The sequence below is a fragment of the Amycolatopsis sp. CA-161197 genome, assembly GCF_050942255.1.
In the GTDB taxonomy this organism is placed as follows: Bacteria; Actinomycetota; Actinomycetes; order Mycobacteriales; family Pseudonocardiaceae; genus Amycolatopsis.
In genome coordinates this window covers 7,314,682-7,369,716 of record NZ_CP192059.1, presented here as the reverse complement: position 1 = coordinate 7,369,716, position 55,035 = coordinate 7,314,682, and the positions used below count along the sequence as shown (strand labels likewise).

59 protein-coding genes (2 of these 59 cut by a window edge) are annotated in these 55,035 nt (G+C 71.0%); 34 read left to right on the top strand and 25 right to left on the bottom strand.

Annotated elements, in window-relative coordinates; genetic code table 11:
* The 6 genes in view from ACQPXB_RS34725 to ACQPXB_RS34700 are tightly spaced (at most 26 nt apart) and all read left to right on the top strand, a layout consistent with a single transcriptional unit that may run on beyond the window.
* Positions 1–770 carry the 3' portion of an ABC transporter substrate-binding protein gene (locus tag ACQPXB_RS34725; protein WP_366583847.1) on the top strand. Its footprint begins 841 nt before the window's first position, so the window shows 770 of its 1,611 coding nt (coding positions 842–1,611); its start codon lies beyond the left edge, outside the window; its stop codon occupies positions 768–770.
* Positions 771–795: 25 nt separating this feature from the next.
* Positions 796–2,403 carry an amidase family protein gene (locus ACQPXB_RS34720; protein WP_432845838.1) on the top strand — a complete coding sequence of 536 codons (1,608 nt, stop codon included), beginning with the start codon at positions 796–798 and terminating at the stop codon, positions 2,401–2,403.
* A complete protein-coding gene (locus tag ACQPXB_RS34715; protein WP_432845837.1) occupies positions 2,400–3,848 on the top strand; it encodes an MFS transporter in 1,449 nt (482 codons plus the stop codon). The genes ACQPXB_RS34720 and ACQPXB_RS34715 overlap by 4 nt, the downstream gene beginning before the upstream one ends.
* Positions 3,845–5,254, top strand: a complete 1,410-nt coding sequence (locus ACQPXB_RS34710) for an amidase (RefSeq protein WP_432845836.1) — start codon at positions 3,845–3,847, stop codon at positions 5,252–5,254. The genes ACQPXB_RS34715 and ACQPXB_RS34710 overlap by 4 nt, the downstream gene beginning before the upstream one ends.
* A gap of 10 nt (positions 5,255–5,264) precedes the next feature.
* Complete coding sequence (locus ACQPXB_RS34705) at positions 5,265–6,644, top strand: amidase (RefSeq protein WP_432845835.1); 1,380 nt, start codon at positions 5,265–5,267, stop codon at positions 6,642–6,644.
* Between the two features lie 26 nt (positions 6,645–6,670).
* Positions 6,671–6,856 carry a hypothetical protein gene (locus ACQPXB_RS34700; protein ID WP_366583842.1) on the top strand — a complete coding sequence of 62 codons (186 nt, stop codon included), beginning with the start codon at positions 6,671–6,673 and terminating at the stop codon, positions 6,854–6,856.
* 53 nt (positions 6,857–6,909) lie between these two features.
* On the opposite strand, the gene ACQPXB_RS34695 is transcribed toward ACQPXB_RS34700, so the two are convergent.
* From ACQPXB_RS34695 to ACQPXB_RS34685, 3 genes are all read right to left on the bottom strand, one after another.
* Positions 6,910–8,361, bottom strand: a complete 1,452-nt coding sequence (locus tag ACQPXB_RS34695; protein ID WP_366583841.1) for an amino acid permease — start codon at positions 8,359–8,361, stop codon at positions 6,910–6,912.
* 107 nt (positions 8,362–8,468) lie between these two features.
* Positions 8,469–9,497 carry an alpha/beta fold hydrolase gene (locus ACQPXB_RS34690; protein WP_432845834.1) on the bottom strand — a complete coding sequence of 343 codons (1,029 nt, stop codon included), beginning with the start codon at positions 9,495–9,497 and terminating at the stop codon, positions 8,469–8,471.
* Between the two features lie 160 nt (positions 9,498–9,657).
* On the bottom strand, positions 9,658–10,623 hold the full coding sequence (locus ACQPXB_RS34685) for a zinc-binding dehydrogenase (protein WP_432845833.1): 966 nt from the start codon (positions 10,621–10,623) through the stop codon (positions 9,658–9,660).
* A 60-nt stretch (positions 10,624–10,683) separates the two neighbouring features.
* Between ACQPXB_RS34685 and ACQPXB_RS34680 the strand changes: the two genes are divergently transcribed.
* The 3 genes from ACQPXB_RS34680 to ACQPXB_RS34670 are packed head-to-tail and all read left to right on the top strand — an operon-like array spanning position 10,684 to position 11,719.
* Complete coding sequence (locus tag ACQPXB_RS34680; protein WP_364054715.1) at positions 10,684–10,881, top strand: hypothetical protein; 198 nt, start codon at positions 10,684–10,686, stop codon at positions 10,879–10,881.
* An 11-nt stretch (positions 10,882–10,892) separates the two neighbouring features.
* Positions 10,893–11,357, top strand: coding sequence for a ribonuclease domain-containing protein (locus ACQPXB_RS34675; protein ID WP_366583838.1), 465 nt, complete (start codon positions 10,893–10,895; stop codon positions 11,355–11,357).
* Positions 11,354–11,719 carry a barstar family protein gene (locus ACQPXB_RS34670; RefSeq protein WP_285973937.1) on the top strand — a complete coding sequence of 122 codons (366 nt, stop codon included), beginning with the start codon at positions 11,354–11,356 and terminating at the stop codon, positions 11,717–11,719. The genes ACQPXB_RS34675 and ACQPXB_RS34670 overlap by 4 nt, the downstream gene beginning before the upstream one ends.
* A 49-nt stretch (positions 11,720–11,768) precedes the next feature.
* Here ACQPXB_RS34670 and ACQPXB_RS34665 read toward each other — a convergent pair whose 3' ends face one another.
* From ACQPXB_RS34665 to ACQPXB_RS34630, 8 genes are all read right to left on the bottom strand, one after another.
* Positions 11,769–12,542, bottom strand: a complete 774-nt coding sequence (locus ACQPXB_RS34665; protein WP_432845832.1) for an enoyl-CoA hydratase-related protein — start codon at positions 12,540–12,542, stop codon at positions 11,769–11,771.
* Between the two features lie 211 nt (positions 12,543–12,753).
* A complete protein-coding gene (locus ACQPXB_RS34660) occupies positions 12,754–13,482 on the bottom strand; it encodes a sirohydrochlorin chelatase (RefSeq protein ID WP_432845831.1) in 729 nt (242 codons plus the stop codon).
* Entirely contained in the window at positions 13,479–14,741 is a 1,263-nt protein-coding gene (locus tag ACQPXB_RS34655) for a sulfate adenylyltransferase subunit 1 (protein ID WP_386952331.1), read from the bottom strand. The genes ACQPXB_RS34660 and ACQPXB_RS34655 overlap by 4 nt, the downstream gene beginning before the upstream one ends.
* Entirely contained in the window at positions 14,741–15,649 is a 909-nt protein-coding gene (gene cysD / locus ACQPXB_RS34650) for a sulfate adenylyltransferase subunit CysD (protein WP_432845830.1), read from the bottom strand. Before cysD ends, ACQPXB_RS34655 begins: the two co-directional genes overlap by 1 nt.
* A gap of 20 nt (positions 15,650–15,669) precedes the next feature.
* On the bottom strand, positions 15,670–16,365 hold the full coding sequence (locus tag ACQPXB_RS34645) for a phosphoadenylyl-sulfate reductase (protein WP_366582554.1): 696 nt from the start codon (positions 16,363–16,365) through the stop codon (positions 15,670–15,672).
* Complete coding sequence (locus ACQPXB_RS34640; protein WP_354874043.1) at positions 16,362–16,520, bottom strand: Insertion element protein; 159 nt, start codon at positions 16,518–16,520, stop codon at positions 16,362–16,364. The genes ACQPXB_RS34645 and ACQPXB_RS34640 overlap by 4 nt, the downstream gene beginning before the upstream one ends.
* Entirely contained in the window at positions 16,517–18,208 is a 1,692-nt protein-coding gene (locus ACQPXB_RS34635) for a nitrite/sulfite reductase (protein ID WP_366582555.1), read from the bottom strand. Before ACQPXB_RS34635 ends, ACQPXB_RS34640 begins: the two co-directional genes overlap by 4 nt.
* Before the next feature lie 126 nt (positions 18,209–18,334).
* The gene (locus ACQPXB_RS34630) at positions 18,335–18,421 is read right to left on the bottom strand and encodes a putative leader peptide (protein WP_354874210.1); all 87 of its coding nucleotides are present in this window, start codon (positions 18,419–18,421) and stop codon (positions 18,335–18,337) included.
* 269 nt (positions 18,422–18,690) lie between these two features.
* Between ACQPXB_RS34630 and hemW the strand changes: the two genes are divergently transcribed.
* Both hemW and ACQPXB_RS34620 read left to right on the top strand, forming a co-directional pair.
* Positions 18,691–19,899: a radical SAM family heme chaperone HemW gene (hemW, locus tag ACQPXB_RS34625; protein WP_366582556.1), complete on the top strand. Its 1,209-nt coding sequence runs from the start codon at positions 18,691–18,693 to the stop codon at positions 19,897–19,899.
* 72 nt (positions 19,900–19,971) lie between these two features.
* The gene (locus ACQPXB_RS34620; protein ID WP_366582557.1) at positions 19,972–20,892 is read left to right on the top strand and encodes an NADP-dependent oxidoreductase; all 921 of its coding nucleotides are present in this window, start codon (positions 19,972–19,974) and stop codon (positions 20,890–20,892) included.
* Here the strand turns inward: ACQPXB_RS34620 and ACQPXB_RS34615 are convergent.
* Entirely contained in the window at positions 20,882–21,589 is a 708-nt protein-coding gene (locus ACQPXB_RS34615) for a TetR/AcrR family transcriptional regulator (protein WP_386952343.1), read from the bottom strand. The genes ACQPXB_RS34620 and ACQPXB_RS34615 overlap by 11 nt on opposite strands.
* A gap of 96 nt (positions 21,590–21,685) precedes the next feature.
* Between ACQPXB_RS34615 and ACQPXB_RS34610 the strand changes: the two genes are divergently transcribed.
* The 4 genes from ACQPXB_RS34610 (at position 21,686) to ACQPXB_RS34595 (ending at position 25,458) form a co-directional block, all read left to right on the top strand.
* Entirely contained in the window at positions 21,686–22,093 is a 408-nt protein-coding gene (locus ACQPXB_RS34610; protein ID WP_432845829.1) for an SgcJ/EcaC family oxidoreductase, read from the top strand.
* Between the two features lie 37 nt (positions 22,094–22,130).
* The gene (locus ACQPXB_RS34605) at positions 22,131–23,330 is read left to right on the top strand and encodes an amidohydrolase family protein (protein WP_366582560.1); all 1,200 of its coding nucleotides are present in this window, start codon (positions 22,131–22,133) and stop codon (positions 23,328–23,330) included.
* 81 nt (positions 23,331–23,411) lie between these two features.
* On the top strand, positions 23,412–24,227 hold the full coding sequence (locus ACQPXB_RS34600; protein ID WP_386952349.1) for a siderophore-interacting protein: 816 nt from the start codon (positions 23,412–23,414) through the stop codon (positions 24,225–24,227).
* A 10-nt stretch (positions 24,228–24,237) separates the two neighbouring features.
* Positions 24,238–25,458, top strand: coding sequence for a serine hydrolase domain-containing protein (locus tag ACQPXB_RS34595; RefSeq protein WP_366582562.1), 1,221 nt, complete (start codon positions 24,238–24,240; stop codon positions 25,456–25,458).
* 44 nt (positions 25,459–25,502) lie between these two features.
* Here the strand turns inward: ACQPXB_RS34595 and ACQPXB_RS34590 are convergent, their stop codons facing one another.
* From ACQPXB_RS34590 to ACQPXB_RS34565, 6 genes are all read right to left on the bottom strand, one after another.
* Positions 25,503–26,726 carry a glycoside hydrolase family 71/99-like protein gene (locus tag ACQPXB_RS34590; protein ID WP_432845828.1) on the bottom strand — a complete coding sequence of 408 codons (1,224 nt, stop codon included), beginning with the start codon at positions 26,724–26,726 and terminating at the stop codon, positions 25,503–25,505.
* A gap of 113 nt (positions 26,727–26,839) precedes the next feature.
* Positions 26,840–27,355, bottom strand: coding sequence for a pyridoxamine 5'-phosphate oxidase family protein (locus ACQPXB_RS34585; RefSeq protein WP_366582564.1), 516 nt, complete (start codon positions 27,353–27,355; stop codon positions 26,840–26,842).
* A 39-nt stretch (positions 27,356–27,394) separates the two neighbouring features.
* Positions 27,395–28,393, bottom strand: a complete 999-nt coding sequence (locus tag ACQPXB_RS34580; protein ID WP_432845827.1) for a TIGR03842 family LLM class F420-dependent oxidoreductase — start codon at positions 28,391–28,393, stop codon at positions 27,395–27,397.
* A 10-nt stretch (positions 28,394–28,403) separates the two neighbouring features.
* A complete protein-coding gene (gene hydA, locus ACQPXB_RS34575) occupies positions 28,404–29,798 on the bottom strand; it encodes a dihydropyrimidinase (protein ID WP_366582566.1) in 1,395 nt (464 codons plus the stop codon).
* Positions 29,798–30,640 (bottom strand): nitrilase-related carbon-nitrogen hydrolase, encoded by an 843-nt coding sequence (locus tag ACQPXB_RS34570; protein ID WP_364066729.1) that lies wholly within the window; start codon positions 30,638–30,640, stop codon positions 29,798–29,800. The genes hydA and ACQPXB_RS34570 overlap by 1 nt, the downstream gene beginning before the upstream one ends.
* Entirely contained in the window at positions 30,591–32,132 is a 1,542-nt protein-coding gene (locus ACQPXB_RS34565; RefSeq protein ID WP_366582567.1) for an NCS1 family nucleobase:cation symporter-1, read from the bottom strand. The genes ACQPXB_RS34570 and ACQPXB_RS34565 overlap by 50 nt, the downstream gene beginning before the upstream one ends.
* A 230-nt stretch (positions 32,133–32,362) precedes the next feature.
* On the opposite strand from ACQPXB_RS34565, the gene ACQPXB_RS34560 reads away from it, so the two are divergent.
* The 3 genes from ACQPXB_RS34560 to ACQPXB_RS34550 all read left to right on the top strand — a co-directional run bounded on the left by ACQPXB_RS34560 (position 32,363) and on the right by ACQPXB_RS34550 (position 35,712).
* Entirely contained in the window at positions 32,363–33,058 is a 696-nt protein-coding gene (locus ACQPXB_RS34560) for a response regulator transcription factor (RefSeq protein WP_366582568.1), read from the top strand.
* Entirely contained in the window at positions 33,055–34,101 is a 1,047-nt protein-coding gene (locus ACQPXB_RS34555) for a HAMP domain-containing sensor histidine kinase (protein WP_366582569.1), read from the top strand. Before ACQPXB_RS34560 ends, ACQPXB_RS34555 begins: the two co-directional genes overlap by 4 nt.
* 72 nt (positions 34,102–34,173) lie before the next feature.
* The gene (locus ACQPXB_RS34550; protein WP_386952376.1) at positions 34,174–35,712 is read left to right on the top strand and encodes a DUF4153 domain-containing protein; all 1,539 of its coding nucleotides are present in this window, start codon (positions 34,174–34,176) and stop codon (positions 35,710–35,712) included.
* Here ACQPXB_RS34550 and ACQPXB_RS34545 read toward each other — a convergent pair.
* Together ACQPXB_RS34545 and ACQPXB_RS34540 are read right to left on the bottom strand one after the other, a co-directional pair.
* The gene (locus ACQPXB_RS34545) at positions 35,709–36,080 is read right to left on the bottom strand and encodes an SSI family serine proteinase inhibitor (RefSeq protein ID WP_364066719.1); all 372 of its coding nucleotides are present in this window, start codon (positions 36,078–36,080) and stop codon (positions 35,709–35,711) included. The two genes, ACQPXB_RS34550 and ACQPXB_RS34545, sit on opposite strands and share 4 nt — an antisense overlap.
* A gap of 28 nt (positions 36,081–36,108) precedes the next feature.
* A complete protein-coding gene (locus ACQPXB_RS34540) occupies positions 36,109–37,758 on the bottom strand; it encodes a PucR family transcriptional regulator (protein ID WP_366582571.1) in 1,650 nt (549 codons plus the stop codon).
* A gap of 146 nt (positions 37,759–37,904) precedes the next feature.
* Between ACQPXB_RS34540 and ACQPXB_RS34535 the strand changes: the two genes are divergently transcribed.
* From ACQPXB_RS34535 to ACQPXB_RS34520, 4 genes are all read left to right on the top strand, one after another.
* The gene (locus ACQPXB_RS34535; protein ID WP_432845826.1) at positions 37,905–39,395 is read left to right on the top strand and encodes a CoA-acylating methylmalonate-semialdehyde dehydrogenase; all 1,491 of its coding nucleotides are present in this window, start codon (positions 37,905–37,907) and stop codon (positions 39,393–39,395) included.
* 115 nt (positions 39,396–39,510) lie between these two features.
* Complete coding sequence (locus ACQPXB_RS34530) at positions 39,511–40,377, top strand: aldo/keto reductase (RefSeq protein WP_366582573.1); 867 nt, start codon at positions 39,511–39,513, stop codon at positions 40,375–40,377.
* Positions 40,374–41,201 (top strand): oxidoreductase, encoded by an 828-nt coding sequence (locus tag ACQPXB_RS34525; protein ID WP_386952382.1) that lies wholly within the window; start codon positions 40,374–40,376, stop codon positions 41,199–41,201. The genes ACQPXB_RS34530 and ACQPXB_RS34525 overlap by 4 nt, the downstream gene beginning before the upstream one ends.
* Positions 41,194–41,778, top strand: a complete 585-nt coding sequence (locus ACQPXB_RS34520) for a TetR/AcrR family transcriptional regulator (RefSeq protein ID WP_432845825.1) — start codon at positions 41,194–41,196, stop codon at positions 41,776–41,778. Before ACQPXB_RS34525 ends, ACQPXB_RS34520 begins: the two co-directional genes overlap by 8 nt.
* Before the next feature lie 52 nt (positions 41,779–41,830).
* Here the strand turns inward: ACQPXB_RS34520 and ACQPXB_RS34515 are convergent, their stop codons facing one another.
* From ACQPXB_RS34515 to ACQPXB_RS34495, 5 genes are read right to left on the bottom strand one after another with little or no spacing between them, the layout of a single operon-like run.
* The gene (locus ACQPXB_RS34515; protein ID WP_386952388.1) at positions 41,831–42,334 is read right to left on the bottom strand and encodes a hypothetical protein; all 504 of its coding nucleotides are present in this window, start codon (positions 42,332–42,334) and stop codon (positions 41,831–41,833) included.
* Positions 42,331–42,831 carry a hypothetical protein gene (locus ACQPXB_RS34510; protein WP_432845824.1) on the bottom strand — a complete coding sequence of 167 codons (501 nt, stop codon included), beginning with the start codon at positions 42,829–42,831 and terminating at the stop codon, positions 42,331–42,333. The genes ACQPXB_RS34515 and ACQPXB_RS34510 overlap by 4 nt, the downstream gene beginning before the upstream one ends.
* Entirely contained in the window at positions 42,828–44,081 is a 1,254-nt protein-coding gene (locus ACQPXB_RS34505; RefSeq protein ID WP_432845823.1) for a WXG100 family type VII secretion target, read from the bottom strand. Before ACQPXB_RS34505 ends, ACQPXB_RS34510 begins: the two co-directional genes overlap by 4 nt.
* Entirely contained in the window at positions 44,078–44,401 is a 324-nt protein-coding gene (locus ACQPXB_RS34500; protein WP_386952396.1) for a type VII secretion target, read from the bottom strand. The genes ACQPXB_RS34505 and ACQPXB_RS34500 overlap by 4 nt, the downstream gene beginning before the upstream one ends.
* Positions 44,401–45,081: a YbaB/EbfC family nucleoid-associated protein gene (locus ACQPXB_RS34495; RefSeq protein WP_432845822.1), complete on the bottom strand. Its 681-nt coding sequence runs from the start codon at positions 45,079–45,081 to the stop codon at positions 44,401–44,403. The genes ACQPXB_RS34500 and ACQPXB_RS34495 overlap by 1 nt, the downstream gene beginning before the upstream one ends.
* Before the next feature lie 135 nt (positions 45,082–45,216).
* Between ACQPXB_RS34495 and hrcA the strand changes: the two genes are divergently transcribed.
* The 12 genes from hrcA to ACQPXB_RS34435 form a co-directional block, all read left to right on the top strand.
* Positions 45,217–46,242 (top strand): heat-inducible transcriptional repressor HrcA, encoded by a 1,026-nt coding sequence (gene hrcA / locus ACQPXB_RS34490; RefSeq protein WP_386952402.1) that lies wholly within the window; start codon positions 45,217–45,219, stop codon positions 46,240–46,242.
* A 36-nt stretch (positions 46,243–46,278) separates the two neighbouring features.
* A complete protein-coding gene (gene dnaJ, locus ACQPXB_RS34485) occupies positions 46,279–47,445 on the top strand; it encodes a molecular chaperone DnaJ (protein WP_366582581.1) in 1,167 nt (388 codons plus the stop codon).
* Positions 47,446–47,448: 3 nt separating this feature from the next.
* On the top strand, positions 47,449–48,201 hold the full coding sequence (locus ACQPXB_RS34480) for a 16S rRNA (uracil(1498)-N(3))-methyltransferase (protein WP_386952407.1): 753 nt from the start codon (positions 47,449–47,451) through the stop codon (positions 48,199–48,201).
* A gap of 521 nt (positions 48,202–48,722) precedes the next feature.
* Complete coding sequence (locus tag ACQPXB_RS34475; protein WP_366582583.1) at positions 48,723–49,079, top strand: histidine triad nucleotide-binding protein; 357 nt, start codon at positions 48,723–48,725, stop codon at positions 49,077–49,079.
* Between the two features lie 90 nt (positions 49,080–49,169).
* A complete protein-coding gene (locus ACQPXB_RS34470; protein ID WP_366582584.1) occupies positions 49,170–50,249 on the top strand; it encodes a PhoH family protein in 1,080 nt (359 codons plus the stop codon).
* On the top strand, positions 50,246–50,827 hold the full coding sequence (gene ybeY / locus ACQPXB_RS34465; protein ID WP_432845821.1) for an rRNA maturation RNase YbeY: 582 nt from the start codon (positions 50,246–50,248) through the stop codon (positions 50,825–50,827). The genes ACQPXB_RS34470 and ybeY overlap by 4 nt, the downstream gene beginning before the upstream one ends.
* Positions 50,828–50,836: 9 nt before the next feature.
* Positions 50,837–52,186, top strand: coding sequence for a CNNM domain-containing protein (locus ACQPXB_RS34460; protein WP_366582586.1), 1,350 nt, complete (start codon positions 50,837–50,839; stop codon positions 52,184–52,186).
* Positions 52,179–52,514: a cytidine deaminase gene (locus ACQPXB_RS34455; RefSeq protein WP_366582587.1), complete on the top strand. Its 336-nt coding sequence runs from the start codon at positions 52,179–52,181 to the stop codon at positions 52,512–52,514. The genes ACQPXB_RS34460 and ACQPXB_RS34455 overlap by 8 nt, the downstream gene beginning before the upstream one ends.
* Positions 52,514–53,413 (top strand): GTPase Era, encoded by a 900-nt coding sequence (gene era, locus ACQPXB_RS34450; RefSeq protein WP_366582588.1) that lies wholly within the window; start codon positions 52,514–52,516, stop codon positions 53,411–53,413. The genes ACQPXB_RS34455 and era overlap by 1 nt, the downstream gene beginning before the upstream one ends.
* A gap of 60 nt (positions 53,414–53,473) precedes the next feature.
* Positions 53,474–53,833, top strand: coding sequence for a CD225/dispanin family protein (locus ACQPXB_RS34445; RefSeq protein WP_366582589.1), 360 nt, complete (start codon positions 53,474–53,476; stop codon positions 53,831–53,833).
* Complete coding sequence (locus tag ACQPXB_RS34440; RefSeq protein WP_432845820.1) at positions 53,830–54,279, top strand: DUF2752 domain-containing protein; 450 nt, start codon at positions 53,830–53,832, stop codon at positions 54,277–54,279. The genes ACQPXB_RS34445 and ACQPXB_RS34440 overlap by 4 nt, the downstream gene beginning before the upstream one ends.
* Before the next feature lie 195 nt (positions 54,280–54,474).
* Positions 54,475–55,035, top strand: partial view of an RDD family protein gene (locus tag ACQPXB_RS34435; protein ID WP_432845819.1) — the start only. The gene runs 648 nt beyond the window's last position; 561 of the gene's 1,209 nt are visible here — the first part of the coding sequence; it begins with the start codon at positions 54,475–54,477; the stop codon falls past the right edge of the window.

Sequence of the window (55,035 nt, the reverse complement as noted above, 5' to 3'; positions counted from 1 at the left end):
TGAAGTCGCAGGGCTTCCAGGTGCTGACGAACTCCTACGACCACATCTGGCCGTGGGTCTACAACCTCGCGAAACCGCCGTTCACCAACGTTAAGGTGCGCGAAGCGCTCAACTGGGCCATCAACCGGAAGGCACTGGTCGACAACATCCTCAAGGGCACCGCGGAACCCGCCCTGGGCTACGTGCCCCACGCCAACGCGGCGTACGAGCCCGCCGACGACGCCTACGGCTACGACCCGGCCAAGGCCAAGCAACTGCTCGCCGAAGCCGGCTACGCAGGCGGGTTCACCATGACGCTGTCCTACCCGACCAGCGGCTCCGGCAACATGGTCCCGACCCCGATGAACACCGCGCTGCAGACCGACCTCGCCGCCGTCGGGGTGAAGGTCCAGCTCAAGCCCATCGAGTGGGCGGCCATGCTGACCGACTTCTTCAGCGGCAAGATCCCGGACAACGCCGACGCCCTCAACATCTCGCTGAGCTACCAGCAGGAAGGCTTCTGGCGCAACTGGTTCGGCACCGGTTCGACGGCCAACGCGGGCAAGTACAGCAACCCCCAGGTCGACGCCCTGTTCGCCAAGGCGCGCACGGTGCTCGACGACAAGGCGCGGGCGAGCCTCTACTCGCAGGCCGCGCAGATCCTCGCGAAGGACTCGCCGTGGCTCGTCGTGGTCGACGACCGCAACCCGCGTGTCCTGTCCTCCAGCGTGCACGGCTTCGTGCAGGCGCAGTCCTGGTTCGCCGACCTCACCCAGCTGTCCGTCGGCTGACCGGCCCCACCGAAAGGAGATCGCCATGGCGATGCCTCGCGGCCGCATCCGCGGCTTCGTGCGCAGGCCGACGCCGCAGGAGCTGTCGGAACTCGGCGCGACCGAGCACCTGTCCCTCACCCCGCGGGAAGCCGAGCAGTACGCGCAGATCCTCGACCGGACGTTCGCCGGCGTCGACCGGCTGGACGAACTGCACGCGCCCACCCCGCCGTTGACCTACACCGACCGCGATCCCGGCGGCCCGGTCGACGACACCGAGGACCCGTTCCACGCGTTCATCCGGCGCTGTCACGTGAAAGGCGCGCCGGGCGGGCCGCTCGCGGGACTCACCGTCGGCGTCAAGGACAACCTCGCCGTGGCGGGGGTGCCGGTCACCAACGCTTCACGGACGCTGAGCTACACGCCGACGTCCGACGCGGTCGTGGTGTCCCGGCTGCTCGCCGCGGGCGCCGACGTCACCGGCAAGACGAACCTGGACGACTTCTCCACGTCCGGCACCGGCGAGTCGAGCTGGTACGGCCCGGCCCGCAACGCCGTCGACCCCACCCGGTCGGCCGGCGGCTCGTCGGGCGGCTCGGGATCGGCCGTCCGCTCCGGCGCGGTCGATCTCGCAATCGGCGTCGACGAGGGCGGTTCGGCCCGGATTCCCGCGTCCTTCAACGGGATCGTCAGCATCAAACCGACCCAGGGCCTGGTTCCCTCCCACGGGCTGACGTACATGGACCACACGATCGACGCCGTGTGCCCGATGGCGGGCACGGTGGAGCTGACCGCCCGGATGCTCGACGTGATGAGCGGGCACTCCGACCGCGACCCGCAGTGGGTCCGGGGCACCGCCGAGCCGACGAACGCCGTCGCCGCACTCGGCGAAGGGGTGGCCGGTCTGCGGATCGGTGTGGTGACCGAAGGGCGCGACCCGGCCCTGTGCGAGCCGGGCGTGCTCGCCGCGTTCGAGTCCTCGTGCGCCGCGCTGGAGGCCGCCGGCGCGACCGTGACCCCGGTGTCGATTCCCCTGTGGACGGACGCGTGGGCCATCGAAACCACGCTGCTGATGCATCTGGCGTGGCTCAACGCCCAGTCCGACGGTGCCGGCTACGCGCACCTCGGCGAGGTGGACGTCGAGCGGACGCACGCCTTCGGCCTCGTCCGGCGGCTCGAGGCGGACTCGTTCCCGCCGTTCTTCAAGGTGTGGCTGCTGGGCGGAAGGTACTTGCACGACAAGTACTTCTCCACCTACTTCGCCAAGGCCGCGAACCTGCGGCGGGCCCTGACCGCACAGCTTGATGCGGCATTCACCGGGTTCGACCTGCTGCTCACCCCGACCACACCGCAGGTCGCGCCGGTGCTGCTGGACCGGCCCGCCGAGGACCCGGAGCTGCTCGCCCGCGGCACCACGATGGTCAGCAACACCTGCGTGCTCAACCTCACGGGGCACCCGGCGCTCGCGGTGCCGAGTGGCGTGGACCCGGAAACCTCGATGCCGGCGTCGATCCAGATCATCGCGCCGCGGTGGCAGGACGCGCTGACGTTCCGGGCGGGTGCGGTGGTGGAGGACGCGGCGGGTGTGATGCCGGGCGGGATCACGGCCCAGCCCGCCACCCGGCCCGAACCGCAGCCGGCCGGTTCGCGGTGATCGAAACCGTGCCCGCGCGGGCACCCGTGTCCGGCCCGGTGCCCGGCTCCGGGCCGGACGCTCGCCGCCGGTTCCACCTCGTCGTCGTGGTGGCCGGCGTCGGGTTCGGGCTGACCGCGCCGTTCACGGCGCTGCTCGTGGTGGGGCTCGGCGGCCCGCCGTCGTGGGCGGCCTTCGTGGTCTCCTCGATCGGGCTTTCCCTGCTGCTGGTCGATTTCCTCGGCACCCGGTTCGTGCCGCGGGTGTCCTCGCGCACCGCGCTCACGGTGTCGTTGCTCGTGTTCGGCGTCGGCTGCCTGCTCTCGGCGGCCACCACCAGCTGGGAGGTCGTCGGGCTCGCGCGGGTGCTGCAGGGGTTCGGCACGGCTTTGTTCATGGGCGGCGGGATCGCGCTCGCCGTCCGGCTCGTCGGCGAACGGGTGCGCGGGAGCGCGATCGGCACGTTCAACGCGTTCTGGTTCCTCGGCGTCGCGACCGGTCCGCTCGGCGGTGGCCTGATCGCGGCGGTGGTGCCGGGACCCGACGGGTTGCGGCTGCTGTTCGGCGTGTGCGCGGCGGTGAACCTGGCCGGTGCGGTGGCGGCGTGGTTCCTCGCGCCCCGCTGGGTTTCCGCCGTCCGGCCCCGGCTCGGGCTGCCCGCGGGCCTGGGAGTGCGCGGCCGCCGGATGTGGTCGGTGCTCGTGCTGACCGGGCTCGGGCAGGCGGTGCGGTCCGGGCTCGCGCTGACGCTGGTCCCGTTGCTGGGCGCGCAGCTCGGCATGGGCTGGGTCGCCTTGGGGCTGGCGTTGTTCGCGATGTCGGTCACCGACGTCGGCGCGATGCACTTCGGCGGCCGGTTCGGCGACCGGCACGGGCGGCTGCTCCCGCTGGCGGCCGCGCTGGCGTGGGGCACCGTCGCCGTGCTGGCCCTCGCCACGGTGGTCCGCGGCCCGGTCGCGTTCGCCTTGGGGGCGCTCGCCACCGGCGTCACCGTCGGCACCACGTGGGTCGTCCCGGCCGCGATGACCGTCGATCTCGCCGAGGACCCGGACATCGCGCTCGCCGCGTACCGGATCGCCTGTGACATCGGGATGCTCGCCGGCGGGCTGCTCGCCGGAGTGGGCATCGCCGTCGGCGGCGTGCACACCGCGCTGGCGGCCACGGCCGTCTGCCTCTTCGGCGGTCTCCTGCTCACCCTCACCGTCCGGGAGACGCTGCCCCGCCGTCCCCACCTGTCCGTCGTCAAGGAGGAAACCGTGCCGCTGCCCGCACCCGAGGAGTTCGCCGTGTTCGCCGCGAACTCCGACATCACCCTCACCCCGCAACGCCTCGCGCAGGCCTACGCCACACACACCCACTACCGCGCGGATCTCGAACGCCTGCGGCGACTGCCCCTGCCGTTCACCGAGCCGGTCAGCGAACCGGCCACCGCGCTCGCCTGGATCACCCGGGGAGGCACCGCATGACCGACCTCGCTGATCTCACCGCGACCGAGCTGCTCGCCGCGTTCGCCGCCGGCACCGCGACCCCGAGCGAAGCCGTCGCGGCCTGCCTGGCCCGCATCGAGGCCACCGACCCCGGGCTCAACTCGGTGATCACCCTGCTCGCCGACTCCGCGCGGGCGAAGGCGGCCGAATCGGACGCGCGCTGGCGCGAGGGCACCGCCCGGCCGCTGGAGGGAGTTCCGTACGGGCTCAAGGACATCGTCGCCACGGCCGGGATCAGGACGACCGGCGGCTCGGCGCTGTACCGCGACTACGTGCCGGAGACCGACGCGGTGCTCGCGGCCCGGCTCGCCGACGCCGGCGGGGTGCTGCTCGCCAAGCTCGCCACGTTCGAGTTCGCCTGCGGCGGCGCGGTGAACAAGACGTTCGGCCCCACGCGCAACCCGTGGGACCCGCGGCGCACCACCGGCGGCTCGTCGTCCGGCTCCGGCGCGGCGGTCGCGGCGGGCCAGGTGCCACTGGCGATCGGCACCGACACCGGCGGCTCGATCCGCATCCCGAGCGCGTTCTGCGGGATCACCGGGATCAAGGCGACCTACGGCCGGGTGCCCCGCCACGGCGTGATGGGGCTGTCCTGGACCATGGACCACGCCGGGCCGATGACCCGCAGCGTCGCCGACGCCGCGCTGATGCTCGACGTGATCGCCGGGCCCGATCCGCTCGACCCGACCACCCTGGCCGCGGAGGACAGCCCGTTCAGCGCGGCGGTGGGCCGGGACGTCAGCGGCATGCGGGTGGCGCGGGATCGCGCGTTCCTCGAAGGCGACCTGCACCCCGCGGTCGCCGAGGCGTACGAGTCGGCGCTCGGCGAGCTGACCGGGCTCGGTGTGGAGCTCGTCGACGTGGAGCTGCCGACGTTCGAGCTCGCCGCCGTCGCCGGCTGGTGGATCATCTACGCCGAAATGCTTTCCCTGCACGAAGAGCACGTGTCGGGAATCGAGGACCGCGACGAGATGGGCGCGTCGCTGCTGGGCGCGGCTCCGTTCGTGAGCGCCGCGGACTACCTGCGGGCGCTGCGGCTGCGCCCGGTGTTCCAGCGTGAGCTCGACGCCGCGATGGCCGGCTGCGCGGCGCTCGTGACGCCCGGCCTGAGCGCGCTGCCCCCGTTCATCGCCTCCGCGATGACGTCGGACCTCGGCAACCGCGAGGTGCCGTGGCTCGACGCCGCCTGCCGCACGAGCGTGCCGTTCAACCTCACCGGCTCGCCGGCGCTGGTGCTGCCCTCGGGCGAGATCGGCGGACTGCCGGGGAGCCTGCAGTTCGTCGGCCGCCCGCGCGACGAGGCCACGTTGTTCGCCCTCGGCGGTGCCTACCAGGCCGCCACCACCCACCACCTGCGCCGCCCGGCCCTGCCCGCGGCCGCTTGAGGAGGACGCGATGTACCTGACCATCACCGAAGCCGCCGCGGCACTGCGCGCCGGCGAGACCACGTCGGTGGAGCTCACGACCGCGGCCTACGCGGCCGCCGACGCCCACGACGAGGCACTGGGGGTGTACCTGGCGCGGTTCGACGAGACGGCGCTGGCCGCCGCCGCGAAGGCCGACGCGGAGCTGGCCGGCGGCGTCGACCGCGGCCCGCTGCACGGAATCCCGTTGGGAATCAAGGACATCATCGCCACCGAGGAGGGCGAGACCACCGCGCAGAGCCTCGTGCTCGACCGCGCGTGGGGCGCCGGCGGGGACGCTCCCGTCGTGGCGCGGCTGCGGGCCGCCGGGGCGATCGTCACCGGCAAGACCAGCACCATGGAGTACGCGATCGGCACGCCTGACCCCGACAAGCCGTTCCCGATCCCGCGCAACCCGTGGAACACGGAGCGCTATCCCGGCGGTTCGAGCTCGGGCACCGGGAGCGGGGTGGCGGCCGGGCTGTTCCTCGGCGGACTCGGCACCGACACCGGCGGCAGCATCCGGTACCCCGCGACCAGCTGCGGGATCACGGGTCTCAAACAGACCTTCGGCCGCGTCCCGAAAGCCGGGTGCGTGCCGCTGGGCTACAGCTACGACCACATCGGACCGATGGCGCGCAGCGCCGAAGACTGCGCGGTGATGCTCGCCGTGCTCGCCGGTCACGACAGCAGCGACGCGACGTCGGCCGACCGCCCGGTCGACGACTACACCAGCGGGCTCACCGGCTCACTCGCCGGGCTGCGGATCGGCATCGACCGCCTCCTCGACCGCTCGCCGCTCACCGCGCCGGAACTCGACCCGGCGCTGGACGCGGCCGTCGCCGAGCTCGTCGCGGCCGGGGCCGAGGTCGTCGACGTGCGGCTGCCGCTGTACGACGAGCTCAAGACCGCCACGATGGCCGGGCTCTCGGCCGAGGCGTACGCCTACCACCAGCCGGACCTGCGCTCGCGCTGGACCGACTACGGGGCCGGCACCCGCATGGCGGTCGTCACCGGCGCCCTCGTCAGCGCGGGTGACTACGTCCAGGCCCAGCGCGTCCGGCGCGTCGGACAGCGCCAGGTCGCCGCCCTTTTCGCCGACGTGGACCTCATCCTCACGCCGACGAGCGCGTGCGGCGCCCCCGAGGTGGACAAGCTGACGCTCGACAAGATCGTCGACGCGCTCCACACGCCGTACTGGAACGCGCTCGGCAACCCCGCGATGTCGGTGCCCATGGGTTTCACCGCCGACGGGCTGCCGCTCGGCCTGCAGATCGTCGGCAAGCCGTTCGACGAGGCCACCGTGCTCGCAGCCGGGTACGCCTACCAGCAGCGCACCTCCTGGCACCGCCAGGTTCCCCCGCTGTCGTGAACCCCGTACCAGGAAAGGAAACTCCCGTGACACCCGATCCCGCGACCGTCGTCCCCGCCCTGCTCTCCGCCGCCGGTGTGACGCCGTCGGCCGAGGAAACCGCGCTCCTCATCGCCGGCTACCCGTCGCTCTCCGAAGAGATCGAGAAGCTCTACGCGGTGCCGGAGGCCCGGTACGAGGAGCCGGGCCTGATCTTCCGCGCCGAGCTGTAGGCGTCCTGCTGAGGCGTTCCGCGTGAACGCCTCAGCAGGCCGGCCCTGTCGGATCAGTCCGAAGTGGACTCACGCTGTTCGCCGCGCGCCAGCACGGAGTGGCGGCGGCTGTAACCGAAGTAGACGGCCATCCCGATCACGAACCAGATCGCGAAGCGCAACCACGTCTCCGGCTTCAGGAACGTGATCAGCCAGATCGAGAAGACCACCCCGATGATCGGCACCACCGGCATCCCCGGCGTCCGGAACGTGCGGGGCAGATCGGGGCGCTTGTACCGCAGCACGATCACCGCGATGCACACCACCACGAATGCCAGCAGAATCCCGATGTTGGTGAGCTCGGCGGCCTCGCCGATCGGCAGGAACCCGGCGATGACCGCCGACGCCACGCCGAGGATCCACGTGGTGCGGGTGGGCACCTTGCGCACCGGGTGCGTCTTGCCGAACCACTTCGGCAGCAGGCCGTCGCGGCTCATGGAGTAGCCGACGCGCGTGGCGCCGAGCAGGAAGGTGAACAGCACGGTCAGGATGCCGATGATGGCGCCGACCGCGATCACCGCGCCCAGCCAGCCCAGGCCCACCGACGCGAACGCGCTGGAGAACGCCGCTTCGGGGTCGATGTCCTGGTAGTTCACCATGCCGGTCAGCACGAGGCACGCGAGGACGTAGAGCACCATCGAGATCGCGAGCGAGTACAGGATCGCCTTCGGCATGTGCTTCTGGGAGTCCTTCGACTCCTCGGCCGCGGTGGACATGGCGTCGTAGCCGAAGACCGCGAAGAAGACCGTGGCCGCACCCGTGAACGCGCCGCTGACGCCGAAGGGGAAGAAGTTGGTGTAGTTGCCCGTCTTGATGTGGAAGGCGCCGACCACGATCACCAGCACCACGAGCGCGACCTTCAGGTACACCAGCAGCGTCTCGAACCGCGCCGCGTTTTTCATGCCCTGGTTGAGGATGAACGCGATGAGCAGGCACAGCACCACGGCGAACAGGTTCACCACGTACGAGCCGTGCGCCACGCCCTCGGGCTCCGTGCCCGGCGCGCCCGACATCCACTGCGGCAGCGAGACGTGCAGGAAGCCCAGCAGGTCGTTGAAGTAGCCGGAGATTCCGATGGCGACCACCGCCACGATCGCGGTGTACTCCAGCAGCAGGTCCCACCCGATGAACCAGCCGACGATCTCGCCCAGCACCGCGTAGCCGTAGGTGTAGGCCGAGCCGGCGCGCGGGATCAGCCCGGCGAACTCGGCGTACGAGAACGCCGCCGCCGCGCTCGCGACGCCCGCGATGAGGAACGAGATCAGCACGGCGGGGCCGGCCGTCTGGTTGGCCACCGCGCCCGCCAGCGAGAAGATCCCGGCACCGATGATGCCGCCCACGCCGATCGCCGTCAGCTGGCGCAGCCCCAGCGTGCGTTGCAGGCCGTCACCGCCGCTCTCGATCGTCTCGATCGGTTTGCGCCGGAAGATGCCGGACCCTGTTCCCAGGCTGCGCGGAGCGGACATCGATGTCTCCTCATACGTCGTGAACCGAGCCCGGGTCACGGGCTCTGGCAGCGCACCGTACTAGGCCGTGTCCGCTGTGTCACCGATGTTCCGAAGCGGGCGGGAACTCAGCCCGCCGCGGTGTCCTCCGCGGCCTGGGACGCGGCGCGCGCGGGCCGGGACACGTCGCCGGAGCGGACGGCGCCCGCGGCGAAGAAGGTGAGGAGCTCGGCGATCTCGGGTGGGTCGTCGAGCTGGGGGCAGTGGCCCCAGTCCTCGCGCACCAGGAGGCGGCTGTGCGGCACGAGGGTGTGCAGGCGGCGGCCGGCGGCCGAGGAGACGAGCTTGTCCTTGCCGCAGGCCACGACCAGGAGCGGGACGTGCACGCGGTCGAGCTGGTAGGCGTCGGCGAGCTCGGTGACGAGCTGGCGGGCCTGCTCGAGGCGGGAGGTGGTGGCGCGGTAGTCGGGGAAGAGCGTGGTGAAGCGGCGGACCTGGCCGGCGTCGGCGGTGCCCGCGTCGGCGTACAGCAGGCGGGGGACGACCTGCTCGGCGACCGCGCGGACCAGGAACCCGGGTACCGGCAGCGGGAGCGCGGAGTACAGCCGCAGCGGCAACGGGTTGCGTGCGACCGTGCGGACGAGCCACGAGTCGACGAAGCCGGGCGCGGCGATCGACACGACGCCGACGAGCGGCAGCCGCGGGTTCTGGGCCGCGCGCAGGCCGAGCGTGCCGCCGAGGGAGTTGCCGGCGAGCACCACCGGGCCGAGCACGGCCTGCTCGCGCACGACGGCGGCGGCGAACGCGTCGAGCTGGGGGAGCATGGGGCCCGGGCGCAGGGGCTGGGCGTCGCCGAAACCGGGCAGGTCCACGGCGACGGCCGCGATGCCCGCGGTGGCGAGCTCGGCCAGCACAGGACGCCAGGTGTCGGCGCTGTCGCAGTAGCCGTGGAGCAGCACCAGCCGGGGTGCGCGGGGTTTCCCGGTGCCCCGCTTGCGGGACCGCTTGGGCGCCTCGGCCTCCACCACCGGTGGACCGACTTCGAGCACCCGCGTCCGCACTCCGGCGAAGCGCCGGAAGGAGACCCGGACGGGATCCGGTTCGCTGCTGGGCCGGCCGCCCCGGACAGCGGGTGCGGGCCGCTTCGATGCGGTCATGTCTACAGGTTAACCGTTCAAGGTCGAGTTCTGGTCGAACATCGGGGGTAACAAGCCGATTGCGAACTCGGGGTGTTGACGGTTAACGGAATGCGGCGTACAAGCACCGGCCCGGGCTGATCCGTGACGGAAAAGCCCAGGCCGGAGGGTTTCTGCCGACTCAGCGGGTGAAAACGATCTTGCCCGCGGTCTCGCCGTCGAGCATCGCCCGGAACCCCGCCTCGGCCTCGGCCAGCGGCAGTTCGGTCCCGATCCGGGGCTTGATCCCCTTGAGGTCGAGGTAGCTCAGCATGTCGGCCAGCTCGTCGCGCGTGCCCATGGTCGAGCCGGCGACGCGCAGCTGCAGGAAGAACACCCGCTGCAGGTCGGCCGACGGGTCCGGGCCGCTCGTGGACCCCGACACCACCACGATGCCGCCCGGCTTGAGTGACTTGAGGGTGTGCGCCCAGGTGGCCTTGCCCACGGTCTCGAACACCGCGTCGACCCGCTCGGGAAGCCGCGCGCCGGACTCGAACGTCTGGTGCGCGCCGACGCTTTCGGCAACCGCGCGCTTCTCCTCGCTGCGGCCGGTCACCCACACGCGGAAGCCCGCCGCGCGCCCGAGCGCGATGAGCGCCGTGGACACGCCACCGGACGCGCCCTGCACCAGCATCGTCTGGCCGGGGCGCAGGCCGGACTTCACGAACAGCATCCGGTACGCGGTCAGCCACGCCGTGCCCATCGTCGCGGCTTCGGGGAACGTGAGCCCGGCCGGCTTGGGCACCACGTTGCGCGCGGGCACCACGACCTGCTCGGCGAACGTGCCCTGGTGCTTCTCGGTCAGCAGGGTGCGCTTCGGGTCGAGTGTGTCGTCGCCCTGCCAGCCCGGGGCGTTGACCACGGAGTGGATCACGACCTCGGTGCCGTCGTCGAGCGTGCCGGCGCCGTCGCAGCCCAGGATCATCGGGAACTGGTCGGGCTTGATGCCGACGCCGCGCAGCGTCCACAGGTCGTGCATGTTGAGGCTGGCGGCCTTGACGTGCACCCGGACCCAGCCTTCGGGCACCTCGGGCTCGGGCCGCTCGCCGGCGACGAGAGAGTCGAGCGGGGCCGCGGCGTTGGGTTCCTTCGCGTATACGGCGAACATGGCAGCAACCTACCGCCCCTGGGCGCGCCGACGCAGCCTGGCGCGCGTAGGCTCACACCTGTGTTCAACGGGCTGGCCGACTGGTGGGACGGGGTCGAGCTGTGGCTCGCCCAGGCTTGGTTCCCCGTCCAGTTCGTGCTGGTCATGGTCGTGGTCGTCCCGCTGTGCCTGCTCGCCGCGTGGGTGATCGACAAGCTCGTGGGCCGCTTCGCCCGCTGGTTCGGCCCGGCCCGCGACGACGACAACCCGCCCTCTTAGGCTCACTCACCATGGTCAACCGTAGGCGGATCACCGCCGCACTCGTCGGTCTCCTCGTGCTGGTGCTCGCGGGCTGGCTCGTGAAGGAGAACGTCGGGGACTCGTCCTCGTCGGCCCCCGCCACGCCGAGCAGCTCCGCCCCGGCCGGCGCCTCGGGCGTCGCCGCGAAGCTGCCCGGCAGCGACTCCGGGCTGCCGGTGAAACCGTTGTCCGGCTTGCCCTCGCAGGCGCGCGACACATGGAAGCTGATCCAGGCGGGCGGGCCGTACCCCTATCCGCGCAACGACGACGTCGTGTTCGAGAATCGTGAGAAAGTGCTGCCGCGGAAGCAATCGGGTTACTACCACGAGTTCACGGTGACGACGCCGAAGAGCCCCGACCGCGGCCCGCGCCGCCTGGTGACCGGGCAGGCCAAGGAACTGTTCTACACCGACGACCACTACGCGTCGTTCGTCGTCGTGGACCCGAGCCGGTGACGCCGGCCGACGAGGCGAAGGCCGCCGCGGACGAGGCCTTCGCACGGGGCGCGTACCCGCACCTGGTCAACGGCGGCACCGTGGACAAGGCCTCCACGCTCGACGCGATCGCGAAGGCCATGTCCTTTCCGGACTACTTCGGCCGCAACCTCGACGCGTTGTACGACATGCTCACGGACCTGTCGTGGCTGCCCGCCGGAGAGCACGTGCTGATCTGGCGCGGCTCGGAAGCCTTGCGCCAGGCCGAACCGAAGAACTACCTGGCGATCCGCAGTGTCCTTTCCGACGCCCAGCGCGCGCTCGGCCCGGTCGACGGCAAAGCCGATTCCTGGCAGCTGACGGTCGTTCTCGCCGACTCGTGACCATCCCGATCCCCGCTGGCAGATCGGGGATCGGGACACGGGCCTCAGTTCAGTCTTCGGGGACCCAGTTCGGTTTGCGCTTCTGGGCGAACGCGAGGATGCCTTCCTGACCTTCCTCGCTCGCGAAGAACCCGGCCGACAGCTCGTTCATCGCGGCGAAGCCTTCCGACGGCGTGGCCGGACGCGGCTTGCTCAGCAGGGTTTTGGTCGCTGCCAACGCCTTCGGGCCGCCGAGCGTCAGCGACTTGAGGTACCGCTGCACGGTCTCGTCGAGCTCGGCGGCGGGCACCGCGGCGTTGAGCAAACCGATCTCCACGGCCCGCCGCGCGTCGAACACGTCGCCGGTGAGGAACAGCTCGTGCGCGGCGCGGGGGTTCAGCCGCGGCAGCACCGTCAGCGAGATCACGGCCGGCACCACGCCGATGCGGACCTCGGAGAACGCGAACGTCGCCTCGGGCACCGCGACCGCGATGTCGCACGCGGCGACCATGCCGATGCCGCCGGCACGGGCCGGGCCGGCCAGGCGCGCCACGACCGGCTTCGGGCTGGTCCACAGCCGTTCGAGGATCTTCGGGAACTCGTTCACACCCTGGTCGCCGGCCCCGGCCCCGCGGGCCTCCTTGAGGTCCATGCCGGCGCAGAAGACCGGGCCGGTGTGCGTCAGGAGCACCACCCGCACGGCGTCGTCGGCGACGGCCTTGTCCAGCGACTCGGAGAGCTCGCGGCGCAGCTGCGCGGACAGGGCGTTGCGGTTGTACGGGGAGTCGAGGGTGATCGTGGCGGTGCCGCCCACCACGTCGTAGTGCACCAGTTCGTCAACCATGGCACCACAATCGCACACGGGCCCGCGGGGGAGCCTGTGACGTGCGTCGGGGGCCGCCGGGACGAGGGCGGCCCGGGCCGGGAACGACAATGTGGCGACGCCGCCGGCCACCGTGAGCTTCGGCGCCGTCACGTCGGCGTCCAGGGTCAGGTGCCACCCAAAACGCGTATTGGATTCGGCTTTAGGTGCTGACCTGCGCAGGAGTGTGCTGCTAAAGCGGTATCCGGGTCACGACGTCCGCATAGCGGTGCAGCACGGCGGCGGCCACGCGCGGGTCGGTGCCCAGCGGTTCGGCGAGGAACACGGCGCGGTCGGCCTCACGCGCGTGCACCGCGATGCGGTCGGGCAGCAGTCCGGGCGCGAGGAACCACGACGCGACGACGATCCGCCGCACGCCCCGAGCCCGCAGCCGCGCCACGGCGGCGGGTACGTCGGGCTGCGCCGCGCTCGCGAACGCCTCGGTGACCGGCAGCCCCAGCTCGCCCTCCCAGCGGGCGGCCAGGTCGGCGACGGCGGCGTTGGCCCCGGCGTTCGACGAACCGACGGCGCTGACCACGACCCCGTCGCCCGGGCCCAGGCCGGCGCCGGAGAGCCGGTCGAGTGCGACGCGTTCCAGCATCGGGTCGACGCCCAGCACCTCGGACACCCGCACGTCGAAGCCCGGGCACTCCGCCTTGACCTCGGCGACGAGCGCGGGCAGGTCCACTCGCGCGTGGAACGCACTGCCGAGCAGCAGTGGCACGACGACGGCGGCGCGGTGGCCCTGCGTGTACAGCCGGCGCAGGACGTCGGTGACCCGCGGTTGCGAGAGGTCCAGGAAGGACTCGTAGACCTCGATCCCCGGCGCCTGCGCGCGCACGCGCTCCACGAGCCCCCGCACGGTCGCGGCCGAGCGGGGGTCGCGGCTGCCGTGCGCGACGGGGACGAGGGGAGCCGTCACGGGAACCGTTCGCCGACCAGCCCGGCGGCGAGCGTGTCGCCGTCCTTCGGGTCGATGACGAGGAACGCGCCCGTGCGCGGGCTGTCGGTGTAGTCGTCCACGCCCAGCGGCTCGGCCAGGCGCAGCTCGACGCGGCCGATGTCGTTGAGGTCCAGCGAGTCCGGATCGTCCACGCTGGACAGCGTCTGCTCGTCGAAGCGGGCGGTGAGCTCGGTGACCATGGCCTGGACCGTGCGCGTGCCGTGCTTCACGAGCACGCGCGCGCCCGGCTTGAGCTGCTTCGACGAGAGCCAGCACAGCGTCGCGGTGAGCTCGTCGGTGACGCGGGGCGCGCGATCGGCCACGGCGATGAGGTCGCCGCGGGAGATGTCGAGGTCGTCGGCCAGCAGCAGCGTCACGGACGTGCCGGCGCCCGCCTCGTCCAGCGGTCCGTCGGCGGTGTCGATGCGCTCGACCGTGCTGCGCAGCCCGGCGGGCAGCACCACGATCTCGTCGCCCGGCCGGATGGTGCCGGCGGCGATCTGCCCGGCGTAGCCGCGGTAGTCGAGGTACTCGGGCGTGCGCGGCCGGATCACGTACTGCACGGGGAACCGGAACGCCGCCTCGTGCGGGTCCGGCGCCACGGGCACGGTTTCCAGGTGCTCCAGCAGGGTCGGGCCGTCATACCAGGGGGTGCGCTCGGAGGCGGTGGCGACGTTGTCCCCCTCCAGCGCGGAGACGGGAATGGTGACGACGGTGCCGTGCCCGTAGCCCAGCGATTCGGCGTGGGCGGTGAACTCCTTGGCGATGACGGAGAAGGTCTCTTCGTCGTAGTCGACGAGGTCGATCTTGTTCACCGCCAGTACCAGCCGCGGCACCCCGAGCAGGGCGAGCACGGCGGCGTGGCGGCGGGTCTGCTCCACGACACCCTTGCGCGCGTCGACCAGCAGCACCGCGAGCTGCGCGGTGGACGCGCCGGTCACCGTGTTACGGGTGTACTGCACGTGGCCCGGGGTGTCCGCCAGGACGAACGAGCGCCGTGGGGTGGCGAAGTAGCGGTAGGCGACGTCGATGGTGATGCCCTGCTCCCGCTCCGAGCGCAAACCGTCCACCAGCAGGGACAGGTCCGGAGTGGACAGTCCCTTGTCCACCGACGCGCGGGTGACGGCGTCGAGCTGGTCGGCCAGCACCGACTTCGTGTCGTACAGCAGCCGCCCGACCAGGGTGGACTTGCCGTCGTCGACGCTGCCCGCCGTGGCGAGCCTCAGCAGCGAACTCATCAGAAGTAGCCCTCCCGCTTGCGGTCTTCCATGGCCGCTTCCGACATCCGGTCGTCCGCCCGGGTCGCCCCGCGCTCGGTCAGCCGCGACGCCGACACCTCCGCGATCACGTCCTGCACGGTCACCGCGGTGGACTCGATCGCCCCCGTGCACGAACCGTCGCCGACGGTCCGGTACCGCACCGACAGCTCCCGCACCTGTTCGTCCGGACGGGGGCCGCCCCAGGGACCTTCGGCCAGCCACATGCCGTCGCGCTGGTAGACCTCGCGCTGGTGGGCGTAGTAGATCGACGGGAGCTCGACCTTTTCCCGCGCGATGTAGTTCCACACGTCCGCTTCGGTCCAGTTCGACAACGGGAACACCCGCACCTGCTCGCCCGGGCGGTGACGGCCGTTGTAGAGGTTCCACAGCTCCGGCCGCTGCCGCCGCGGCTCCCACTGCCCGAACGAGTTGCGCAGGCTGAAGATGCGTTCCTTGGCCCGCGCCCGTTCCTCGTCGCGGCGGCCGCCGCCGAACACCGCGTCGAACTTGTTCTCCGCGATCGTGTCCAGCAACGGCGTGGTCTGCAGCGGGTTGCGCAGGCCGTCGGCGCGCTCTTCCAAGCGGCCGTCGTCGATCCAGTCCTGCACCTTCGCCACCACCAGCCGCAGCCCGTATCTCTCGACGACGCGGTCGCGGAACTCGATGACCTCGTCGAAGTTGTGCCCGGTATCCACGTGCAGCAACGGAAACGGCACCGGCGCGGGCCAGAAGGCTTTGATCGCCAGGTGCAGCAGCAGCGTCGAGTCCTTGCCGCCGGAAAAGAGGATCACGGGCCGGTCGAACTCACCCGCCACTTCGCGGAAAATGTGGATGGCTTCGGATTCCAGCGCGACCAGGTTGTCGACCGCGGGTTCCAGAGTGGTCATCGGTCCCTCTGTGTTCGCCATCAGCCGTGCAGTCCGCACTCGGTCTTCGACTGGCCGGCCCAGCGGCCGCTGCGCGGGTCCTGCCCGGCCTCGACCTTCGCCGTGCACGGCGCGCAGCCGATGGACAGATAACCCACTGACACCAACGGGTTCTCGAGCACGCCGTGGTCGCGGATGTAGCCGTTGAACTCGTCGTCGGTCCACGCGGCGAGCGGGTTGACCTTCACGAGGCCGTTGCGCTCGTCCCAGGTGACGATCGGGGTGTTCGCGCGGGTCGGCGCGTCCACGCGGCGCACGCCGGTGACCCACGCCGAGTACTTCGCCAGCGTGTCGCGCAGCGGCACCACCTTGCGCAGGAAGCAGCACTGGTTGGGGTCCCGGGCGAACAGGTCCTTGCCGTACTCGGCGTCCTGCTCGGCCACGCTCTGCGCGGCCTGCGCGTTGACGATCGTCACGTCGGGGTACACCGTCTGCACGGCGTCGCGCGTGCCGATCGTCTCCGGGAAGTGGTAACCGGTCTCGAGGAACAAAACGTCCACATCGGACTTGACCTGGGTCGCCAGGTCGATGAGCACGGCGTCCTGCATGTTCGACGCGACGATGAAGTCGTCGCCGAACTGCTCGACCGTCCAGCGCAGGGCTTCCTCCGCCGTGGCCTGGGCCAGCTCTTTCTCCGCGCGTTCGGCCAGGGTCCGGTAGTCAGCTGTGGCCGTCATCCGAGCGTCTCCTCCGGTAGGGACAGTCCGTGGAACTTCACCGAGAACCCGCGCCGGCAGGCGCCGCAGAGCCAGCCGCCGTCTTCGGCGGGGCGCAGGTCCTCGTCACCGCAGAACGGGCAATAGTAGGGCACCGCTCGTTCTGTCGAGGTCACTGCAGCAGGCTTTCGTCGGCCCGCCCGACCCACTGCGCGAAGCGCTCGCCGGGCTCGCGGCCCTCGAGGTAGGCGCGGACCACGCGCTCGACGTAGTCGACCAGCTCGTCGGCGACGACCTTGTGCCCGCGCAGCTTGCGGCCGAACCCGGCGTCGAGGCCGAGCCCGCCGCCGAGGTGCACCTGGAACCCCTCGACCTGGCGGCCCTCGGCGTCGGTGACGATCTGGCCCTTGAGCCCGATGTCGGCGGTCTGGATGCGGGCGCACGAGTTGGGGCAGCCGTTGAGGTGCACGCTGACCGGGTTCTCCAGGTCGCCCTGCACGTCGGCGAGCCGCTTCTCGAGGTCGGTGACCAGCGCCTGCGCGCGGGCCTTCGTCTCGACGATCGCGAGCTTGCAGAACTCCAGCCCGGTGCACGCCATCACGCTGCGCCGCCACGGCGAGGGCTTGGTGTGCAGGCCCAGCTCGGCGAGCTCCGTCTCCAGGCCCGGCACCTCGGACTCGGGCACGTCGAGGACCACGAGCTTCTGCTGCGGCGTCAGGCGCACCCGCCCGGAGCCCGCGCGTTCGGCGGCCTTGGCCACGGCCAGCAGCGTCTCGCCGTTCACGCGGCCGGCGACGGGCGCGGCACCGACGTAGAACTTGCCGTCGACCTGCCGGTGCACGCCGACGTGGTCGATCGGGGCGGGCGGCACGTCCGGCGCGGGGCCGTCGAGCAGCGGGCGCTTGAGGTACTTCTCCTCCAGCACCTCGCGGAACTTCGCGGCGCCCCAGTCCTTCACGAGGAACTTGATGCGGGCGCGCGAGCGCAGGCGGCGGTAGCCGTAGTCGCGGAAGACGCTGATCACGCCTTCCCACACGTCCGGCACCTCGTCGCGCGGCACCCAGGCGCCGAGGCGCTGGCCGATCATCGGGTTGGTCGAGAGGCCGCCGCCGACCCAGACGTCGAAGCCCGGGCCGTGCTCGGGGTGGTTCACGCCGACGAACGCGACATCGTGGATCTCGTGCGCCACGTCCTGCTGGCCCGACACCGCGGTCTTGAACTTGCGCGGCAGGTTCGCGTACTGCGGGTCGCCGATGTAGCGGCGCTTGATCTCCTCGATGGCGGGTGTGCCGTCGATGATCTCGTCGGCCGCGATCCCGGCGACGGGCGAGCCCAGGATCACGCGGGGGCTGTCGCCGCACGCCTCCATGGTGGTCATGCCCGCGTTCTCGAGCTTCTGCCAGATCGTGGGCACGTCCTCGATCCGGATCCAGTGGTACTGGATGTTCTGCCGGTCGGTGATGTCCGCGGTGCCGCGCGCGTGCGTCTGGGAGATCTCCGCCAGCACGGCCAGCTGCTGCGTGGTGAGCATGCCGCCGTCGAGGCGCACGCGCATCATGAAGTAGCGGGCGTCCAGCTCCTCGGGCTCGAGCGTGGCCGTGCGGCCGCCGTCGATGCCTTCCTTGCGCTGGGTGTAGAGGCCGAACCAGCGGAACCGGCCTCGCAGGTCACCGGGGTCGATCGAGTCGAAGCCGCCGTGGGCGTAGATGTTCTCGATGCGCGCGCGGGCGTTGAGCGGGTTGTCGTCCTTCTTCGACCGCTCGTTGGGGTTCAGCGGCTCTCGGTAGCCGAGCGCCCACTGTCCCTCGCCGCGCTTCTGCCGCGGCCGGCTCTTCGCGGGGGTTTCACGCGTGGGTGAGGCCATGAGGAGTCCTCCGGTTAGTGGCTCCGGACGCCGCTGAGGTCGTGCCGCTTCGAGGCGGGCGACGGGGATCGCGGCGGGTCCGGCGCCGGCGGTCCAGATGTGGTGGGCTGGGTCGGGCGTCGGGAGTCAGCGGGCAGGCCGGCAGAGCGCGCTCGCGACCCGCAGAAGGTCGACGTGGCGGCGCGCCACGAGAAGGACACCGGCAGGACTCACCGGCCCAGATAACCACGCGTTCAGAACGTGGTTCAAACGCGTCCGGATGGTGGGAGGGCCTGCGCACGGGGCTTGCGCGCGGGCCCGGACTGTGGGTGATCGGGCTCGCTGCCTGCGGTTTTGCCGCCGAACGGGGGTCGCCCGGAAGGCCGCTCGGGAGGGGTTCCGGCCGGCTCGGGTGACGCGGAGGTTCGTTCGGCGGCCGAACTTCCGCCCGGGTGGAGCAGGGCCCGGGTCGCGCCGGGGCGGTGCGAGGGACAATGGACGTCGTGCCTGACGTAGCCGAGCTGCCTGCCGAGACCGGATTGCCCGAAAGTGCCCTGGAGGGGCTCGGGCGACGGCCGTTCGGCGTCTACGTGCACGTGCCGTTCTGCGCCACGCGCTGCGGGTACTGCGACTTCAACACCTACACCGCCGGTGAACTGGGCTCTGCCGCGTCGCCGAGGTCGTGGCTCGACGGGCTGCGCCGCGAGCTGGAGCTGGCCGCGCGGGTGCTCGGGGAGCCGCCGGCGACCGACACGGTGTTCGTGGGCGGGGGCACGCCGTCGTTGCTGGGCGCGGACGGGCTGGCGGAGGTGCTCGAGGTCGTGCGCGACGCGTTCGGGCTGGCGCCGGGCGCCGAGGTCACGACCGAGTCCAACCCCGAGTCGACGTCGCCGGAGTTCTTCGAACGGATCCGGGCGGCCGGGTACACGCGGGTGTCGCTGGGGATGCAGTCGGCCGCGCGGCACGTGCTGCAGGTGCTCGACCGCGTGCACACGCCCGGCCGGCCCGTGGACGCCGCGCGCGAGGCGCGGGCCGCCGGGTTCGAGCACGTGAACCTCGACGTGATCTACGGCACGCCCGGCGAGCGCCCGGAGGACCTGCGGGCCTCGCTCGACGCCGTGCTGTCCGCGGGTGTCGACCACGTGTCGGCGTACGCGCTGATCGTGGAGGAGGGCACCGCGCTCGCCCGCCGCGTGCGCCGGGGCGAGCTGCCCGCGCCCGACGACGACGTGCTGGCCACCGACTACGAGATGATCGACTCCGTGCTCTCGGCCGCCGGCCTGCGGTGGTACGAGGTGTCCAACTGGGCCTCCGGCGACGCGGCCCGCTGCCGGCACAACCTCGGCTACTGGCAGGGCGGCGACTGGTGGGGCGCGGGCCCCGGCGCGCACAGCCACGTGGGCGGCGTGCGCTGGTGGAACGTCAAGCACCCGGCCAAGTACGCGTCGCTGCTGGCGGAGGGGAACAGTCCCGAAGCCGGCCGTGAGCTGCTCACCGAAGAGGACCGGCACCTCGAACGCATCATGCTCGAACTCCGGGTCGCGGAAGGACTCGCGCTCGATGCGCTCGACGCCGCCGGAATCGCCGAAGCCCGCGCCGCTGCGGCGGAAGGACTCCTGGAACCGTCCCTTCTGGACAGTCGCGGCCGCGCCGTGCTCACGGACCGCGGGCGGCTGCTCGCCGACGGTGTGGTCCGTCGCCTGGCCGGCTGAATTTTCGCTCAGCGGGCATAAACCGGGCTGATGGTTCGTTGGTCGAAGTATCGACGAGCGAGGGAGTCGCGCATGCCGCAGGCGGTCAGGTACAGCGAACACGGCGGGATCGACGTCCTGGGAGTGGAAGAGGTCGCCCGTCCGGTGCCCGGTCCCGGCCAGGTGCTCGTGGAGGTCAGAGCCGCCGGGATCAACCCCGGTGAAGCCGCCATCCGCGAAGGCGTGTTCGCGCAGCAGTTCCCGTCGACGTTCCCGTCCGGGCAGGGCAGCGACCTCGCCGGCGTCGTCGCCGAGCTGGGTGCGGGCGTCGAGGAGATCCAGGTCGGTGACGAGGTCATCGGCTTCGTGCACACGCGCTCCAGCCAGGCCGAGTTCGTGCTGGTGGACGCCGAGAACCTGACGCCGAAGCCCAGCGGCGTGTCGTGGGAAGCGGCGGGTGGGCTGTTCGTCGCGGGCACCACCGCGTACGCCGCCGTGCGCGCGGTTCACCTGCACGACGGCGACACCCTCGTGGTGTCCGGTGCGGCCGGCGGTGTCGGCTCCCTGGTCGTGCAGCTGGCGAAGCTCACCGGTGCGACCGTGGTCGGGATCGCGAGCGAGGCCAACCACGCGTGGCTGGCGGAGCAGGACGTGCTCCCGGTGGCCTACGGCGAGGGTCTCGAAGAGCGCCTCCGCGAGGTCACCGGCGGCAAGGTCGACGCGTTCATCGACACCTACGGCGACGGGTACGTCGAGCTCGCGCTGCGCCTGGGTGTCTACACGGGACGGATCGACACCGTGATCGACTTCGCCGCCGCGCAGAAGTACAACGTGAAGACCGAGGGCAACATGGCCGCCGCGAGCGCCGAGGTCATGCGCGACCTCGCCGCGCTGGTGGACAAGGGCCTGCTCGAGGTGCCCGTCGCGGCCACTTACCCGCTGGCGCGGGTGCAGGACGCCTACCGCGAGCTGGAGCGGCGCCACACGCGCGGCAAGATCGTGCTCAAGCCCTGACGAGGCTCTGCAGTCCGCCCACGAACATCGCGAGGGCGAACTCGAAGCGGTCCTTGCTCGTCTCGCCGGTGAAGAACTGCCCCGACTGCAACAGGTTCGGGAACGCACCGGCCGGCAGGGACCGCATGTAGTCGGCCATCTGCCGTTCGCGTTCGGCGACTTCCGCCTCGTCGTAGTCGCCGAACGTCCAGCTGCTCGCTTCGTACGCGTACGCCTTGGCGTACAGGCTCAACGCGTCGCCCGCGAACACCGCCTGTTTCAGATCCAGGCCCCCGGCGCGCAGGATCGCGAGCATCGCCTCGCCCTGGCGCAGCGAGTTCGGCGTGACGGGCACCGGCGTGTTCCACGCGACCTTCGCGATGCCCGGGTAGGCCACCATCGCGCGGACCTGCTGGCGCACCTGCTCTTTCACCTGCTCGGCCCAGTTCCCGGGATCCGGCTCCGGCACCGGCACGTCGCCCAGGACCGCGTCGAGCATGAGCTCGTCGAGCTCCTCCTTGTTGGCCACGTGCGCGTAGAGCGACGCGGGCCCGGTCTCCAGCTGCTGGGCGATCCTTCGCATCGACACGGCTTCGAAGCCCTCGGCGGCGAGCAGGCCCAGCGCCGTCTTCACCACCAATTCCCGTGACAGCAACGGCTTTTCGGCGCGCCGGCGAGGGCTCGGGCCACGGCGCCACGGCGGGGGCGGGACGGTCATGGACAGCAGCCTAGACGAATCGGGCCTTGACTCGAACACCGTTCGCCGATAGAACGGTGTTCGTTATGACGAACGCCGTTCGACAAGGAGCTCACCATGACCGACCGGGAAGAAGTCCTCACCGTGCTCAGTCGGCTCGCCGACGCCTGGAACAGCGGCGACGCCGCCGCGTACGCGAGTTTGTTCACCGAAGACGCCGATTACGTGACGTTCTTCGGGATGCGCCTGCCCGGCCGCGAGCTGATCGAGAGCTCGCACCGCGCGTTGTTCGAGGGTCCGCTGCGGGGTTCGAAGATCGGGGGACCCGGCGACGCGTCGGTGCGGTTCCCGGCCGAGGACGTCGCCGTCGTCGTCTCCGGCGGCGGTTCGGCGCTCGACGGGGGCGACGCCGTGGCTCAGGGGCGGGAGAGCACCTTGACGTTCGTGCTGGTCCGCTCGGGAACGGGCTGGCTGATCACGGCGTTCCAGAACACCCGGGTGAGCGATCCGCGCGCGGCGGCGTGATCCGATTCCGTCGGACCGCCGCGCTACGGTTCGTCCCGTGTTGATCCGTGATGTCCGCCCCTGGGGTGGCGAGCGCAGCGACGTGGAGCTGACCGGCGACCGGATCGCGGCGGTGCGCCCGCACGACCCGGCCCCGGTCGCCGACGCGATCGAGGGCCGGGGCCGGCTGCTGTTCCCGTCGTTCAGCGACGTCCACGTGCACCTGGACTCGACGCGGATCGGCTTGCCGTTCCGTCCCCACACCGGCGGCCCCGGCGTGTGGGCGATGATGACCAACGACCGTGAGAACTGGCGGTCGGCGGAGGTGCCGCTGCCGGAGCGGGTGGCGGGCACGCTGGAGCGGATGATCGCGCACGGCACCACGCGCGTCCGCAGCTACGCGCAGGTCGACGTCGACTGCGGGCTGGAGAAGCTCGACGCCGTGCTGGCCGCGAAGGACAAGTTCGCGGACCAGGCCGAGGTGCACGTGATGGCGTTCGCCCAGGCGGGCATCCTCCGGGAACCGGGCACGCTCGACGTCCTGGACGCGGCGCTGCGGTCCGGCGCGACGGTGATCGGCGGCATCGACCCGTGCACGGTGGACCGCGACCCGAAGGGCCACCTGGACGCGGTGTTCGGCCTGGCGGAGAAGCACCAGGTCGAGGTGGACATCCACCTGCACGAGCCGGGCCACCTCGGCCTGTTCTCGACGGACCTGGTGCTGGAGCGCGTCCGGGCGCTGGACCTGCGCGGCAAGGTGACGATGTCGCACGCGTACGACCTGGGCTCGATCTCCGAGTCGGTGAGCCGCCGGGTGATCGACGACTTCGCCGAGCTGGACGTCGCGATGACCACGGTGGCGCCGTCTTCCGCCGGGCAGCTTTCCTTGCTGGACCTCGTTTCCGCCGGCGTGCGGATCGGCCTGGGGGAGGACGGGCAGCGCGACTACTGGAGCCCGTACGGCAACTGCGACCTGCTGGACCGGACCTGGCAGCTCGCGTTCACGCGCGGGTTCCGCCGGGACGAGCACATCGAGCTGGCCCTGGCCGTGGCGACCATGGGCGGGGCCTCGATCATGAGCCACGACGTGCCCCGCCTGGCCGGGGTGCCGGACCGCCCGGGGCTCGGCGTGGGCGACCGGGCCGATCTCGTCCTCGTGGACGGGGAGACGCCCACGAGCGCGGTGATGGACCGCGGCCGGGACCGGACGGTCCTGCACGACGGGGTGGTGGTGGCCGACGGTCTCGCAGTCGTCTGACCAGTGCCGCTAGGCGGGACGGGGGAGGGGCGCGTACGGTGGACCCAGATTAGGTAAGCCTTAGTGAATGGGTGGTGTCCGATGGCCGATGCGCCGGCGCGCAAGGGGAACCCGGGCGTGCGCTTGTCGGTTCTGCGCAAGGAGAACCTGACCCCGCACATGATCCGGATCGTGGCCGGGGGCGAAGGCCTGCGCGATTTCCAGCCCAACGCGTTCACCGACGCGTACGTGAAGGTGATCTTCAAGGTGCCGGGCGTCGAGTACCCGGAGCCGTTCGACCTGCAGCGCATCCGCGCGGAGTTCCCGCGGGAGCAGTGCCCGCGGATGCGTTCGTACACCGTGCGGTCCTACGACGAAGCGGCCGGCGAGCTCGTGCTCGACTTCGTGGTGCACGGCGACGAAGGGCTGGCCGGCCCGTGGGCGATGCGGGCGCAGCCGGGCGACGAGCTGCTGCTCGCGGGCCCCGGTGGGGTCTACGCGCCGCGCGCTGACGCGGGCTGGCACCTGCTCGTGGGCGACGAGGCCGCGTTGCCGGCCATCGCCGCGTCGCTGGAGGTCATGCCGGCCGGCGCTCGCGCGCACGTGTTCCTGCTCGTGTCCGACGCTTCGGAGGAACAGCCGCTGGTGACGAAGGCCGACGCGCAGATCACGTGGCTGCACCGGTCGGCTGGTGCAGACCTCGCGGCCGAGGTGAAGGCGCTGCCGTGGCCGGGTGAGGACGTGCACGCGTTCGTCCACGGCGAGGCCGGCTTCGTGCGCGAGCTGCGGCGGTACCTGTTCGCCGAGCGCGGCGTGGCGAAGGAGTCGGTGTCGATCTCCGGCTACTGGCGCGAAGGCAAGAACGACGAGGCGTGGCGCGAGGAGAAGGCGGCCGAGCGGGCGCGCGAAAGGGCGTAATGTCGCCGGCATGAACGTGGAGACCGACCCGTCTTCGGCGGGGTTCGACGCTGACCGTCTGAAGCGGATCGACCGGCATTTCGACGCCTATGTGGACGACGGGCGGCTGCCCGGTTACCTCGCGGTGGTGAGCAGGCACGGACGCGTCGTCCACGTCGCTTCCCACGGAAAGCGGGACGTCGAGTCGGGCGCCCCCGTGGACCACGACACCATCTGGCGCATCTTCTCGATGACCAAGCCGATCACCTCGGTGGCGGCGATGACCTTCGTCGAAGAGGGCGTGATCGACCTCAACGACCCGATTTCCCGCTGGCTGCCCGAATTCGCGGCGCCGCAGGTGTACGTGAAGGGTTCGGCGCTGAGCCCGATGACGGTGCCCGCGACCGAGCCCATTCGCCTGTGGCACCTGCTCACCCACACCAGCGGCCTCACCTACGGCTTCCACCACACGCATCCCGTCGACACGATCTACCGCGCCGCGGGCTTCGAGTGGGGCACCCCGCCGGGTCTGGACCTCGCCGCCTGCACCCGCGCGCTGGCCGAGCTCCCGCTGGTCTTCCAGCCCGGCAGCGAGTGGAACTACTCGGTGTCCACGGACGTCCTCGGCCGGCTCGTGGAGGTCCTCGCGGGCAAGCCCCTGGACGAAGTCTTCGCGGAGCGGATCTTCGGGCCGCTGGGCATGACGGACACCGGCTTCTCCACGAAGGACACGGACCGCCTGGCGGCCCTGTACGTCGCGCATCCGCGGACCAAGCTGCCCACCCGCAACGAGGCTTTCGGGTCCATCGGCGTCGCGCGGCCCGACTCGTTCTCGGGCGGCGGCGGGCTGGTCTCGACCGCGGCCGACTACCACCGCTTCACGCAGATGCTGCTGCGCGGCGGTTCGCTGGACGGCGCCCGGATCCTGGGCCCGCGCACGGTCGACCTCATGGCGAGCAACCACCTGCCGGGCCACGTGGACCTGGAGGCCTTCGGGCGGCCGCTGTTCGCGGAGATGCCCTTCGACGGCTTCGGCTTCGGCCTGGGCTTCTCCGTGCTGGAAGACCCGGTCAAGGCCAAAACCCTCTCCAGCCCCGGCGAATACGCCTGGGGCGGTGCCGCTTCGACGGCCTTCTGGGTGGACCCGGTGGAGGACCTGACGGTGGCGTTCTACACGCAGCTGCTCCCGTCGAGCACCCATCCCATCCGGCAGCAGCTGCGGCAGCTGGTTTACCAAGCGATCGTCGACTGAGCCTGTCGGGCGGTGCGCCGTTCGGGCGCACCGCCTGCTTCGGCTCAGCCGGCCGGTGACGTCGGGCGGTTCGGGGTCAGCGCGATCTCTCCGCGCAGCATGCGGCCGCCGTCGCCGGTGAGGCGCAGGTAGTAGTCCGAGGTGCAGTGGGTGCCGTCTTCGTCGAGAGCCCAGAGGCCGGAGCCGGCCGGGATCATGGACGCGTCTTCGGCGGTTTTGGCGATCTGGTTGCCCTCGTTGTACTCGTCGAACATCGAGATGTAGATGCCCTGGGCGCCGGCGCGGATCATGTTGTAGAACTGGCGCCACATGAAGTCGCCGTGGGCGCGTTGGCGGGCCTGGGTGTCGCCGGGCAGGACGCAGGGCTGGTAGTCGATGCCGTGCGCGGTGCAGTCGGCCTGGTCGCCGACGGTGATGGTGGTGTAGACGTTGTCGGAGTCGCCCGCGTTGCCGATCGCGCCGACCATCCAGGGCGAGAGCGCGTCGAAGGCGTGGTACACGTCGGAAAACCCGGTGCGGGTCCCGGATCCGCCGACGCGCCATTCGCGCGGCACGCCGCCGATCACGTAGCAGCCCTGGCCTTTGAACCAGTTCACCACGTCGAGGCACGTGCCGGCGTCCCACGGGTGGTTGTCGTCGTTGAACCCGAAGCCCCAGATGCAGACGACGGGCTTGCCGTTCTGCCGGGCGTACGCGCTCGATGCCGTGTGCGCCGCCATCTTCGCCGTCCAGTCGGCCTTGATCTCCTGCTGCATCGAGGCCCAGCCGCTGACGTCGTACATGACGTAGAACTTCCGGCCGTACGCCTCGGCCGCAGTGCGCACCTTCTGCGCCAGGGCATCCCGCGTCGGTCCCTCACCGCCGGTCGGGTTGAAGCGCTGCAGGGCCGCGGTGTCGATGCCGTACTGGCGCAGCCACGAAAAATGCGTGTCCACGGTCTGCTGGTCGTAGGAGGAGAACAGGCTCGCCGGCCGCCCGTCGCCCAGGTTCGCGTAGGCGCTCGGGTACGTCCGCTGGTAGTCGCGTACGTCGGGCCACGACTTGATCCCCGTGTTCGACGGTGACGGCGCCTGGCCCCAGTTTTGGCTCCAGTGCCACCAGCCGTTGATCGGTGCGCCGTCGCCGGCGCAGGCGAACCAGCCCTGGTAGCCGACGGTGATCTTGCCGACCACGTCACCGGGCGGGCTCGCGGCCGCCACCCCGGCCACCGAAGGCCACGCGGCAGCCGCGGCGGCGAGCGAAAAGAAGGTACGACGGGACACGCCCATGGGGAAGCTCCTCGATGCGCGGGACAGGAGGTGGCGGCCTGGGGCGAGAATACGAATCTTTCACGCGTTTGTATAGCGGGCAGAGACTTTCTGTCGGCTTGCCGCAAGCCGGGTCACGCGGCGAAATCCCACCGTGTCGCGCCGTGAGGTTCGGCCGTGGCGACGCCCACGGCGGTGTGCAGGGTCAGCGCGTAGACGTGCCACGGCGCCGGACCGGCGCTGGGGGCGCTGTAGGGAGCGGTGAAGGCGTCGCCGGCCACGGCCGCGGGCCAGCCGCCCGAGCGGTACACGGCGGCGAGGCGGTCCAGGACAGCGGAATCCGTGACGCGGGCGGCGGTGCCCTCCAACGTCAGGTCCAGGCCGGACAGTCGCACGCCGATGCTGCACCACGGGTTCGCCGCGAGCAGGCGCGACTTCAGGGCGCCCGGCCCGCTGGTGAAGTACAGCGCGTCGGAGTCCCACACCGCGCCCACGCCGGCCGTGTGCGGGCGGCCGTCGGCGCGCACAGTGGTGAGGAAAAACGTCAGGTCTGCGGTCGGCGAGGGACTGAGGGCGTCACGGGCGCGGCTCCAGGGGAGCTCGGCGTGGTCGTAGATGTCCAGGTTCCGGGTGCGAGTGGATTCAGTCATGCCAACGCGTCGAACGGCGGCACCGGGAATCGACAAGCTCTACGCGGTGAGTTTGCCGACGATCTGCCCGCCGTACGCGGCCAGCGTCTGCTCGCGTTCGTCGTGCATCAGGTACAGCGCGAACTGGTTCACACCCAGCTCCGCGAGCTCCTGCAGGCGCGCGATGTGCGCGGGGGCGGGCCCGAGCAGGCAGAACCGGTCGACGATCTCGTCCGGCACGAAGTCGGTGGACGGGTTTCCGGCGCGGCCGTGGTGGCTGTAGTCGTAGCCGGTGCGGGCGCGGATGTAGTCGGTGAGCTCGTGCGGCACCGGGCCGGAGTCGCCGTAGCGCGCGACGAGGTCCGCCACGTGGTTGCCGACCATGCCGCCGAACCAGCGCAGCTGCTCGCGCTGGTGGGCGAGGTCTTCGCCGACGTACGCGGGCGCCGCCACGCAGATCGTGATGCCACCCGGGTCGCGGCCCGCGGCGCGCGCTGCCTCGCGCACCGCGCCGATCGTCCAGCGCGCGATGGCCGGGTCGGCGCACTGCAGGATGAAGCCGTCGGCGTGCTCGCCCACGGTCTTCAGCGCCTTCGGCCCGTACCCGGCCATCCACATCTCCAGCCGCCCGTTGCGCACCCAGGGGATGCGCACGGCCGTGTCGTTGATCGTGACCTCGCGCCCCTCGGCGAGGTCACGCACCACCTGCATGCAGTCGCGCACCGTGGCCAAAGTGGACGGTGGGTTCCCGACGACCCGGTGCGCCGAGTCGCCGCGCCCGATGCCGCACACCGTGCGGTTGCCGTACATGTCGTTGAGCGTGGCGAAGGTCGACGCCATCACCGACCAGTCGCGCGTGGCCGGCGAGGTGACCATCGGCCCCACCACCAGCGACGACGTCTCCGCCAGGATCCGCGAGTAGATCACGAACGGTTCCTGCCACAGCACGGCCGAGTCGAACGTCCAGCCGTACCGGAACCCCTGGTCCTCGGCCGCCTTCATCAGCCGCACGACGTCCGACGCCGGCGGGTCCGTCTGCAGCACGATCCCGAAATCCACGACGCACCCCTCAATTCAGGTACTGGTTGAGTCCACGCGACAGGAACTTCCCGTGCCCGGCCGAACCGCTGAAGCCGGAAGGAGACACCACGACCCGGCCTCGCGACAGGACAGTGTGGACCTTCCCGGTCAGCTCGAAGCCTTCATACGCCGAGTAATCCACGTTCATGTGGTGCGTCGAAGCCGACAACGTCTGCGTCGCCGCGGGATCGTAGATCACGATGTCCGCGTCCGACCCGGCCGCGATCACGCCCTTGCGCGGATACAGCCCGAACATCCGCGCCGGCGTCGCCGAGCACGTCTCGACCCAGCGGCCCAGCGTGATCTCACCCGCGACCACGCCCTGGTGCAGCAGGTCCATCCGGTGCTCGACGCCCGGCATCCCGTTGGGGATCGCGCGGAAGTCGTCGCGGCCGAGCTCCTTCTGGTCCTTGAAGCAGAACGGGCAGTGGTCCGTCGAGACCACCGACAGGTCGTTGGTCCGCAGCCCCCGCCACAGGTCGGCCTGGTGCGACTTCTCCCGCAACGGCGGCGACGCGACGAACTTCGCACCCTCGAACCCCGGCCGGGCGAGGTCCTCGATGGACAGGTAGAGGTACTGCGGGCACGTCTCCGCGAACACGTTCTGCCCGGCCTCGCGCGCCTCCGCCACCGCCGCAAGCGCTTGCGCCGCCGAGAGGTGCACGATGTAGAGCGGCGCGCCCGTCACGGCCGCGAGCGTGATGGCCCGCGAAGTCGCCTCGCCTTCCAGCTCGGGCGGCCGCGTGAGGCCGTGCTGCACCGGGTCCACCCGGCCGGCCGCCACGGCCTGCGCGGCCAGCTGGTCGATCGCGATGCCGTTCTCCGCGTGCATCATGATCGTCGCGCCGATCTCACGCGCCTGCTGCATCGCCAGCAGGATCTCGCCGTCGGTCGAGTAGAACACGCCCGGGTAGGCCATGAACATCTTGAACGAACCGACGCCCGCGTCCACACAGGACTGCATTTCCTTGAGCGTGGAATCGTTCACGTCCGACATGATCATGTGGAACCCGTAGTCGATCGCGCAGTTGCCGTCGGCCTTCGAGTGCCACTTGTCCAGGGTGGACTGCAACGACGTGCCCTTGGCCTGCACAGCGAAGTCGATGATCGTGGTCGTCCCGCCCCAGGCCGCCGCGGTGGTGCCCGTCTCGAACGTGTCCACGGAATGCGTGCCGCCGAACGGCATCTCCATGTGCGTGTGCGCGTCGATCCCGCCGGGCAGCACGTACTTTCCGGTGGCGTCGATGGTCTCGTCGGCACCGAGTCGCCCGAGCACGCCGGGTGCGGCGACGGCGGCGATGCGCTCGCCGTCCACCAGCACGTCGGCGAGCACCGCACCGGACGGTGAGACGACCTGGCCACCCTGGATCAGAAGCGTGCTCATCAGGCCTCCGTCAGGGGTCCGTAGCTGTCCGGGCGGCGGTCGCGGTAGAACGCCCACAGGTCGCGCACCTCGGCGAGCCGGCCCATGTCGAGGTCGCGTACCACGATCTCCTCCTCGGTGTCCGACGCGGCGTCGCCCACGAGCTGCCCGCGCGGGTCCGCGAAGTACGACTGGCCGTAGAAGTCGTTGTCGCCCAAGGGTTCCACGCCGACGCGGTTGATCGTGCCCACGTAGTACTCGTTCGCCACCGCGGCCGCCGGCTGCTCCAGGCGCCACAGGTACTCCGACAGGCCGCGGCTGGTCGCCGACGGGTTGAACACGATCTTCGCCCCCGCCAGGCCCAGCGCGCGCCAGCCCTCGGGGAAGTGGCGCTCGTAGCAGATGTAGACGCCGATGCGGCCCACCGCCGTGTCGAACACCGGGTAGCCGAGGTTGCCGGGCCGGAAGTAGAACTTCTCCCAGAACCCCTTCACCTGCGGGATGTGGTTCTTGCGGTGCTTGCCCAGGTACTTGCCGTCCGCGTCGATCACCGCCGCGGTGTTGTAGTAGACGCCCGGCTGCTCCTGCTCGTACATCGGCACCACCAGCACCACGCCGTGGCGCTCGGCCACCTCCTGCATGAGCTTCGTGGTCGGGCCGTCGGGGATGCCCTCGGTGTAGGAGTAGTAGTCGGCGTCCTGGATCTGGCAGAAGTACGGGCCGTAGAACAGCTCCTGCAGGCAGACGACCTGGGCTCCCTGCGAGGCCGCCTTGCCGATGGCGTCGACGGCGTTGGCGATCATCGAGTCCTTGTCACCCGTCCACCGCTGCTGGATCAATCCGGCTCGAACCAGGTCGCTCACTTGTCTCCTCCTTCTTCACGGGCAGGGCGAGCAGCCAGTACACGACGAACGCGCCGGCGAAGCCGATCACCCAGTTGTAGTCGTAGAGCGGTTTGAGGAACGGGATGAGACCGTCCGCGGGGAAGGGGCCGCCGTAGGCTCCGCCGACCGCGAGCACTGCCCCCACCAGCGTCGCGACGAGGGCGCGCCAGTTCCAGCCCCCGCGGAACCAGTACACCCCATCGGGCGTGTAGAGATCGCGCAAACGAAGCCGCGTCCGGTTGACCGCCCAGTAGCCGGCCACCAGCACGCCGGCGACGGCGCCGAGCAGGCCGCCGTAGAACCCGAGCCACGCGAAGATGTAGATGCTCGGGTCGGAGTAGAGCCGCCACGGCTGGATCGCGACGCCGAGGATGCCCGTGATCAGGCCGCCGATCGCGAAGGTGATGCGCTTCGGGAAGGCATTGGAGAAATCGTAGGACGGGCTCACGACGTTGGCCGCCAGGTTCGCCGAGATCGTCGCGAACACCAGCGCGGCCAGCGCCACGACCACCACGATCGGGCTGGAGAAGCGGTCCGCGAGCTGCGCGGGGTCCCAGATGTCCTCGCCGTAGAGCACGTGGCCGCCCGACGTCGTGAGGATCGCGACGATCGCGATGAACGTCATCGTGGTCGGCAGGCCGAGGATCTGCCCGCGCACCTGCTTGCGCTGGCTGCCGCCGAAGCGCGTGAAGTCCGGCATGTTCAGCGAGAGCGTGGACCAGAACGCGATCATCGCCATCAGCGACGGCGCGAACACCTTCCAGAAGTCCGGGCCCCAGCCGAGCTTGCCGCCGTCTTCGAGGATCGGGCCGAGACCGCCGGCCTTCACGAGCACGTAGCCGAGCATGATGAGGAACCCGACGGACACGAGCGGCGCCGTCCAGTTCTCGAACTTGCGCACCGCGTCCATGCCGCGCCAGATGATCAGCATCTGCACGATCCAGAACACGGCGAAGCTCAGCCACAGCGTCCAGTGCTGGCCCCACACCACCGTCGAGTCGCGCCAGCCGGAGCCGGCGAGGCGCCCGACGATCACGTAGATCGCCTCGCCGCCCACCCACGTCTGGATGCCGAACCAGCCGCACGCGATGAACGCGCGCAGCAGTGCGGCCAGGTTGGCGCCGCGCAGGCCGTAGAACGCGCGGGCGAACACCGGGAACGGGATGCCGTACTTCGTGCCGGCGTGGCTGTTGAGCAGCATCGGCGCGAGCACCACGATGTTGCCGATGGTGATCGTGATGAGCGCCTGGACCCAGTTCATGCCGAGCGCGATGAGCGACGCGGCCAGGGCGTAGCTGGGGATGTTGTGCGCCATCCCCATCCAGAGCGCGAAGTAGTTGTACGTGGTCCAGGTGCGTTTGGCGACCGGGACGGGGGCCAGTTCCTCGTTGAAGAACCGGCTGCCCGCGAGGGACCGCACATCGGCGAGTTCCACGCGGCCGTCGGCGTGTTCGCGTGTCGTCGGCTCCATTGCGGAATCCTGCGCGCCCGTCGAGGGCGGGTGGCAGAGGCAGACTGTTCACTCTTCGCGTGCGCTCGGCGCAGACTGTCGATTGCGCTTCGCCGCCCGGCAGTGCATGACCTGCGTCACAATCTGCCGGTATCTTCTGCGCAAAGTGAACGAAACACGACGGCAGTTCTCCACAAGATCTCCACAGCTCACCCGGATGGCCTCCACGCCGGTTCCCTAGAGTCAGCGACATGGACAAAGGGGGACGGCGGGTGCTGGTCGTCGAGGACGACCTCACGATCGCCGCGTCGATCGCGGCCCGGCTGCGGGCCGAGGGGTTCACCGTGGACGTGGCCCACGACGGTCCGGCCGCGGTGGCGGGCGAAGCCGAGTTCGGCCCCGACCTCGTGGTGCTCGACGTGATGCTGCCGGGGTTCGACGGGCTCGAGGTGTGCCGCCGGATCCAGGCGCGGCGGCCGGTGCCGGTGCTCATGCTCACCGCGCGGGCCGACGAGACCGACCTGCTCGTGGGCCTCGGCGTGGGGGCCGACGACTACCTGACCAAGCCGTTTTCGATGCGCGTGCTCAGCGCCCGCGTGAGTGCCCTGCTCCGGCGGGTCGAACGGTCGGCGCAGGCCACGGCCCCGGAACGGATCGTGCTGGGCGACCTGGAGATCGACATCGACCAGCGCCGGGTGGCCCGTGGCGGCGTGCCCGCGCAGCTCACGCCCATCGAGTTCGACCTGCTGGTGCACTTCGCGCGCCGGCCGCGAGCGGTTCAGCCGCGCGAACGGCTGCTCAGCGAGGTGTGGGACTGGGACGTGCCGGCGGGCGGCGCCGGCACCCGCGCGGTCGACAGTCACATCAAGGCGTTGCGGCGCAAGCTCGGCGCGGATCTCATCCGCACCGTGCACGGGGTGGGCTACGCGTTGGAGGTGCCGGCGTGAAGGCGCTGCTGTCGAAGGCCGTCGACTTCCTGCCGCGGCCGCTCGACCCGATCCGGTCGATCAAGCTGAAGCTGGCGATCCTCATGCTGGCCGCGGGGGCGATCGCGTTTCTCTTCTTCTGGTCCCGCATCGGCTGGCTGCCGCCCGCGACCACGATCACGGCCATGCTCATCGCCCTGGTCACGTCGCAGATCCTGGCCCACGGCATGACCCGGCCACTGCGGGAGATGACGGCGGCGGCCCGGGCGATGGCGAAGGGCGACTACACGCGCCGCATCCGCGCGACGGCCCGCGACGAGGTCGGTTCGCTGGCTCAGGCGTTCAACCAGATGGCCGCCGACCTCGCGACCGCCGACCAGCAGCGGCGCGAGCTGATCGCGAACGTCTCGCACGAGCTGCGCACGCCCATCACCGCGTTGAGCGGCGTGCTGGAGAACCTGGTGGACGGCGTTTCGTCGCCCGACACCGCGACGCTGCGCACGGCCCTGCACCAGAGCGAACGGCTGGGCCGGCTCGTCACCGAGCTGCTGGACCTCTCGCGCATCGACGCCGGGACGCTGTCGCTGGACCTTTCGCGGGTGGACCTGGAGGAGCTGCTGGCCGAGGTCGCCGCCGAGGCGGAGGCGATGGCCGCGGCGGCGGGGCGCGGTGTGCGCTTCGACGTGTCGGTGTCGCCGCCGGGCGCGTGTGTGCGGGCGGATCGCGAGCGGCTCTACCAGGTCGTGGTGAACCTGCTGGAGAACGCCGCTCGGCATGGTCCCGCCGGTGGCTCGGTGGAGGTCCGCGCGGTCGTGGCCGCGGGGGAGACCCGCATCGAGGTCCGTGACGAAGGCCCCGGCATCCCCGCCGCCGACCGCGACCGCGTCTTCGAACGCTTCACCCGCGGCGAACGCGCCGGTGGCGGAGGGACCGGGCTCGGCCTGGCCATCGCGCGCTGGGTGGTGGAGCTGCACGGCGGGACCATCGCCGTGGTCGAACCCCCGGCCGACGTCGTGCCCGGCGTGGCGCCGGGGTGCCGGATCCGCGTGACGTTGCCGGCCTGATCTTCCTGGCGCTTCCCGGGTGGGGAGCTGCCGCGCTTGATTATTTGCTAATGCGAACACGGAGGCTGTTTCGTGACCGAGGAAAAACCGAGGCCGGCCCACGCGGTGCCGCCGGGGAACGCGGTGGGTGGGACAGTCGAGGGGGCTGCCCCATCCACCGAAGGCGGCGTCGCCGTCGCGGAGCCGTTCACGCCGGTGCTGGTGCGGCCCGTACCGAGGTCGGTGGTGGTGCCGATGGCGGCCGGGGTGCTGCCGGCCGTCGCGGTCGCCGGTGTGGTGACCGCGACGCTGGTGCCGCTGGACCGGCCCGGGATCGGGTGGCTGCTGGCCGCGCTGGTGGTGACGGCGCTGATCGTGGCCGTGGATCGCCGGGCTCGCGAGGAGAAGACGACCCGGCGGGCGAGCGTCGCGTGGGCGGCGCTGGCGCTCGCGTTGCTGGCGGTCGGCGCGGTGCGGGCGTCGGAGTGGCTGTTCGGGTTGTGCGTCGTGGCCGCGATCGTGGCCGGATCGCTCGCGGTGGTGGGGCCGCGGTCGGTGAACTCGGCGCTCTACGACGCGCTCGCCGTGCCGCTGGAGGCGTTCCACGCGATCCCGTGGGTCGCGCGCGGGCTGCGGGGCCGCGGGACGCAGCGCGGTCGCGTGCTCGGCGCCGTGCTGGGGGCGGCGGCGGTGCTGGCGGTGTTCCTGCCGTTGCTGACGAGCGCGGATGCGACCTTCGCCCACTTCGTCGGGTCGCTCGTGCCCGACCTGCGCCTGGATTCGGCCGTGCGGTGGGGATTCCTGTTCTGCGCCGGCGCGTTCGGCACGGCCGGGGCGTACTACGTGCTGGCCTCGCCACCGCGCCGGGCGACCGACGGCGACCGCAAAGCCCAGGGTGACAGTCTCCTGTGGACGGTCCCGCTCGGGACGCTGGTGGTGCTGTTCGGCGCCTACGTCGTGGTGCGGATCGTGGAGTTGTTCGGTGGCCGGGACTACGTGTTGCGTACCGGTGGCCTCACGTCGGCCGAATACGCGCGCGGCGGCTTCTGGCAGCTGTGCGCTTGCACGGTGCTCACGTTGGGCATCATCGCGCTGGCGTTGCGCTGGGCGCCGCGGGAGACGGCCGCGGAACGGCTGCGGCAGCGGGTGCTGCTCGGTGCCCTGGCGGCGCTGAGCCTCGTGCTCGTGGTGTCCGCGTTGAGTCGCATGTGGACCTACCAGCAGGCCTACGGCTTCACCGTGCTGCGAGTGCTCGTGGAGGTCTGCGAGCTCTGGCTCGGCTGCGTGTTCCTGCTCGTCGGGGCGGCGCTGGTCACCCTGCGCTCGTCGTGGCTGCCGCGCGCGGCCATCGCGACGGCCGCCGGCGCGTTGCTGGCGCTCGCCGTCGCGAACCCGGAGGCGCTCATCGCCGGCGCGAACCTCGACCGCGCGGAGCACGGGAAACCGCTCGACCTGGCCTACCTGCGCGGGTTCTCCACCGACATCTTCCCCGTGGTCGCCGAACGGCTGCCGGACGCCGACTGCGTGCTCGGGCCGATGCGTTACGGGGTGGACGACGACAGCTGGCCCGGCTGGAACCTCAGCCGGGCCAGGGCACTCGACGTCGAGCTACCGCCACCGGGGCACTGCTAGAAGCCGAACACTCCCGCGGTCTGGGCGTCGGCCGCGCACTTGTTGGAGAACGTGGCGTGGAACGTGACCGGCTTGCCGTGCCACGTGCCGAAGGCGGCGGCGTCGACCGGGGAATAGATCATCGTGCAGCGCTGCAGCCGCGGCTTGATGTGGGCGATGTCGCCGTCGACGCCCGTGAGGGTGGCACAGGCCGCGTCGGACTTGGGGTGGCTGCCGCCGGCCGGGTCGCAGGTGAGCGAAACCGAGCTGAGACGGCCCGTCGTCTCGTGCAGGCTCAGCTGGAGGGTGGACGCGGGCAGCTGCGGAGCCGCCACACCACTGAGGCCGAGCACGCACGCGGCGATCGGAGCGAAAGAAGAAAACACCATACTTCGGCTATCGGTTGCCGGAAGCTGCTCACTGTGCTGCACGTCCGGGTGAGTTTTCCTCCCCCGAAAGGGTGGGACCACTGGTCAGGTCGTGGGCCAGGAGCGCGACGTAGAGCGACAACATCGACTCCGGGTCTTCCAGCCGCACGCCGAGGACCTGCTCGATCCGCGCGAGCTGCTGGTAGTAGGCCGTGCGCGAGGTGTGGGCCGCGACGGCCGCCGCCGACTTGTTGCCGCCGTGGGCGCAGTAGTGCCGCAACGCCTGCACCAGCCGGCTGCCCGATGCGGCGTCGCGCTGCAGCAGCGGCCCCAGCTCGCGCGCGGCGAACGACGTCACGCGCTCGTCGTCGGCCAGCAGGTGCAGCAGCCCGCGCAGCCGGACGTCACGAAGGCGGTGCAGCGGCCGTTCGGTTTCTTCGCTCAACGCGGCCGCGGCCACCTGCGCGGCCTCGACCAGCGTCCGCCGGGCCTCGGCGGGCCCGGTCACGGTCGTGCCGACGGCGAGCACGGCGGGCGCGCTCGCGCGGGCTTCGTGGATGTCGGCGGCCAGCCGCTGCAGCACGGCGTCGGCGTGCGCCTCCGGCGAAAGGGCGAGCAGGGCCCGCACGCCCGTCTCGTCGGTCGCCACCAGCGCCGACACCTTCGCCCGCCGCGCCGCCAGCGCCGTCGCCTCGGCCAGCTCCCGCAGCAGCAGCGGCGTCGACAGCGACTGCCGCGTGGTCGCCGTGATGCGCGGGCGCACCGCCAAGCCGATCAGCCGCCGCCCGGTCAGCGGCACGGCCAGTGCCGAGGCCCGCGCGAGCAGTTCCGCCGACGGCGCCGGCGAGGCCAGCAGCTCCGTGACCACGGCCCGGTGCGCCAGGCGTTCCAGCGTGTCGGAGTCCCGGGCCACCAGCCGGTGCACGGCCAGCGCCGACGCCGCGCGTTCGGCCACCACGCGGTGACGGTGCGGCGGCGGCTCCGCGCAGACGAGCACGAGCCGGCCCCAGTCGTGGCCGCGGGCGCCGACCACGGTCACGAGCCAGCCCGCGTTCGCGTGGTAACCCGTGCGTTCGCCGAGCTGCACCACGCGTGAGCGCGCCGGCCAGCCCGTGAGCAGCTCGGCCGGGTCCGTACCGGCCGCGTCGTAGGCGAGCACCTCGTGGGCCAGCGTCTCCAGCACCACCGGCTGCTCGGTCAGCCGGGTCACCTCGCCGAGCACCACCCCGGGCTCCGCACCCGCGACGGTGAGCGCGGTGAACGTCTCGTGCACCCGCTCGGCCGCGCGCAGCTCGGCCACCTGCGCGTCGACGATCAGCCCGTTCACGGCCTCGGTCACGGCGACGTAGCGGGTCTCGCGCGACAGCGTGATCAGCGGCAGGCCGCGGTGCTCGGCCGCCTCGACCAGGGCGTTCGGCAGGCGGTCGCTCCAGTGCCGGACCAGCTCCACCACCACGCCGGCCACACCCACCTCGGCGAGGTCGGCGACGTAGCGTGCGAGCGACGGGCCGTCGTCCGGCAGCGCGACGCCGGTGGTGAGCACCAGCTCGCCGCCGCGCAGGAGGTGGGCGATGTCGGCGACCTCGGCCACGTGCGCCCAGCGCACCGGCCGGTCGAGCCCGGCGCTGCCCGCGACGACGTGCGGCCGGCCCTGGCGCAGGGCCGGCAGCGCGAGCACCTCGGACACGGTCGGGTACATCCGGTTCTCGCCCCTCTTTCGCACACCGGCAGGCACAGACTGTACGGCCGGGCGCGGGACTCCGTACACGTTGCCGATGGCGTCCGCGTGGCGCGCGAGCCGAGACTCGGGGGAGACAAGCGCCCCGCGAGCGAGGAGCCGACGCTGTGACCGACCGCATCAGCCACTGGATCGACGGCAAGCCCTACACCGGCGTGGCCGGGCGCACGGGCGACGTGTACGACCCGGCGACCGGCGAGGTCCGGGCGAAGGTGGACTTCGCGGGCCAGGCCGAGGTCGACCAGGCGGTGGCGGCTGCCGCCGCCGCGTTGCCGGGTTGGCGTGGCACCTCGCTGGCCGGGCGCACGCGGGTGCTGTTCGCGTTCCGCGAGCTGCTGTCGGCGCGCAAGCACGAGCTGGCGAAGATCATCACGAGCGAGCACGGCAAGGTCGAGTCCGACGCGGCGGGCGAGATCGCCCGGGCGATCGAGAACGTCGAATACGCGTGCGGCGCCGCGCAGCTGCTCAAGGGCGGCTTCAGCGAGAACGCCTCCACCGGCGTGGACGTGTACTCGATCCTGCAGCCGCTCGGGGTGGTCGGCGTGATCTCGCCGTTCAACTTCCCCGCGATGGTGCCGCTGTGGTTCGTGCCCAACGCGCTGGCGTGCGGCAACACCGTGGTGCTCAAGCCGAGCGAGAAGGACCCGTCGGCCTCGCTGTTCATCGCCGAGCTGCTCGCCGAGGCCGGGCTGCCCGCGGGCGCGCTCAACGTGCTGCACGGCGACAAGGCCGCCGTCGACGGGTTGCTGGAACACCGGGACGTCAAGGCGATCTCGTTCGTCGGCTCCACGCCGATCGCGCGCTACGTCTACGAAACGGGCACCCGCCACGGCAAGCGCGTGCAGGCGCTCGGCGGGGCGAAGAACCACATGGTCGTGCTTCCCGACGCCGACCTCGACCTCGCCGCCGACGCCGCCGTGTCGGCCGGGTTCGGGTCCGCGGGGGAGCGGTGCATGGCGGTGTCGGTGGTGGTGGCCGTCGACCCGGTCGGCGACGAGCTGGTGGCGAAGATCACCGAGCGGATGTCCCGGCTGCGCGTCGGCGACGGCCGCGAGCCGGACTCGGAGATGGGTCCCCTGGTGACCAAGGCGCACCACCAGCGGGTGACGTCCTATGTGGACGCCGGCGTCGCCGAAGGCGCGGAGCTCGTGGTGGACGGGCGCGGCATCGAGATCGCCGGCGACGGTTTCTGGCTCGGCCCGACGTTGTTCGACCGCGTCGGACCCGGGATGTCGGTCTACACCGACGAGATCTTCGGCCCGGTGCTCTCGGTGGCGCGCGCGACGAGCTTCGACGACGCGCTCGGCCTGGTCAACGCCAGCCCCTACGGCAACGGCACCGCGATCTTCACCGGCGACGGCGCGGCCGCGCGGCGCTACCAGAACGAGGTGGAGGTGGGCATGGTCGGCGTGAACGTGCCCATCCCGGTGCCCGTCGGCTACTACTCGTTCGGCGGCTGGAAGGACTCGCTCTTCGGCGACACCCACGCGTACGGGCCCGAGGGATTCCACTTTTTCACGCGCACGAAGGTGGTCACCTCGCGCTGGCCGGACACCTCGCACGCCGGGGTGAACCTGGGTTTCCCGAAGAACAGCTGATCTCCTGGCCCGGGGCAGCTTCGCGGGGTGCTGCACCCGGGTCAGGTTGGCGGGCTCGCCGGAACGGGCGTAAAGTGAACTGTACGTTCAGTTCACTTTTGAAGGAGAACGTTCCATGTCAGCACAGCCCGCGAAGTCGTCCGGCACGTTCGCGATCGGCGGGGACCTGCCCGTCGTGCGGCTCGGGTTCGGCGCGATGCAGCTGCCCGGCCCCGGCGTGTGGGGGGAGTCTCGTGACCCGGAGGGGGCCGTGCGCGTGCTGCGCAGGGCCGTCGAGCTCGGGGTCAACCTCATCGACACCGCCGACTCGTACGGCCCGTTCGTGGCCGACCTGCTCATCCGCGAAGCCCTGCACCCGTACGCCGACGACCTGGTGATCGCCACCAAGGCCGGGTTCACCCGGCAGGGCCCGAACCAGTGGACCCCCGTCGGCCGGCCCGAGTACCTGCGCCAGCAGGTGGAGCTGAACCTGCGCCACCTCGGCCTCGAGCGCATCGACCTGCTGCAGCTGCACCGCATCGACCCGAAGGTGCCCGTCGCGGACCAGGTCGGGGAGCTCGCCACGCTGCAGTCGGAGGGCAAGATCCGGCACATCGGCCTGTCGGAGATCTCGGTCGAGGATCTCGTCGAGGCGCAGAAGACGGCCACGATCGTCTCGGTGCAGAACCGCTTCAACCTGGCCGACCGGTACTCCGAGCCGCTGCTGGACCACGTGGCGAAGGAGGGCATCGCGTTCATCCCGTGGTTCCCGCTGGCCACGGGTTCGCTGGCGGGTCCGGACAGCCCGCTTTCGCAGGTGTCGAAGGAACACGGCGCGTCGCCCTCGCAGCTCGCGCTGGCGTGGCTGCTCAAGCGTTCGCCGGTGATGCTGCCGATCCCGGGCACGTCCAGCGTCGGTCACCTCGAGGACAACGTGGCGGCGGCCGAGATCGAGCTGACCGACGACGAGTTCGCGGCGCTGAGCAAGGCGGCTTCTCGATGAGCGTCTGGTTCGTCACCGGCGCGTCGCGGGGTTTCGGCCTCGAGATCGTGCGGGCGGCGCTGGAGCGCGGTGACCAGGTCGTGGCCACCGCGCGCCAGGCGTCGGCCGTGGAGAAGGAGTTTCCCGGCAATCCGTCGGTCCTGGCGGTGGCGCTCGACGTGACCGACGAGGCTGCCGCGGCCGCGGCCGTCGGTGCGGCTTTGGATCGGTTCGGGCGCATCGACGTGCTGGTGAACAACGCCGGCCGCGGCCTGCTCGGCGCCGTGGAGGAGGCGTCGGACGCGGCCGTGCGCGCGGTGTTCGACGCCAACGTGTTCGGCCTGCTCTCCGTGACGCGCGCGGTGCTGCCCGTGCTGCGGCGGCAGCGTTCGGGGCACGTGGTGAACATCAGCTCGGTCGGCGGCTTCACGACCGGCCCGGGCTGGGGCGTGTACGGGGCGACGAAGTTCGCCGTCGAGGCGCTTTCCGAGGCGCTGCACGGGGAACTGGCGCCGCTCGGCGTGCCCGTGACGGTGGTCGAGCCGGGCTTCTTCCGCACCGACTTCCTCGACTCGTCGAGCCTGCACCGCGCCGAGGACGAGATCGCCGACTACGCGGCCTCCGCCGGCGCGACCCGCGCGGCGGCGGATTCCCGCAACCACGAGCAACCGGGCGACCCGCGCAAGGCGGCGCTCGCGATCGTTTCCGTCGTGGCTTCGCCCTCGCCGCCCCTGCGCCTCCAGCTGGGCGCCGACTCGGTCGCCCGGGTGGAAGCGAAACTCGACTTCGTCCGCGACGAACTTTCCCGCTGGCGCGAGCTTTCGGTCTCCACGGACCATGCCTGACGACACGTCCTTGCGGCCCCGCAGCGCGCGCGCCCACGCGTGCGCGCTGTCGGCCGCGCGCGAACTCCTCGCCGAGGGCGGCCTCCCGGCCGCCACGGTCGACGCCATCAGCGCCCGGTCCGGCGTCAGCAAGGCGACGCTGTACAAGCACTGGCCCAGCCGCACCGCCTTGGCCGCGGAGGCCTTCGGGCGCGAGATGGCGGATGCCCTGCCGCTCCCGTCCACGGGCGATCCACGGGCGGACCTGGTGGAGCAGGTGCGGCAGGTTTCGGCGTTCTGCGCGGGTGCGACCGGCGAGGTCTTCGCTCAGCTGCTCGCCGCGTGCGTCACGGACCCTTCGGCGGCCCCGTTCTTCCGGGAGTTCTTTTTGGACGGTCGCCGGGCCGCCATTGCCGTTTTGTGGCAGCGTTTGGTGGACGCCGGCCAGGCCGCACCGTCGGTGGACGCCGAGACGGCGACGGATGTTTTGTTCGGGCCACTCATCTTCCGCCGCCTGACGGGCCACGCGCCACTGACGGTCGCCGAGGCCGACGCGATCTCCTCGGCGGCGCTGGAGGGGTTGCTCAAGCGGGAATGACGTTGACGATCTGCCGGTTCTGGGCAGGGTGCGGCCGCGGCCTGGTCGGCGTTCACGAGGGGATCACGTTGATGATCAGCTTGGTCTTCGGGTACAGGCACAGCGTGTTGTTCCGCTCCGGCTTGATCTTCTCCCAGGTTTCGCGGTCGGTGGAATAGGTCTTCCCTCCGACGCGGACCTCCCAGCGGGCCATGGTGTGGGTACTGCCCGGGGAGTGGAACAGCCCGATCGGGTAGGCGTCCGTCGTCGGCGATCTGCCGAAGTCGTGGGTCCACCCGCTGACCACCACCAGCGGCCTGTGCAGGTCGCGGTAACGCCGGGCGCACAACACCAGGCACACCAAGGCAAGCAGCACGATGAACGGGAACGCGCCCAACGACTCGGCCCGCTGGGGCCCTTCGAACACGTTCGTGGCCGTCGGCAGCACCACGCACAGCAGCGCCGCGATCACCCCGACGACCAGGCACAGCCAGAACGTGAAGTCGAGGACGATGCGACGCTGCGACGGGTGGAGCCGCCCGGCGAGATTGGCCGTGGCGATTTCGTCGACGTTCACGACGGGATGACGTTCACGATCACCTTGCCATTGGGGGTGAGGTAGATCGTGTTCTCGTGCTCGGGGCGGAACTTGGCGTGGACGTCGTGGTCGATCTGTCGCCTCAGGCCGTTGAAAGCGACGGTGTGCATCGGATTGCCGCCCTGGCTTTTGATTGTGTACAGCAGGATCGGGTAGTTCTTCGGCAGCGGTCGGCTCAGCGCAGCGTCGTGCGTGAAGCCCGTAAAGGTCGTGATCGTGCCTTTGCGGAGGAAGAGCAGACGGCGTACGCAGAAGACCAGGAGCACCAGCATGATGACGATGACCGGGACGGCGAACACGTAGCCGTACCCCTGTTGGTAACCGGGCATGCGCACCAGTGCGTAGAACCCGGCCACGAAGAGGACCACGGCGAACCAGAAGTAAAATTCCAGCACGTTGCGCCACTGTGAGGGGTGGAGCCGGCCCTCGCGGTTGAAGCGGTCGACTTCGGCCTGGTCCACGTTCTTGTCGCTCACTCGGACTTTTCCCTGCTGCCACCTTCGGGCGCGCCGGCCTTCTCGCCTTCGCCACCCTCGGACTCTTCCTTGTGTTCTTTCTCGTAGGCTTCGGATCCTTCGTGGTACCGATCGGCTTGCTCGTTCATCTGACGGCGTGTTTCGGAGCCGACGCCGACGGTGTCGGCCGGCTTCCAGTCCGGAACCCCGTTGCCCGTCCCCCACTCCGAGGGCTTGAGGAAACTGCGGCCGTCTTCGGAGTACTTCTCACCCAACTTCGTTTCGTTCTCGGTCTTCGGGAAAAGGTAGTCCGCCGTGCCTTCCTTCCACCCCTCGGCGCGCTCGGCCGCGGTCTTGGCGTGGGCGGCGTCTTTGAGTTCGCCGCCCTTCTTCTCGAGGTTCACCGCGGCGTCGAGGCTCTTGTCGGAGATCTTGTCGGCGACCTTGCCGAGCTTCTGGAGCGCCTTGGACGCTTCCTCGATCGCGCCCTTGGCCTTGCCTGCGCTCTCGGCGAGCTTGTCGAGCTTCGCGACGATCTGGGTGATCCGGCTGCTGATCTTCTCCGCGAGGATCCCGCCTTCGACGACGGTGTCCGCGATGAACGCGGCGATCGTGCCGCCGAACGTGCACCACGAAGCGGCGAGGGCGGCGAGCGCCTTGATGATCAGTTCGCCGACGAAGGACGAGATCATGTCGCGGATCAGCCCGCGTTCGGTGCCGACGAGTGCGCCCGCGACGTTCATCGCGCCCGAGGCGCCGGTGGCCTGCCCGGCGGCGCCTCGCAGGACCGCGACGTATCCCTGCGCCGACTTCTGGTAAGCCTGGCCACCAGCGCCCTGGAAGTCCGGCGCCACTTTCGCGGCGGCCTGTTCGTACTGGTCCGCGCTCGCCGAGAGCTGCTTGGAGATGTTCGTCCAGGTCACGGCCTTGGCGGTGATCTCCTCGGGGTTGCCCGCGAGCTTGTCGAGCCCCTCCTTGAGGAAGCTGATGTGCTCGATCAGCCAGCCGACCCCGGCGCTCGCCAGCGAGCCGAGCGGGTCCATCGCCATGCCCAGCAGGTCGAGACCGTCCGTCGCGACGTCCATGCCGAAGTTGAGCCAGTCACCGTTGCGAAAATCGGTGATCGACGACGCCGCGTCGCTGAAGATGCCGCTGCCCGCGTACTGAGCGTTGAGGTTGTCCAGCTCGTTGCTCGATGAACCCATCTGGGTCATGAGCCCACTCGACGACTCTGTGGTCGCGACCAGCGGGTTCTCCTGCGTCTCGGTCATGCCGGGAGCTCCTTGCCGAACGAGTTGACCTTGTCCTTCGTGTTCTGTTCGTTCGTGTCGTAGTGGTCGTGGGCTCGCTGGAGCTTGTCGGCCATGCCGTCGGCGCACGTGGCGACGACGCCGATGAAATCCGTCGCCGACGAGAGGTACGTCTGCAAGGGGAGGGCGAACACCTGCCCGACGAGACCGAACGCCCAGTCGTTCAAGGCCTGACCGGACGCCGTCGCGTCGGCGGCGGTGTGGACTCCGGCCGCGATGTCCTGCACCTCACCCTTGTGCGTCTGCAGAGCCTCGAGATTCACCTGCTGCGTGCCGGCCATCAGTAGCCCCTCCCCAGGATCGAGCCGCCGTTGTAGTAGTCGTCGTCATCGGAGGTGTCGGCCGCGGGGCGCGAAGGGCGGGCCGGGGGAGCGGGTGGGCGCATCCCAGGAGCCCCAGGAGTCCCGGGAACCCCAGGAGCCGGCGGTCGAGGAGGAGGCGGCGGCGTGCCACCGTCCTCGTCCCGATTGAAGAATTGTCGCGTTTCCGGCGGCGCCGGCGGGGTTTCCTCGGGCACTTCCGGAGTCGGAATCTGCTCGTCGAGGAATTTCATCGCGTCGCTGTTTTCGCCGATGAGGGGGGCCATGATGGCGTGCAGCTGCTGGGCCGCCTGGGCCTGCGCGCGGTGTGCGGTGGCGACGACGGCGGCGGCGAGCGCGCTGCGGCTGATCTCGTCGGCGCGGGGGCCGAAGCTGAGCTGTTGCAGGGCTCCGCTGGTGTTCACGGTGACGGTCACCGCGCCGTCGTTGCTCGTCGCCGTGGCGGCGACGCGCTTGAGGCGCTCCTGGGCCTCCGCGGCTCGCTGTCCGATTTCGGCGATTTCGGGTGCGCGCCCGTTATTGTCCACGACTGCCCTCGGCTCTTGGGGATTCACCACGTTCTTCTGAGGCAGCAAACCGGTTAACGGTTCCCCTAGCAAGCGAAGATTTGATATGTCCGGTTCGCCGTTATTAATGGCCATTTGCCATTCTTTTACCTTCGCCCGGCCGCCGCCCGCGGGCGGCCGAGACACCACCGTGTCCGCGGGGTTGAGCGCCGGGCACTCAGGCTTCCGTAAACTCGTTGTGAGTAGCGGGTCGAAAGCAGGGAGGTGCCGGTGGCGAACACGGACGAGCGTCGCTTCGAGGTGCTGCGCGCGATCGTGGCCGACTACGTCTCGAACCAGGAGCCGGTGGGTTCCAAGACGATCGTCGAGCGGCACAACCTGGGCGTTTCGAGCGCGACGGTGCGCAACGACATGGCCGCGCTCGAGGAAGAGGGGTACATCACCCAGCCGCACACCAGCGCGGGGCGGATCCCCACGGACAAGGGCTACCGGCTGTTCGTGGACAAGCTCTCGGAGATCAAGCCGCTCTCGGCGGCCGAGCGGCGGGCGATCACGTCGTTCCTCGACTCGGGCACCGACCTCGACGACGTGCTGCGCCGGTCGGTGCGGCTGCTCGCGCAGCTGACCCGGCAGGTCGCGGTGGTGCAGTACCCGATGCTGACCAACGCGGCGGTGCGCCACCTCGAAGTGGTCCCGCTCACGCCGGCGCGGCTGATGCTGGTGCTCATCACCGACTCGGGCCGGGTCGACCAGCGTACGGTCGACCTCGGCGACGTGCTCACCGAGGAGAACGTGCTGCGCCTGCGGACCGTGCTCAACGGCGCGCTCGCCGGGCGCCGCCTGGTCGAAGCCGCCGCGCGCGTGGCCGAGCTGCCCGAGGTGGCGCCGAACGAGCTGCGCGACAGCCTCACCCGCATCTGCACGGTGCTGGTCGAGTCGCTGGTCGAGCACCCGGAGGAACGCCTGGTGCTCGGCGGCACGGCCAACCTCACCCGCAACGTCGCCGACTTCCCGGGCTCGCTGCGGCAGGTCCTCGAAGCGCTCGAGGAGCAGGTGGTCGTGCTCAAGCTGCTGGCCGCGGCTCGCAACCCCGGTGCGGTGACGGTCCTCATCGGCGAGGAAAATGAAGACGAGCAGATGCGCAGCACCTCGGTCGTGTCGATCGGCTACGGCCGGGACGACATGCTGCTGGGAGGAATGGGCATCGTCGGACCCACCCGGATGGACTACCCGGGCACCATCGCGGCCGTCCGCGCGGTGGCCAACTACGTGGGGCAGATCCTGTCCGGCCGCTGACGGCCCGGGCAGAGCAGAAGGAGAAGGCAGAAAAACGTGGCGAGGGACTACTACGGGATCCTCGGGGTGGCCAAGAACGCGTCGGATCAGGAGATCAAGCGCGCGTACCGCAAGCTGGCCCGTGAGCTGCACCCCGACGTGAACCCGTCGGAGGACGCGCAGCACAAGTTCGGCGAGGTGACCACCGCCTACGAGGTGCTCTCCGACCCGCAGAAGCGCAAGATCGTCGACCTCGGCGGCGACCCGATGGACTCGGGCGCGCGCGGCGGCGGTGGCGGCGACCCGTTCGCCGGCTTCGGCGGGCTGGGCGACATCATGGACGCGTTCTTCGGTGCGGCCGGCGGTGGCGGCGGAGGACGTGGCCGGGGGCCGCGCAGCCGCGTGCAGCCGGGCTCCGACGCGCTGATCCGCCTCGCGCTCACGCTCGAGGAGTGCGCCACCGGCGCCGACCGCGAGATCACCGTCGACACGGCCGTGGTCTGCGACCTGTGCCGCGGCGCGGGCACCGCGGAGGGCACCACCACCAAGACCTGCGACACCTGCGGCGGCGCCGGCGAGGTGCAGTCGGTGCAGCGCTCGTTCCTCGGCCAGGTCGTCACGGCCCGCCCGTGCCCGGTCTGCCGCGGCTTCGGCGAGGTCATCCCCGACCCGTGCCGCCAGTGCGGCGGCGACGGGCGCATCCGCGCGCGCCGCAACGTCACGGCGAAGATCCCGCCGGGCGTCGGCGACGGCATGCGCATCCGGCTCTCCGGCCAGGGCGAGGTCGGCCCCGGCGGCGGCCCCGCGGGCGACCTGTACGTGGAGATCGACGAGCTGCCCCACGAGGTCTTCGTGCGGGAGGGCAACGAGCTGCACTGCAACTTCCGCATCCCGATGACCACGGCGGCGCTCGGCGCGACCGTGCCGATCAGCACGCTCGTCGACGGCGACTACGAGCTCGACGTCGAACCCGGCACCCAGCCCAACACCGAGCTCGTGCTCACGGGCAAGGGCATGCCGCGGCTGCGCTCGTCCGGGCGCGTCGACGGCCGCGGCGACCTCCACGTGCACATCGACGTGGTGGTGCCGACCAAGCTCGACGAGGCCCAGCGCGACCTGCTCGTGGAGCTGGCCCAGCAGCGCGGCGAAGAGGTGCCGACGCTGGCGGCCAACGGCAGCAAGCACGGCGGCCTGTTCTCCAAGCTGCGCACGAAGCACCGCTGACCCGTGCCCGACACCACGCTGCCGGTCTTCCTCGCCACCGCCGTACCCGACCGGGGTTCGGCCGTGCTCGACGGCGAGGAAGCCCGGCACGCCGCCACCGTGCGCCGGCTGCGCGTGGGGGAGCAGCTCGTGCTCTCCGACGGCGCCGGCGCCATGGCCCGCTGCGTCGTCGACGCGGTGCAGACCGGGCGAGACGCGTTCCTCACCCTGACGGTCGTCGAACGCTGGGACGAGGAACCTCCTGCGCTGCGCGTCCACGTCGCGCAGGCGCTGGCCAAAGGCGACCGCGGTGAGCTGGCCGTGGAGCTCGCCACCGAGGCCGGCGCCGACGCGATCGTGCCGTGGCGCGCCGCCCGCAGCGTCGCGAAGTGGGAAGACGGCACGCGCGGCGACAAGGCGCTGGCCCGCTGGCGCGCGACCGCCCGCGCCGCCGCCAAACAAGCTCGTCGCGCCCACGTGCCCGAGGTGATCGAGCCCGTCGGCACCCGCGAGCTCGCCCAGCTGGCCGCCACGATGTCCCGCACGCTCGTGCTGGAGTCGGGCGTGACCAGCCGCCTCACGGAAATCAGCCTCCCGGACACCGGCGACATCCTGCTCGTCGTCGGCCCCGAAGGCGGCATCACCGACGACGAGCTGGCCACGCTCGAAGCCGCCGGCGCCACCACCGTCCGCCTCGGCCCGACCGTGCTGCGCACCTCCACCGCGGCCGCCGTCGCCCTCGGCGCCCTCGGCGCGCTGACCGGCCGCTGGGCCTGACCAACGGACACCGCCACCGGACACGTTGCGGGCCCATTTTGCGGCGAGTCATGGCGCGATCACGCTCCGAGCAGCTACGCTCGTCACCAACGCGCAAGACGTTTCGACGCGCCACTGGGTGGGTAACCCCTGGTGGCGCGTACCCGAAACCGCGTACGTCACAAGCTCCGCCGGGCACCTCCCCCCTCGGTCCGGCGGCGCCGCGGCGGCGCGGTGGGCCGACCCCCAGGGCCCACCGCCCCCGCGGCATCTCCTCGTCGTCGGCTGTCGTCGACGATCCTTCGGATCGGCTTCGCCGTCCGAGGAGATGCGTATTGTCCGGGGGCCGAGCCCCCGGAACCCCCACGGTGCGGTGGTTGCCAAGGGGGTCGAGCCGCCGGAGCCCCGAGGTGCGGTGGTTGCCAAGGGGGCCGAGGCCCCGGAGCCCCGAGGTGCGGTGGTTGCCGAGGGGGTCGAGCCGCCGGAGCCCCTGCGGTGCGGTGGGCGCCGATCATGGCGGGGCGGGTTTGTAGGGTGGGCGCATGAGTGATGCGGAGACGTTGTTCGAGCGGATCATCGCGGGGGAGATCCCGGCGGATGTGGTGTACGAGGACGACCGGACGTTCGCGTTCCGCGATATCAATCCGCAGGCCAAGGTGCACGTGCTGGTGGTGCCGAAGAAGCGCTACCGCAACGTGGGCGAGCTGGCCGCTTCGGATCCGGAGCTGCTGAGCGCCGTGGTGCTGAGCGCCCGCAAGGTGGCCGAGCTCGAGGGCATCGTGGAGTCCGGGTACCGCGTGGTGTTCAACACCGACGGCGACGCGGGACAGACCGTCTTCCACGTCCACGCGCACGTGCTGGGCGGCGAGCAGCTCGGGTTGTTCGGACGCCACGCCTAAACCGACCTGCGGTGGGCAGTCGCGAGCAAGTAGCATCGGCAACGTCAGAAGTCCGTCAGGCGAAGCAGCAGAAAGCAGGCCAGAGGCCACGTGGCCGGAACCGCACAGGGTGGAGCCGCCCGACCCGACGCCACCGCCGGCAAGGCGGCGCAGTCGAAGAACGAGGACGCCACCCCCGTGGCCCAGTCCCGCTTCCCCATCCCCGAAGCCGCCGTCCTGAGCCTGCTCGGCTCGCGTGACGAGAACCTGCGCGTCGCCGAGGAGCTCCTCGCCGCCGACGTGCACGTCCGCGGCAACGAAGTGACCCTCACCGGCGCGCCCGCCGACGTGGCGTTCGCCGAACGCGTCTTCACCGACCTCGTGCAGCTCGCCACCGGCGGCCAGCAGGTCGGCCCCGACACGGTGCGCCGCACCGTCGGCATGCTGTCCTCCGGCGACGCGTCCCCGGCCGAGGTCCTGAGCCTCAACATCGTCTCCCGCCGCGGCAAGACGATCCGGCCCAAGACGCTCAACCAGAAGCGCTACGTCGACGCCATCGACAAGCACACCATCGTCTTCGGCATCGGCCCCGCCGGTACCGGCAAGACGTACCTCGCCATGGCGAAGGCCGTGCAGGCGCTGCAGGCCAAGCAGGTCACGCGCATCGTGCTGACCCGTCCCGCCGTCGAGGCGGGCGAGCGGCTCGGCTACCTGCCCGGCACGCTCAACGAGAAGATCGACCCGTACCTGCGCCCGCTCTACGACGCGCTGCACGACATGGTCGAGCCCGAGTCGATCCCGCGCCTCATGCAGGCCGGCACGATCGAGATCGCGCCGCTCGCGTACATGCGCGGCCGCACGCTGAACGACGCCTTCATCATCCTCGACGAGGCCCAGAACACCACGCCCGAGCAGATGAAGATGTTCCTGACGCGCCTCGGCTTCGGCTCGAAAATCGTGGTCACCGGTGACATCACGCAGGTCGACCTGCCCAACGGCCAGAAGAGCGGCCTGCGCGTGGTCCGCGACATCCTCGACGGTGTCAACGACCTCCACTTCGCCGAGCTGACCAGCCAGGACGTGGTGCGCCACCGGCTCGTCGGCGACATCGTCGACGCGTACGAGAAGTGGCAGGCCGTGCAGGACGCCCAGGACCAGCAGCAGGGCGGCTGGAAGGGCAACCGCCGATGAGCATCGAGATCGCCAACGAGTCGGGCGTCGACGTCGACGAGACGTCGATCGTCTCGGCCGCGCGCTACGCGCTCGACAAGATGGAGGTCAGCCCGCTCGCCGAGCTGTCCATCCTGCTCGTCACGCTCGAAGTCATGGAAGACCTGCACGAACGCTGGATGGACCTGCCCGGGCCCACCGACGTGATGGCCTTCCCGATGGACGAGCTCGACTCGTCGCGCCGCCCCGACGCGCCCGACGCGTCGCCGGCGCTGCTGGGCGACATCGTGCTGTGCCCGGCGTTCGCGAAGGACCAGGCGAAGACCGCGGGCCACGCGCTGATCGACGAGCTGCACCTGCTCACCGTCCACGGCGTGCTGCACCTGCTCGGCTACGACCACGCCGAGCCGGCCGAGGAACGCGAGATGTTCGGCCTGCAGAAGCGCATCCTGACGGAGTTCCAGTCGGCCGTGGCCGAGCTGAACCGGAAGAACGCGCAGCGCAACGCCGACGACCGCGTGCTCGGCATCGCGGGCTTGGACACGCCGGACGTGGCGACGACCCCGACCGCGGCGAAACCGGCCGAGGAAACCCCCTAGGCAGCGATCATGGGCAGTCCCACGGCACAGCTGGTCGTCGCGGTGGCGCTCGTGCTGCTGGCGGGGGTGTTCGCGGCCGCCGACGCGGCCGTCAGCACCGTTTCGCAGGCCCGCACCGAAGGGCTCGTGCGCATCGGCCGGGCCGGTGCGCGCCAGCTCGCCGCCGTCGTCGCCGAACGCCGCCGCCACATCAACCTGCTCCTGCTGCTGCGCCTCGGCTGCGAGCTCACGGCCACGGTCCTGGTCACCGTGTCGTTCCTCGCCTGGTTCGGCAAGCTGTGGCTCGCCGTGCTCGTCTCCGCCGTGGTGATGGTGGTGGTGAGCTACGTGCTCATCGGCGTCGGGCCGCGCACCATCGGCCGCCAGCACCCCTACCGCGTCGGCACGATCGTCGCCGGGCCCGTACGCGTCCTCGGCTCGATCCTCGGCCCGCTCTCGCGGCTGCTGATCGTGATCGGTAACGCGATCACCCCCGGCCAGGGCTTCCGCGAAGGCCCGTTCACCTCCGAAGTCGAGCTGCGCGAGCTGGTCGACCTCGCGCAGGAACGCGGCGTGGTCGAGGACTCCGAGCGCGAGATGATCCACTCGGTGTTCGAGCTGGGCGACACGATCGCGCGCGAGGTGATGGTGCCGCGCACCGAGATCGTGTGGATCGAGCGCACCAAGACCGTGCGCCAGGCGCTCGCGCTCGCCCTGCGCACCGGCTTCACGCGCGTGCCGGTGATCGACGAGTCCGTGGACGACATCGTCGGCGTGGTGAACATCAAGGACCTGATGCCGGCGTACATGGACCCGGACGGCCCGAGCACGGTCGTGGACCAGGTCATGAACCCGGCGAGCTACGTGCCCGACTCCAAGCGGCTCGACGAGCTGCTCAAGGAGATGCAGCGCACGCACAACCACATGGCCATCGCGGTCGACGAGTACGGCGGCACCGCGGGCCTGCTGACCATCGAGGACATCCTCGAGGAGATCGTCGGCGAGATCACCGACGAGTCCGACACCGACGAGCGGCCCGACGTCGAGGAGCTCGAGGGCGGCGCGGTGCGCGTGTCGTCCCGGTTGAGCGTCGACGACCTCGGTGAGCTCTTCGGCATCGACCTCGAGGACCACGACGTGGAGACCGTGGGCGGGCTGCTCGCGGAGCGACTGGGTAGGGTCCCTCTTCCGGGGGCCGAAGCCGAGGTCGCCGGCCTTCGGCTGTTCGCCGAAGGGGGCAAGGACCGCCGTGGCCGCATGCGGATCACGTCGGTCGTCGTCCACCCGGCCGACGCGGACGCCGTGACCGAGTCCGGCACGCGCCGGCGCACCCGGGTGCCCCAGCCCGAAGAACGCGACAGGAGAGTCGAACATGCCTGACCTCGACGCCGAGGACCAGAAGCTCGTCACGCTGGCCCGGTCGGCACGCGCCCGCGTCGGCGCCGAGGAGGGCGCGGCCGTGCGCGACACCGACGGCCGGACGTACACCGCGGTGACCGTCGACCAGCCCTCCTTCAAGCTCACGGCCGTGCAGGCCGCCGTCGCGGCCGCGCTGTCGAGCGGCGCCGAAGGGCTCGAGGCGGCGGCCGTGGTGACGGGCGACGCGCTGGTGCAGGAGGCGTCGGTGCAGGCGGTCCGCGACGTCGCGAAGACCGCGCCGATCATCCTGGCCGACCCGAAGGGCGACGTCGTCGAGGTGCTGCGCTGATGGCCGGCGCGCACCGCTCCGGCTTCGCCTGCTTCGTCGGCCGTCCCAACGCGGGCAAGTCGACGCTCACGAACGCGCTCGTCGGCTCGAAGGTCGCCATCACCTCCAGCAAGCCGCAGACGACCCGGCACGCGATCCGCGGCATCGTGCACCGCGAGGACGCGCAGCTGGTCATCATCGACACGCCCGGCCTGCACCGCCCGCGCACGCTGCTCGGGCAGCGGCTCAACGACGTGGTGCACGAGACGTGGTCCGAAGTGGACGTCGTCGGGTTCTGCGTGCCCGCCAACGAAAAGATCGGCCCCGGGGACAAGTTCATCGCCGCCGAGCTGACGAAGATCGCCCGGCGCACGCCGGTGATCGGCGTGGTGACCAAGACCGACCTGGTGAAGCCCGAGCAGGTGGCCGAGCAGCTGCTGGCGCTGCAGGGCGTGATGGAGTTCGCCGACCTCGTGCCGGTGTCCGCTGTGGACGGTTTCCAGGTGCAGACCGTGGCCGACCTGCTCGTGGCGCGGCTGCCGGAAGGCCCGCAGCTCTACCCGGGCGGCGAGCTCACCGACGAGCCCGAGATGACGCTCGTGGCCGAACTGATCCGCGAGGCGGCACTCGAAGGCGTGCGTGACGAGCTGCCGCACTCCATCGCCGTGACGGTGGAGGAGATGCTGCCGCGCGAAGGCCGCGACGACCTCGTGGACGTGCACGCGTTCCTGTACGTGGAGCGGCCCAGCCAGAAGGGCATCATCCTCGGGCACAAGGGTGAACGCCTGCGTGAGGTCGGAGCCGCGGCGCGCAAGCAGATCGAGGGCCTGCTGGGCTCGAAGGTGTACCTCGACCTGCACATCAAGGTGGCCAAGGACTGGCAGCGCGACCCGAAGCAGCTGCGCCGTCTCGGCTTTTGACGCCGCGCTGCGGGCGGTAGCGTCAGTACCCTCGCCCACGACCGACAGCAGGGGGACGCGATGACCGGCCCGTACCCGCCACCCGGCGGGCCGTACCCGCCGCCTCCCGGCGGCCCGTACTACTACGGCGGCCCACAGCCGAACTTCCCGCCGCCGCCGGACAACCGGCTCGTGTGGGGCATCCTCACCACGATCTTCTGCTGCCTGCCGCTCGGGATCGTGTCCATCGTGAAGGCCAACGAGGTCAACTCCCTGTGGTACCAGGGCCGCTTCGCCGAAGCGCAGCACGCCGCGGACCAGGCGGGGAAGTGGGCCATGTGGTCGGCGCTGGCGATTCCGATCGGCATCGTGGCGTACCTGCTGGTGGTTTTGTTCGTGTTCCTGATCGCGGGGACGTCCGCCGGGTTCTGGTCGTCGTGAGCACCGTCTACACGGGAATCCCGGCGCGGGGCGCGCGAGCCACGGCGCGGGCGCTGGCGGGCCCGGCGGCCGTGGTCGCGGGCCTCGGCGTGTGCTGCGCGGCGGTGTGGTTCGGCGATCCGACGACGCCGGGCGGGCCGTTGCCGGTGTGCCCCACCAAGTTCCTCTTCGGCATCGACTGCCCCGGCTGCGGCGGCATGCGGATGGCCTACAGCCTCATGCACGGCGACCTCGCCGGCGCCGTGCACTACAACGCGGTGGCGCTCGTGTTTGTGGCGCTGTTCGCGTGGAGCGGTGTCGTGTGGACCGTCGGGCGGCTGCGCGGACGGGCGGTCCGGTCGTGGCTGCACTGGCGCCGCACGCCGCTCGTGGTGGCGGTGGTGTTCGCGATCTGGTTCGTGGTGCGGAACCTGCCGTTCGCGCCGTTCACCGGTTTGTCGGTCTGAGTTTCCCTGCCGCCGGAACCGTCTTCGCTTCCCGTTCGTCGTACGGGTTTCCGGCCGCCACCCGGTGCGGGCGCCTACCTGGGCCGACCTCGTCCGGACCAGGTACGCTCCCGCGCACCGGCCCGTCCTCATCGGACTCGGCCGGTTCTCGCGTGCCACCGCACGCGGGTCAGGACGAGCGAGGGGGAGAACACGATGACCGATCCCTACGGCCGGCCCATGGGGCAGCCGCAGGGCCAGCCGCCCTTCGGACAACCGCAAGGGCAGCAGCCGTTCGGAGCACCCGGCGGCTTCGGCCAGCAACCGCCTTCGGGCGGGTTCCCCCAGCAGCCCGGCGGTTTCGGGCAACAGCCCGGTTTCGGGCAGCCGGGTCAGGCGCAGCCGGGCTTCGGCCAGCCGGACGCGCAGGGCCAGCCGGGCTTCGGACAGCCCGGGTTCGGTCAGCCGCCCGCCGGTGGTTTCGGCCAGCCGCCCACGTTCGGGCAGCCCGGCGGGTTCGGCCAGCCGAACCCGTACGGCCCGCCCGGTGGCGCCTACGCGAACTGGGGCCAGCGCGCCGGCGCCTACCTGATCGACTTCGGGCCGTTCCTCGCCGCGATCATCATCGCCCTGCTCGTCTCGATCGCGTCGTGGAGCGCCGGGGCGATCATCTACGGGCTCGCGATCTTCGGGAACATCGGCTGGCAGATCTACAACCGCTGGATCACGGCCGGGAACACGGGGCAGTCGCTCGGCAAGCGCGTCGTCGGCATCAAG

What these genes read in the sequence shown, in the direction of transcription:
- ACQPXB_RS34720 (WP_432845838.1), top strand. Translation starts at nt 796, where the DNA reads ATGGCGATGCCTCGCGGCCGCATCCGCGGCTTCGTGCGCAGGCCGACG.
- ACQPXB_RS34710 (WP_432845836.1), top strand. Translation starts at nt 3,845, where the DNA reads ATGACCGACCTCGCTGATCTCACCGCGACCGAGCTGCTCGCCGCGTTC.
- ACQPXB_RS34705 (WP_432845835.1), top strand. Translation starts at nt 5,265, where the DNA reads ATGTACCTGACCATCACCGAAGCCGCCGCGGCACTGCGCGCCGGCGAG.
- ACQPXB_RS34695 (WP_366583841.1), bottom strand. Translation starts at nt 8,361, where the DNA reads ATGTCCGCTCCGCGCAGCCTGGGAACAGGGTCCGGCATCTTCCGGCGC.
- ACQPXB_RS34690 (WP_432845834.1), bottom strand. Translation starts at nt 9,497, where the DNA reads ATGACCGCATCGAAGCGGCCCGCACCCGCTGTCCGGGGCGGCCGGCCC.
- ACQPXB_RS34685 (WP_432845833.1), bottom strand. Translation starts at nt 10,623, where the DNA reads ATGTTCGCCGTATACGCGAAGGAACCCAACGCCGCGGCCCCGCTCGAC.
- ACQPXB_RS34675 (WP_366583838.1), top strand. Translation starts at nt 10,893, where the DNA reads ATGGTCAACCGTAGGCGGATCACCGCCGCACTCGTCGGTCTCCTCGTG.
- ACQPXB_RS34665 (WP_432845832.1), bottom strand. Translation starts at nt 12,542, where the DNA reads ATGGTTGACGAACTGGTGCACTACGACGTGGTGGGCGGCACCGCCACG.
- ACQPXB_RS34655 (WP_386952331.1), bottom strand. Translation starts at nt 14,741, where the DNA reads ATGAGTTCGCTGCTGAGGCTCGCCACGGCGGGCAGCGTCGACGACGGC.
- cysD (WP_432845830.1), bottom strand. Translation starts at nt 15,649, where the DNA reads ATGACCACTCTGGAACCCGCGGTCGACAACCTGGTCGCGCTGGAATCC.
- ACQPXB_RS34645 (WP_366582554.1), bottom strand. Translation starts at nt 16,365, where the DNA reads ATGACGGCCACAGCTGACTACCGGACCCTGGCCGAACGCGCGGAGAAA.
- ACQPXB_RS34635 (WP_366582555.1), bottom strand. Translation starts at nt 18,208, where the DNA reads ATGGCCTCACCCACGCGTGAAACCCCCGCGAAGAGCCGGCCGCGGCAG.
- ACQPXB_RS34620 (WP_366582557.1), top strand. Translation starts at nt 19,972, where the DNA reads ATGCCGCAGGCGGTCAGGTACAGCGAACACGGCGGGATCGACGTCCTG.
- ACQPXB_RS34615 (WP_386952343.1), bottom strand. Translation starts at nt 21,589, where the DNA reads ATGACCGTCCCGCCCCCGCCGTGGCGCCGTGGCCCGAGCCCTCGCCGG.
- ACQPXB_RS34610 (WP_432845829.1), top strand. Translation starts at nt 21,686, where the DNA reads ATGACCGACCGGGAAGAAGTCCTCACCGTGCTCAGTCGGCTCGCCGAC.
- ACQPXB_RS34600 (WP_386952349.1), top strand. Translation starts at nt 23,412, where the DNA reads ATGGCCGATGCGCCGGCGCGCAAGGGGAACCCGGGCGTGCGCTTGTCG.
- ACQPXB_RS34595 (WP_366582562.1), top strand. Translation starts at nt 24,238, where the DNA reads ATGAACGTGGAGACCGACCCGTCTTCGGCGGGGTTCGACGCTGACCGT.
- ACQPXB_RS34590 (WP_432845828.1), bottom strand. Translation starts at nt 26,726, where the DNA reads ATGGGCGTGTCCCGTCGTACCTTCTTTTCGCTCGCCGCCGCGGCTGCC.
- ACQPXB_RS34585 (WP_366582564.1), bottom strand. Translation starts at nt 27,355, where the DNA reads ATGACTGAATCCACTCGCACCCGGAACCTGGACATCTACGACCACGCC.
- hydA (WP_366582566.1), bottom strand. Translation starts at nt 29,798, where the DNA reads ATGAGCACGCTTCTGATCCAGGGTGGCCAGGTCGTCTCACCGTCCGGT.
- ACQPXB_RS34565 (WP_366582567.1), bottom strand. Translation starts at nt 32,132, where the DNA reads ATGGAGCCGACGACACGCGAACACGCCGACGGCCGCGTGGAACTCGCC.
- ACQPXB_RS34560 (WP_366582568.1), top strand. Translation starts at nt 32,363, where the DNA reads ATGGACAAAGGGGGACGGCGGGTGCTGGTCGTCGAGGACGACCTCACG.
- ACQPXB_RS34545 (WP_364066719.1), bottom strand. Translation starts at nt 36,080, where the DNA reads ATGGTGTTTTCTTCTTTCGCTCCGATCGCCGCGTGCGTGCTCGGCCTC.
- ACQPXB_RS34540 (WP_366582571.1), bottom strand. Translation starts at nt 37,758, where the DNA reads ATGTACCCGACCGTGTCCGAGGTGCTCGCGCTGCCGGCCCTGCGCCAG.
- ACQPXB_RS34530 (WP_366582573.1), top strand. Translation starts at nt 39,511, where the DNA reads ATGTCAGCACAGCCCGCGAAGTCGTCCGGCACGTTCGCGATCGGCGGG.
- ACQPXB_RS34525 (WP_386952382.1), top strand. Translation starts at nt 40,374, where the DNA reads ATGAGCGTCTGGTTCGTCACCGGCGCGTCGCGGGGTTTCGGCCTCGAG.
- ACQPXB_RS34520 (WP_432845825.1), top strand. Translation starts at nt 41,194, where the DNA reads ATGCCTGACGACACGTCCTTGCGGCCCCGCAGCGCGCGCGCCCACGCG.
- ACQPXB_RS34505 (WP_432845823.1), bottom strand. Translation starts at nt 44,081, where the DNA reads ATGACCGAGACGCAGGAGAACCCGCTGGTCGCGACCACAGAGTCGTCG.
- ACQPXB_RS34500 (WP_386952396.1), bottom strand. Translation starts at nt 44,401, where the DNA reads ATGGCCGGCACGCAGCAGGTGAATCTCGAGGCTCTGCAGACGCACAAG.
- ACQPXB_RS34495 (WP_432845822.1), bottom strand. Translation starts at nt 45,081, where the DNA reads ATGGCCATTAATAACGGCGAACCGGACATATCAAATCTTCGCTTGCTA.
- ACQPXB_RS34475 (WP_366582583.1), top strand. Translation starts at nt 48,723, where the DNA reads ATGAGTGATGCGGAGACGTTGTTCGAGCGGATCATCGCGGGGGAGATC.
- ybeY (WP_432845821.1), top strand. Translation starts at nt 50,246, where the DNA reads ATGAGCATCGAGATCGCCAACGAGTCGGGCGTCGACGTCGACGAGACG.
- ACQPXB_RS34460 (WP_366582586.1), top strand. Translation starts at nt 50,837, where the DNA reads ATGGGCAGTCCCACGGCACAGCTGGTCGTCGCGGTGGCGCTCGTGCTG.
- ACQPXB_RS34455 (WP_366582587.1), top strand. Translation starts at nt 52,179, where the DNA reads ATGCCTGACCTCGACGCCGAGGACCAGAAGCTCGTCACGCTGGCCCGG.
- era (WP_366582588.1), top strand. Translation starts at nt 52,514, where the DNA reads ATGGCCGGCGCGCACCGCTCCGGCTTCGCCTGCTTCGTCGGCCGTCCC.
- ACQPXB_RS34445 (WP_366582589.1), top strand. Translation starts at nt 53,474, where the DNA reads ATGACCGGCCCGTACCCGCCACCCGGCGGGCCGTACCCGCCGCCTCCC.